At 54.4% G+C, this 56560-nt stretch carries 56 protein-coding genes, 1 tRNA gene and 1 pseudogene (1 of these 58 cut by a window edge); 23 read left to right on the forward strand and 35 right to left on the reverse strand.

Features of this window, described 5'->3' with window-relative positions; translation table 11 throughout:
- Positions 1 to 276: 276 nt before the first annotated feature.
- On the reverse strand, positions 277 to 1452 hold the full coding sequence (locus QWY83_RS05535; RefSeq protein ID WP_249945732.1) for a DUF6538 domain-containing protein: 1176 nt from the start codon (positions 1450 to 1452) through the stop codon (positions 277 to 279).
- A gap of 102 nt (positions 1453 to 1554) precedes the next feature.
- Here QWY83_RS05535 and QWY83_RS05540 point away from each other — a divergent pair, with 102 nt between their 5' ends.
- From QWY83_RS05540 to QWY83_RS05565, 6 genes are all read left to right on the forward strand, one after another.
- Positions 1555 to 2598 carry an OmpP1/FadL family transporter gene (locus QWY83_RS05540; protein ID WP_249945731.1) on the forward strand — a complete coding sequence of 348 codons (1044 nt, stop codon included), beginning with the start codon at positions 1555 to 1557 and terminating at the stop codon, positions 2596 to 2598.
- 98 nt (positions 2599 to 2696) lie between these two features.
- Positions 2697 to 3596, forward strand: coding sequence for a DMT family transporter (locus QWY83_RS05545; RefSeq protein ID WP_249945730.1), 900 nt, complete (start codon positions 2697 to 2699; stop codon positions 3594 to 3596).
- Between the two features lie 23 nt (positions 3597 to 3619).
- Positions 3620 to 4483 (forward strand): ATPase, encoded by an 864-nt coding sequence (locus tag QWY83_RS05550; RefSeq protein WP_249945729.1) that lies wholly within the window; start codon positions 3620 to 3622, stop codon positions 4481 to 4483.
- Positions 4484 to 4525: 42 nt separating this feature from the next.
- Positions 4526 to 5449 carry a homoserine O-succinyltransferase gene (locus QWY83_RS05555; protein ID WP_249945728.1) on the forward strand — a complete coding sequence of 308 codons (924 nt, stop codon included), beginning with the start codon at positions 4526 to 4528 and terminating at the stop codon, positions 5447 to 5449.
- Positions 5450 to 5538: 89 nt separating this feature from the next.
- Positions 5539 to 6408, forward strand: a complete 870-nt coding sequence (gene ppk2, locus QWY83_RS05560) for a polyphosphate kinase 2 (RefSeq protein ID WP_249945727.1) — start codon at positions 5539 to 5541, stop codon at positions 6406 to 6408.
- Entirely contained in the window at positions 6401 to 7018 is a 618-nt protein-coding gene (locus tag QWY83_RS05565) for a TetR/AcrR family transcriptional regulator (RefSeq protein ID WP_105235060.1), read from the forward strand. The genes ppk2 and QWY83_RS05565 overlap by 8 nt, the downstream gene beginning before the upstream one ends.
- Before the next feature lie 157 nt (positions 7019 to 7175).
- Here QWY83_RS05565 and QWY83_RS05570 read toward each other — a convergent pair whose 3' ends face one another.
- Together QWY83_RS05570 and QWY83_RS05575 are read right to left on the reverse strand one after the other, a co-directional pair.
- Complete coding sequence (locus QWY83_RS05570; protein WP_249945726.1) at positions 7176 to 7478, reverse strand: hypothetical protein; 303 nt, start codon at positions 7476 to 7478, stop codon at positions 7176 to 7178.
- Between the two features lie 8 nt (positions 7479 to 7486).
- Positions 7487 to 8026: a recombinase family protein gene (locus QWY83_RS05575; RefSeq protein WP_249945725.1), complete on the reverse strand. Its 540-nt coding sequence runs from the start codon at positions 8024 to 8026 to the stop codon at positions 7487 to 7489.
- 565 nt (positions 8027 to 8591) lie between these two features.
- On the opposite strand from QWY83_RS05575, the gene QWY83_RS05580 reads away from it, so the two are divergent.
- Entirely contained in the window at positions 8592 to 8732 is a 141-nt protein-coding gene (locus QWY83_RS05580) for a hypothetical protein (protein WP_249945724.1), read from the forward strand.
- Positions 8733 to 8770: 38 nt separating this feature from the next.
- Positions 8771 to 9154, forward strand: coding sequence for a DUF6626 family protein (locus tag QWY83_RS05585; protein ID WP_249945723.1), 384 nt, complete (start codon positions 8771 to 8773; stop codon positions 9152 to 9154).
- An 18-nt stretch (positions 9155 to 9172) separates the two neighbouring features.
- Here the strand turns inward: QWY83_RS05585 and QWY83_RS05590 are convergent, their stop codons facing one another.
- Positions 9173 to 9997: a hypothetical protein gene (locus QWY83_RS05590; protein WP_249945722.1), complete on the reverse strand. Its 825-nt coding sequence runs from the start codon at positions 9995 to 9997 to the stop codon at positions 9173 to 9175.
- Positions 9998 to 10259: 262 nt separating this feature from the next.
- Here QWY83_RS05590 and QWY83_RS05595 point away from each other — a divergent pair, with 262 nt between their 5' ends.
- Positions 10260 to 10598 (forward strand): hypothetical protein, encoded by a 339-nt coding sequence (locus QWY83_RS05595; RefSeq protein WP_249945721.1) that lies wholly within the window; start codon positions 10260 to 10262, stop codon positions 10596 to 10598.
- Positions 10599 to 10693: 95 nt separating this feature from the next.
- Here QWY83_RS05595 and QWY83_RS05600 read toward each other — a convergent pair whose 3' ends face one another.
- The 5 genes from QWY83_RS05600 to QWY83_RS05620 form a co-directional block, all read right to left on the reverse strand.
- Complete coding sequence (locus tag QWY83_RS05600; protein ID WP_249945720.1) at positions 10694 to 15616, reverse strand: DEAD/DEAH box helicase; 4923 nt, start codon at positions 15614 to 15616, stop codon at positions 10694 to 10696.
- A 45-nt stretch (positions 15617 to 15661) separates the two neighbouring features.
- Complete coding sequence (locus QWY83_RS05605; RefSeq protein WP_249945719.1) at positions 15662 to 17152, reverse strand: tyrosine-type recombinase/integrase; 1491 nt, start codon at positions 17150 to 17152, stop codon at positions 15662 to 15664.
- 160 nt (positions 17153 to 17312) lie between these two features.
- Positions 17313 to 17792, reverse strand: coding sequence for a 30S ribosomal protein S9 (gene rpsI, locus QWY83_RS05610; RefSeq protein WP_067545105.1), 480 nt, complete (start codon positions 17790 to 17792; stop codon positions 17313 to 17315).
- A 3-nt stretch (positions 17793 to 17795) separates the two neighbouring features.
- Positions 17796 to 18254 (reverse strand): 50S ribosomal protein L13, encoded by a 459-nt coding sequence (gene rplM, locus QWY83_RS05615; protein ID WP_067545108.1) that lies wholly within the window; start codon positions 18252 to 18254, stop codon positions 17796 to 17798.
- A 150-nt stretch (positions 18255 to 18404) separates the two neighbouring features.
- On the reverse strand, positions 18405 to 19781 hold the full coding sequence (locus QWY83_RS05620; RefSeq protein WP_249945718.1) for an aminotransferase-like domain-containing protein: 1377 nt from the start codon (positions 19779 to 19781) through the stop codon (positions 18405 to 18407).
- Positions 19782 to 19871: 90 nt separating this feature from the next.
- On the opposite strand from QWY83_RS05620, the gene QWY83_RS05625 reads away from it, so the two are divergent.
- Positions 19872 to 20099 carry a DUF1127 domain-containing protein gene (locus QWY83_RS05625; protein ID WP_249945717.1) on the forward strand — a complete coding sequence of 76 codons (228 nt, stop codon included), beginning with the start codon at positions 19872 to 19874 and terminating at the stop codon, positions 20097 to 20099.
- Between the two features lie 45 nt (positions 20100 to 20144).
- Here QWY83_RS05625 and QWY83_RS05630 read toward each other — a convergent pair whose 3' ends face one another.
- On the reverse strand, positions 20145 to 20564 hold the full coding sequence (locus QWY83_RS05630) for a PaaI family thioesterase (protein WP_249945716.1): 420 nt from the start codon (positions 20562 to 20564) through the stop codon (positions 20145 to 20147).
- A gap of 57 nt (positions 20565 to 20621) precedes the next feature.
- Here QWY83_RS05630 and QWY83_RS05635 point away from each other — a divergent pair, with 57 nt between their 5' ends.
- The gene (locus QWY83_RS05635) at positions 20622 to 21410 is read left to right on the forward strand and encodes an enoyl-CoA hydratase (protein ID WP_249945715.1); all 789 of its coding nucleotides are present in this window, start codon (positions 20622 to 20624) and stop codon (positions 21408 to 21410) included.
- On the opposite strand, the gene QWY83_RS05640 is transcribed toward QWY83_RS05635, so the two are convergent.
- From QWY83_RS05640 to QWY83_RS05650, 3 genes are read right to left on the reverse strand one after another with little or no spacing between them, the layout of a single operon-like run.
- Positions 21401 to 22870, reverse strand: coding sequence for a carboxypeptidase M32 (locus QWY83_RS05640; protein WP_249945714.1), 1470 nt, complete (start codon positions 22868 to 22870; stop codon positions 21401 to 21403). The two genes, QWY83_RS05635 and QWY83_RS05640, sit on opposite strands and share 10 nt — an antisense overlap.
- 1 nt (position 22871) lies before the next feature.
- Positions 22872 to 24026, reverse strand: a complete 1155-nt coding sequence (ctaA, locus tag QWY83_RS05645) for a heme A synthase (RefSeq protein ID WP_249945713.1) — start codon at positions 24024 to 24026, stop codon at positions 22872 to 22874.
- 57 nt (positions 24027 to 24083) lie between these two features.
- The gene (locus tag QWY83_RS05650; protein ID WP_249945712.1) at positions 24084 to 24824 is read right to left on the reverse strand and encodes an RNA methyltransferase; all 741 of its coding nucleotides are present in this window, start codon (positions 24822 to 24824) and stop codon (positions 24084 to 24086) included.
- Positions 24825 to 24964: 140 nt separating this feature from the next.
- Between QWY83_RS05650 and QWY83_RS05655 the strand changes: the two genes are divergently transcribed.
- The gene (locus QWY83_RS05655) at positions 24965 to 25588 is read left to right on the forward strand and encodes a thiamine phosphate synthase (RefSeq protein ID WP_249945711.1); all 624 of its coding nucleotides are present in this window, start codon (positions 24965 to 24967) and stop codon (positions 25586 to 25588) included.
- A 1-nt stretch (position 25589) separates the two neighbouring features.
- Here the strand turns inward: QWY83_RS05655 and olsA are convergent, their stop codons facing one another.
- The 3 genes from olsA to QWY83_RS05670 form a co-directional block, all read right to left on the reverse strand.
- Positions 25590 to 26426: a lyso-ornithine lipid O-acyltransferase gene (gene olsA / locus QWY83_RS05660; protein WP_249945710.1), complete on the reverse strand. Its 837-nt coding sequence runs from the start codon at positions 26424 to 26426 to the stop codon at positions 25590 to 25592.
- Entirely contained in the window at positions 26423 to 27190 is a 768-nt protein-coding gene (gene olsB, locus QWY83_RS05665; protein ID WP_249945709.1) for an L-ornithine N(alpha)-acyltransferase, read from the reverse strand. Before olsB ends, olsA begins: the two co-directional genes overlap by 4 nt.
- A 111-nt stretch (positions 27191 to 27301) precedes the next feature.
- Positions 27302 to 27487: a DUF3553 domain-containing protein gene (locus QWY83_RS05670; protein WP_105235051.1), complete on the reverse strand. Its 186-nt coding sequence runs from the start codon at positions 27485 to 27487 to the stop codon at positions 27302 to 27304.
- A gap of 20 nt (positions 27488 to 27507) precedes the next feature.
- Between QWY83_RS05670 and QWY83_RS05675 the strand changes: the two genes are divergently transcribed.
- Positions 27508 to 28089, forward strand: coding sequence for a histidine phosphotransferase family protein (locus QWY83_RS05675; protein ID WP_249945708.1), 582 nt, complete (start codon positions 27508 to 27510; stop codon positions 28087 to 28089).
- On the opposite strand, the gene QWY83_RS05680 is transcribed toward QWY83_RS05675, so the two are convergent.
- From QWY83_RS05680 to QWY83_RS05710, 7 genes are all read right to left on the reverse strand, one after another.
- Positions 28086 to 29342, reverse strand: coding sequence for a glutamate-5-semialdehyde dehydrogenase (locus tag QWY83_RS05680; RefSeq protein ID WP_249945707.1), 1257 nt, complete (start codon positions 29340 to 29342; stop codon positions 28086 to 28088). The two genes, QWY83_RS05675 and QWY83_RS05680, sit on opposite strands and share 4 nt — an antisense overlap.
- A gap of 14 nt (positions 29343 to 29356) precedes the next feature.
- Positions 29357 to 30466, reverse strand: a complete 1110-nt coding sequence (gene proB / locus QWY83_RS05685) for a glutamate 5-kinase (protein WP_249945706.1) — start codon at positions 30464 to 30466, stop codon at positions 29357 to 29359.
- The gene (obgE, locus tag QWY83_RS05690; protein WP_105235047.1) at positions 30454 to 31491 is read right to left on the reverse strand and encodes a GTPase ObgE; all 1038 of its coding nucleotides are present in this window, start codon (positions 31489 to 31491) and stop codon (positions 30454 to 30456) included. The genes proB and obgE overlap by 13 nt, the downstream gene beginning before the upstream one ends.
- 82 nt (positions 31492 to 31573) lie before the next feature.
- Positions 31574 to 32116: a GNAT family N-acetyltransferase gene (locus tag QWY83_RS05695; RefSeq protein ID WP_249945705.1), complete on the reverse strand. Its 543-nt coding sequence runs from the start codon at positions 32114 to 32116 to the stop codon at positions 31574 to 31576.
- Between the two features lie 136 nt (positions 32117 to 32252).
- The gene (rpmA, locus tag QWY83_RS05700; RefSeq protein WP_067545143.1) at positions 32253 to 32522 is read right to left on the reverse strand and encodes a 50S ribosomal protein L27; all 270 of its coding nucleotides are present in this window, start codon (positions 32520 to 32522) and stop codon (positions 32253 to 32255) included.
- A 20-nt stretch (positions 32523 to 32542) separates the two neighbouring features.
- Positions 32543 to 33130, reverse strand: a complete 588-nt coding sequence (locus QWY83_RS05705) for a 50S ribosomal protein L21 (protein WP_249945704.1) — start codon at positions 33128 to 33130, stop codon at positions 32543 to 32545.
- 160 nt (positions 33131 to 33290) lie between these two features.
- Complete coding sequence (locus QWY83_RS05710; protein ID WP_249945703.1) at positions 33291 to 34115, reverse strand: DUF2059 domain-containing protein; 825 nt, start codon at positions 34113 to 34115, stop codon at positions 33291 to 33293.
- A 147-nt stretch (positions 34116 to 34262) separates the two neighbouring features.
- Here QWY83_RS05710 and QWY83_RS05715 point away from each other — a divergent pair.
- Positions 34263 to 34352 (forward strand) — tRNA-Ser (locus QWY83_RS05715).
- Positions 34353 to 34421: 69 nt separating this feature from the next.
- Here QWY83_RS05715 and QWY83_RS05720 read toward each other — a convergent pair.
- Positions 34422 to 35129: an SH3 domain-containing protein gene (locus QWY83_RS05720; RefSeq protein ID WP_249945702.1), complete on the reverse strand. Its 708-nt coding sequence runs from the start codon at positions 35127 to 35129 to the stop codon at positions 34422 to 34424.
- A 145-nt stretch (positions 35130 to 35274) separates the two neighbouring features.
- Here QWY83_RS05720 and msrB point away from each other — a divergent pair, with 145 nt between their 5' ends.
- Both msrB and msrA read left to right on the forward strand, forming a co-directional pair.
- Positions 35275 to 35721 (forward strand): peptide-methionine (R)-S-oxide reductase MsrB, encoded by a 447-nt coding sequence (gene msrB, locus QWY83_RS05725; protein WP_249945701.1) that lies wholly within the window; start codon positions 35275 to 35277, stop codon positions 35719 to 35721.
- Complete coding sequence (msrA, locus tag QWY83_RS05730) at positions 35721 to 36218, forward strand: peptide-methionine (S)-S-oxide reductase MsrA (protein ID WP_249945700.1); 498 nt, start codon at positions 35721 to 35723, stop codon at positions 36216 to 36218. The genes msrB and msrA overlap by 1 nt, the downstream gene beginning before the upstream one ends.
- Positions 36219 to 36243: 25 nt before the next feature.
- Here msrA and QWY83_RS05735 read toward each other — a convergent pair whose 3' ends face one another.
- Both QWY83_RS05735 and QWY83_RS05740 read right to left on the reverse strand, forming a co-directional pair.
- A complete protein-coding gene (locus tag QWY83_RS05735; RefSeq protein WP_067545161.1) occupies positions 36244 to 37002 on the reverse strand; it encodes an RlmE family RNA methyltransferase in 759 nt (252 codons plus the stop codon).
- Between the two features lie 37 nt (positions 37003 to 37039).
- On the reverse strand, positions 37040 to 38152 hold the full coding sequence (locus QWY83_RS05740) for a Ppx/GppA phosphatase family protein (RefSeq protein ID WP_249945699.1): 1113 nt from the start codon (positions 38150 to 38152) through the stop codon (positions 37040 to 37042).
- Between the two features lie 170 nt (positions 38153 to 38322).
- On the opposite strand from QWY83_RS05740, the gene QWY83_RS05745 reads away from it, so the two are divergent.
- The 3 genes from QWY83_RS05745 to QWY83_RS05755 are packed head-to-tail and all read left to right on the forward strand — an operon-like array spanning position 38323 to position 40636.
- Positions 38323 to 38619 (forward strand): virulence factor, encoded by a 297-nt coding sequence (locus tag QWY83_RS05745; RefSeq protein ID WP_249945698.1) that lies wholly within the window; start codon positions 38323 to 38325, stop codon positions 38617 to 38619.
- A 26-nt stretch (positions 38620 to 38645) separates the two neighbouring features.
- Positions 38646 to 39572 carry a methylenetetrahydrofolate reductase gene (locus tag QWY83_RS05750; protein WP_249945697.1) on the forward strand — a complete coding sequence of 309 codons (927 nt, stop codon included), beginning with the start codon at positions 38646 to 38648 and terminating at the stop codon, positions 39570 to 39572.
- Positions 39573 to 39583: 11 nt separating this feature from the next.
- The gene (locus QWY83_RS05755; RefSeq protein ID WP_105235037.1) at positions 39584 to 40636 is read left to right on the forward strand and encodes a methyltetrahydrofolate cobalamin methyltransferase; all 1053 of its coding nucleotides are present in this window, start codon (positions 39584 to 39586) and stop codon (positions 40634 to 40636) included.
- Between the two features lie 52 nt (positions 40637 to 40688).
- On the opposite strand, the gene QWY83_RS05760 is transcribed toward QWY83_RS05755, so the two are convergent.
- The 5 genes from QWY83_RS05760 to QWY83_RS05780 all read right to left on the reverse strand — a co-directional run bounded on the left by QWY83_RS05760 (position 40689) and on the right by QWY83_RS05780 (position 47452).
- Positions 40689 to 41780: an ABC transporter ATP-binding protein gene (locus QWY83_RS05760; RefSeq protein WP_249945696.1), complete on the reverse strand. Its 1092-nt coding sequence runs from the start codon at positions 41778 to 41780 to the stop codon at positions 40689 to 40691.
- 15 nt (positions 41781 to 41795) lie between these two features.
- Positions 41796 to 43439, reverse strand: coding sequence for an alpha-amylase family glycosyl hydrolase (locus tag QWY83_RS05765; protein ID WP_249945695.1), 1644 nt, complete (start codon positions 43437 to 43439; stop codon positions 41796 to 41798).
- A gap of 11 nt (positions 43440 to 43450) precedes the next feature.
- Positions 43451 to 44779, reverse strand: coding sequence for a carbohydrate ABC transporter permease (locus QWY83_RS05770; RefSeq protein WP_249945694.1), 1329 nt, complete (start codon positions 44777 to 44779; stop codon positions 43451 to 43453).
- Positions 44779 to 46023, reverse strand: a complete 1245-nt coding sequence (locus QWY83_RS05775) for a carbohydrate ABC transporter permease (protein ID WP_249945693.1) — start codon at positions 46021 to 46023, stop codon at positions 44779 to 44781. The genes QWY83_RS05770 and QWY83_RS05775 overlap by 1 nt, the downstream gene beginning before the upstream one ends.
- Positions 46024 to 46099: 76 nt before the next feature.
- Positions 46100 to 47452, reverse strand: a complete 1353-nt coding sequence (locus QWY83_RS05780; RefSeq protein WP_249945692.1) for an ABC transporter substrate-binding protein — start codon at positions 47450 to 47452, stop codon at positions 46100 to 46102.
- A gap of 254 nt (positions 47453 to 47706) precedes the next feature.
- On the opposite strand from QWY83_RS05780, the gene QWY83_RS05785 reads away from it, so the two are divergent.
- Entirely contained in the window at positions 47707 to 48738 is a 1032-nt protein-coding gene (locus QWY83_RS05785) for a LacI family DNA-binding transcriptional regulator (protein WP_249943971.1), read from the forward strand.
- Positions 48739 to 48827: 89 nt separating this feature from the next.
- Complete coding sequence (locus tag QWY83_RS05790; protein ID WP_249945691.1) at positions 48828 to 49799, forward strand: glucokinase; 972 nt, start codon at positions 48828 to 48830, stop codon at positions 49797 to 49799.
- Here QWY83_RS05790 and QWY83_RS05795 read toward each other — a convergent pair.
- The 4 genes and pseudogenes from QWY83_RS05795 to hisI form a co-directional block, all read right to left on the reverse strand.
- A pseudogene (locus QWY83_RS05795) lies at positions 49796 to 51277 on the reverse strand (ATP-binding protein); the annotation flags it as partial. The gene QWY83_RS05790 and the pseudogene QWY83_RS05795 sit on opposite strands and share 4 nt — an antisense overlap.
- A gap of 647 nt (positions 51278 to 51924) precedes the next feature.
- On the reverse strand, positions 51925 to 53073 hold the full coding sequence (locus QWY83_RS05800; protein WP_249945689.1) for an RsmB/NOP family class I SAM-dependent RNA methyltransferase: 1149 nt from the start codon (positions 53071 to 53073) through the stop codon (positions 51925 to 51927).
- Complete coding sequence (guaB, locus tag QWY83_RS05805; protein WP_105235029.1) at positions 53073 to 54518, reverse strand: IMP dehydrogenase; 1446 nt, start codon at positions 54516 to 54518, stop codon at positions 53073 to 53075. The genes QWY83_RS05800 and guaB overlap by 1 nt, the downstream gene beginning before the upstream one ends.
- Before the next feature lie 100 nt (positions 54519 to 54618).
- Positions 54619 to 54978: a phosphoribosyl-AMP cyclohydrolase gene (gene hisI / locus QWY83_RS05810; protein ID WP_249945688.1), complete on the reverse strand. Its 360-nt coding sequence runs from the start codon at positions 54976 to 54978 to the stop codon at positions 54619 to 54621.
- Between the two features lie 71 nt (positions 54979 to 55049).
- Here hisI and QWY83_RS05815 point away from each other — a divergent pair, with 71 nt between their 5' ends.
- Together QWY83_RS05815 and QWY83_RS05820 are read left to right on the forward strand one after the other, a co-directional pair.
- On the forward strand, positions 55050 to 55499 hold the full coding sequence (locus QWY83_RS05815) for an iron-sulfur cluster assembly scaffold protein (protein ID WP_249945687.1): 450 nt from the start codon (positions 55050 to 55052) through the stop codon (positions 55497 to 55499).
- A 44-nt stretch (positions 55500 to 55543) separates the two neighbouring features.
- Positions 55544 to 56560, forward strand: the 5' portion of a protein-coding gene (locus QWY83_RS05820) for a methyl-accepting chemotaxis protein (RefSeq protein WP_249945686.1). 393 nt of this gene lie beyond the right edge of the window; the window shows 1017 of its 1410 coding nt (coding positions 1–1017); its start codon is at positions 55544 to 55546; its stop codon lies off the right edge, out of view.

The raw sequence follows: 56560 nt of genomic DNA on the forward strand, positions 1-56560 counted from the left end.
GTACAAGCTCTCACGCTCTACTGACCAAATTACTGACCATTATGTGCCGTATTGTGATGAACTAAAGGTTAGCCTATGTAATGAATTCAGAGTGTTAGCAGATTTGTTGTGCCTGTAACGGGAATAGCACCAAAAACTCACCGAGTAGCGGCACCACATTAAGGTCAATATTTACAGGAAATGCGGACCTTAACTATCTGTAAATACTTCATGAATTACCTCGGCCCTAGCATTGGGCTTGCCATGAGTGTTGACCAATCGAAAGTCAGGGGCTGTTTAAGATATAACAATAGCGTTCATGTACTGCTGAAGTTGTTCGAGGCCGTACCCACGACCATAACCCTGCCCCACATTATCATGCGACCATCCCCCAAGCTGATCCACCATTTCAGTTGGGCAGTTAACGGCTCTTAGTCTGTCACGCATTGAGTGACGGAAGCTGTGTAGTGAGCACCCTCTCCCTACAAAAGGTTTGAGCCATTTATTCATAGCACTACTTGCTGAGTTCGCATTGGTTTGGCCAGTTTTATTATACCTCAGAAACGCTGGTCCCTTTGGATCGCTACAGGTCTTCACAATGCGCTGGGCAGCCCAGAGAGATGCGCCGACAAGTGGCACAATACGTTTACTGCTAATCGTCTTCAGGCCACGGTAACTATTGGGTTCAATGACGATATGCGGGACAGGATGATCTAGCTTCAGGTCCGACACCATTGCACCTGCTGCTTCAGCCAAGCGAAGTCCAGTGTCGCTCACTAACGCTACCAACCATCGGGCTTCATCATCAAAGTCCTTACATTTGGCTTGAATAACTCGGATGTCTTGAACCGCAATAGGCTGACGTTCTGACACTCCAGCAGACCTGTCATAGTATATACGAGTAAAGGGATTTTTGAGCCCCAATGCATGTTCAGAGTTAGCAAAGTTGAACACAGCAACGACGCTATTAAAGATGCGAGTGATGCTAGTCCCTGCCAAACCACGGGCAATCAGACTGTCACGGAAAGCCAGAGCATCACTTCGAGTGTACTCATGCAATTGCTTCAAGCCACAAGCGTCAACAAGGTAGCCACAGGTGCGATGTGCAGCAGCATGGAAAGTTTTCGGTTTACCTGCGCCCTTCAGAGACAAGTAAATCTCAACAGCTTCAGTTAAGCTCATGCTCTGTACGACTTGAGGTGCAGCACTACTCTGCACAAACGAAACGTTCTTCTGCTTGAGTAAATGCTTTCCTGGTAGCTCAGCATGGGCGAGCCTCATGTGAGACCAATGTTCATCAAGTTTAGCCGCCAGCATCACAGCACGTGTTCGAGCTATTGAGTACTGCTTTGTGTGCAGCGACTGAACGACTCGTGGATAGCTGTAATGTTCAACTAAGTCGTTCGGCACACGTCTAGAGAAGTAATAATAACCTTCACGGTTAAACGTATATGGGACACTTTTGGTCTGCATTTTGGTCAACACTCATGGCAAGCCCAATGCTAGGGCTGAGGTAATTCATGAAGTATTTACAGATAGTTAAGGTCCGCATTTCCTGTAAATATTGACCTTAATGTGGTGCCGCTACTCGGCACCACCGCAGCCTACGCAGGCGGCATGGACCGTTCCGGTCAGAGCATCACCGCTCTGTTCGAAGAAGGCACCTACGCAGAGATTTCGTTCGGATCAGTGAGCCCGGATGTTACTGGTGTTGGGCCGAACGCACTGAACCAGCCTGGAGCATCTTCGGGTAGTGTTGCTCCAGACTACACACAAGTTGGTTTCGCCTTTAAGACTGATCTAAATGATGATTGGTCACTTGCAATCATTATGGATCAACCATTTGGGGCTAATGTCGACTACGCAACTCCAGGCTACATCGTTTATGAGAGTGGTGCTGAAGTGAAATCGACTGGGTTCACCATCCTTGCTCAATATCACGTTGATGATAATGTAAGTGTCTACGGTGGCCCCCGAATGGTACGAGCAAGTGGCTTTTACCAAGCAAACAATCCATTGAATGGGCCAGGTGTAGACTATCGTTCGGATTACTCGTCCGATAGTGACGTAGGGTTTGTACTTGGTGCGGCCTACGAAATCCCAGAAATCGCGCTTCGAGCAGCGGTGACCTATTCGTCGGAAACTTCGTTCGAAATGGATGGTACTGTGGGTGACCTAACAGCCACAATGCCGCAAAGCGTTAATGTCGATTTCCAAACAGGGATCGCAGCAAATACGTTGGCCTTCGCAAATATTCGCTGGGCAGAATGGTCTAAAGCGACAGTAGACGATTTAATTGCAGGAAACCTTGCTGACTTCGGCAACGAGGATGTAACGACCTACACTGTTGGCGTTGGCCGTCGCTTCAGCGATAATTTCGCTGCTCAATTTGCCGTATCGTATGAAAAAGACTTCGGTGCTGCCGTAAGTAATTTGTCCCCGACCGACGGCTACATAAGCTACTCAATTGGTGGTGCTTATACTTTCACCAATGGAATGGAGCTATCTGGCGGTATTCGCTATGTTGATTTGGGTGATGCTACGACCGAAGACATTGGTTCTTCCTTCACCGACAACTCCGCAACAGCCATCGGTCTGAAGCTGGCATACAACTACTAATCCCAGCCGATAAATTCCCAAAGCCCCGCCATTGTGCGGGGCTTTTTTGTGTGGTTTTGTCTTTTTGATCAAATATCGAGGCGCCGATGACTCCGCAGATGCGACTATCACCTAAGGCATGGGGCATGATCCTCATTTTGGCGCTGATTTGGGCGGGATCGTTCCTTGCCAATCGCGCGGCGCTTGAGAGCATCGGCGTTTACACGACGGTTGCGTTTCGGGTCACGGGCGGGGCGATGGTGCTCTGGGTGTGGATTTATCTAGGTGGCGCCAAGGTGCCCAAACAGGCCCGATATATCCCGATATTTCTGATGCATGGGCTCCTGAATAACGCCCTGCCCTTTACCCTCATTGTTTGGGGACAACAGTTTATTGACAGTGGCTTGGCCAGCATTCTTAATGCGACGACAGCGCTCTTTACGGTGCTTTTGGTGCCGATTGCCTTTGCCGATGAACGCCTCACCCTGAACCGTTTGGTCGGTGTGCTCATCGGCTTTGCCGGAGTTGTCGTGGTGATCGGTTTTGATGCGTTTCGGAACCTGAACCTCAGCGCGTTGGGGCAATGGGCGATCCTTGGTGCGTCACTGTCTTATGCACTGTCGGCTATCATCTCGCGCCGCACATTGCGCGGTCTCCAGCCTGAGGTTGCGAGTGCAGGCATGCTGACGGGTGCTGGCCTCATAATGATCCCCCTCGCCCTTTGGACGGACGGCGTGCCTGACTTTGCCTACAGTGGTCGCAGCATCGCAGCGGTTCTCTATCTCGCGATCATGGCGAGCGCGGTGGCCTATCGGCTTTACTACATCGTCCTAACAACTGCGGGCGCTGGCAACCTGAGCCTCGTGACGCTTCTGATCATCCCCTTTGCGATCTGCCTTGGTGCCATGGTTTACGGAGAAACACTAGACTGGCACGCCTATGTGGGCTTTATGGTGCTGACGCTGGGGTTGGTCGTTCTTGACGGGCGGCTGCCGATCGGCAAAACCCCAAAGCCATAAGCCCGATCAACGAACCGGACACCATGATTTACGAAACCGCAGACGATTGGCGCAACGCGCCCAACAAACACATCCTCCTGTTCGGCATGTCCGGACTGGGAAAGACATATGTGTCTAACCTTCTGCGGGATCAGGGGGATTGGTTCCATTACAGCGTCGATTACCGCATCGGCACGCGTTACATGGGCGAATACATCGCCGACAACGCCAAGGCCGAGGCGATGAAGGTACCGTTCTTACGGGACCTCCTGATGTCGGATTCGATTTACATCGGGTCAAACATCACGTTCGAGAACCTGTCGCCTGTGGCCTCCTACCTCGGCAAACCTGGTGATCCGAACAAAGGTGGCGTTCCGATTGACGAATATCGCCGCCGTCAGGATCAGTTCCGCCGTGCCGAAATCGACGCACTGATGGACACGAGCTATTTCATCCGCCGTGCGCAGTCTCTTTATGGCTATCCGAATTTCATTTGCGATACGGGTGGATCGATCTGCGAATGGGTTGATCCGGATGACGCGAATGATCCAATCATGACCGCGCTGGCCAAAGAATGCCTCTGCGTATGGATTGAGGGCTCTGACGCGCATATCGATGAACTTTGCCGTCGGTTCGGCAAAGCGCCAAAGCCGATGTCTTATCAGCCAGAGTTTCTGACCAAGGCGTGGGCCGACTATCTGGCTGAAAAATCGGTGTCGCCTGACGACGTGAACCCTGATGATTTCATCCGTTGGACCTACCGCAAGGCTCTCGACCATCGTCAGCCGCGTTATCGTGCCATGGCTAATCGCTGGGGCATTACGGTGAAGGCTGAAGATATCTACGCCGTCCGCTCTGCCGAAGATTTCCAAGAGCTGATCGCCCGCACCCTTGAGGCTCGCGCTTAACGGGACTACATAGCGCCTCTCAACTTTATCAGGACCAGACCAATGCCTATTAAACTCCCCGCCAACCTTCCTGCCTTCGACGTTCTGACGAACGAAGGTGTGATGGTCATGTCGGATGAGCGGGCAGCCAAACAGGACATCCGTCCTCTGCGGTTTGGTCTGTTGAACCTGATGCCCAAGAAAATCCAGACAGAGAACCAGTTTGCGCGTCTGTTGGGGGCAACCCCGATTCAGATCGAACTGTCGCTGATCCGGATGTCAGAGCACGAGACGCGTAATACCGCTGCCGAACACATGGCCGAGTTTTACCGCCCCTTCCAAGAGGTGAAGGCCAGCGGCGAGAAATTCGACGGTTTGATCATCACTGGTGCACCCATCGAACACCTCCCGTTCGAAGAGGTGACCTATTGGGACGAGTTGAAAGAGGTCTTTGAATGGACCCAAACCAGCGTCCAATCCACCTTTGGCGTCTGCTGGGGTGGTATGGCGATGATCAACTATTTCCACGGTGTGCAAAAACACATCCTGTCGGATAAGGCTTTCGGCTGCGTGCGTCACACGAATTGTCAGCCCGCATCTCCCTACCTGCGTGGGTTCTCTGACGATCTAGTGATGCCTGTAAGCCGCTGGACCGAAATGCGCCGTGATGAAATTGAACCGATCGATGGGCTCAATATTCTGCTCGATAGCGCAGAAACGGGACCTGCATTGGTCGAAGATCCTGCTCACCGTGCGATCTATATCTTCAACCACTTCGAATACGACAGTGGAACGCTCAAAGAAGAATATGACCGCGATGTTTCAGCTGGTAAGCCGATCAACGTGCCTGCGAACTACTATCCCGACAATGATCCGTCGCGGGCGCCGCAGAACCGTTGGCGGAGCCACGCGCACCTGCTTTATGGCAACTGGATCAACGAGGTCTATCAGTCGACGCCATATGATCTGAACGACATTGGCAAATAATCCAAAGGCGGTCCCTGTGGCCGCCTTTTTTGTGTCGATTGAACTACGTCGCTGTGCCCGCCATAGTGGTTCAAAAGACGGAGCAAGACATGGAACTACCCTTCGACGGAGCCATCAGCGCATTTTTCAAAAACGACGCCCCCAAAGAGGTGCGCAAAGCCATTGAAAGCGCAGAGAAAAACGCAATTCTGGATGCCTCTTTTCCCTACGATGAGGAAATGAAGAAAAAGGACTATGAGGACGAAATGGAAGCCCTCCAGATCGAACTCGTCCGTTTGCAGAACGCGATTAAGGAAAGCGGTGATCGGATCGCCATCGTGTTCGAAGGGCGCGATGCAGCGGGCAAAGGTGGCACCATCAAACGGTTCCGCGAAAATCTGAATCCCCGTGGCGCGCGTGTGGTTGCGCTCTCTAAACCGACCGAGGTTGAGGCCGGTCAATGGTATTTCCAGCGCTACGTTGAACAACTGCCGACCGCTGGCGAAATCGTGTTCTTTGATCGTAGTTGGTATAATCGTGGCGTCGTCGAAAAGGTCTTTGGTTTCTGCACGGATGAGCAGCGCGACAAATGGTTCGAACAGGTTATTCCGTTTGAACAGATGTTGGTTGATGAAGGGATCAAGCTATTTAAAATCTGGCTCAATGTCGGGCGGGCCGCGCAGCTTCAACGGTTCCTCGAACGTGAGAAAGACCCGCTAAAGCAATGGAAACTCTCATGGATTGACGTTGAGGGTCTAAAGAAATGGGATGAATATTCCGAGGCGATCGGTGAAACCCTGACCCGAACGCACACGGAACAGACGCCGTGGACTGTTGTTCGCTCTGACGACAAAAAACGCGCCCGATTGAATGCGATCCGTGCAGTCTTGACCCAGATCGACTATCACCGCAAAGACACGAACAACATCGGGCAGATTGACCCGAAAATCGCAGGCGGTCCTGACATCTGGAATGGTTAAACGCGGCTATCATCACGGAAACCTGCGCAGTGCGTTGGTCGACGCCTGTCTCAAGCTGATTGAGGAAAGGGGTCCGACAGGCTTTACCCTGTCCGAGGCCGCCCGTGAGGCAGGTGTGACCCCTGCTGCCGTTTATCGTCACTTTGACGGTCGCGAAGCGCTGATCGCAGAAGCCGCCCGCCAAGGGTATGAGATTTTCGGCGACCTGATGGAGCACGCCTATAACAAAGGTCAGCCTACCGCGCTGGCTGCGTTTGAAACGACGGGTCGTGCCTACCTCGCTTTTGCGCGGAAATTCCCGGGCCACTACATCGCGATGTTCGAAAGCGGCGTATCAATCCAGCGTGATCCCGCACTAGCTGCAGCGTCTAAACGTGCGTTGGGTGTGATGGAGAAAGCTGCCGAGGACCTGAGCCAACACATCCCCGCTGACCGCCGTCCGCCACCTCAGATGTTCAGCGCGCATATCTGGGCCATGAGCCACGGCGTCGTCGAGCTGTTCGCGCGGGGGTCCCCTGGGACTAAATCACCCTTCCCGCCTGAGGACCTGCTCGAAACGGGCATTGGGGTCTATTTGCGCGGTCTGGGACTTCTACCGCCTGACAGCTGACACAAATGAAAAAGGGCACCCGAGGGTGCCCTTTTCCGTAAGTCGCAAGAAACGAATTAACGCTTCGCTATTAGGTATCTTTACAAGTTACTGATTTTGTTGTATTATTTATATTATAATAATTTCTGCTAACGTTATGCTAATTCTTAGAATTCACTCAGGTGAGCTTGCGTAGTGCGTTTTGACGTTCTTTTCTGGCCTTTTTTGCCCGCTCCCCGAGGGCGTCTTCTGCCATATCGCGCACAATATCACGGTCCATTCGGGAAGTTGCATCTGCTTCGCGATAAAAGCCATACATAACCTGAAGCTGCTTCAGGCGTTCATCGTCTACAACGCCGCGCATCTGCCGGATACGCCGCAGAAAGCCGAGGTCGGCCAGAGTAAGGCAATACCTACCAAGTATCGCCCTCTCCTGCTCCTTGATCTGCTTTTTGTCCGATATGATCTCATCAATGTTCATACAGTTATTTATGCAGCAGAAAGACGATAGACAGACTGGCGAGATATACCAAGCTGTCGGGCGATCTGCGTCGGTGACAACCCATCAGACATTAGTGCCTTGACCTGACGCGCATCAATCGTCGCCTGACGGCCTTTGTAGGCACCGCGTTCTTTAGCCTTTGCTACGCCCTCTGCCTGACGCTTACGGATGATACGGCGCTCAAACTCAGCGAACGCGCCCATCAGCTGAAGCTGTAACTTCGCAAAGGCGTCGTCTGCGTCTGCACTGAAAGTTAGTCGTTCGGAAAGGAAGGAGATACGAACGCCCTTGTCGTTCAAGGTCTGGATGATGGATTGCAGGTCTCGCAGGTCGCGAGCCAAACGATCAATGCTGAACACCACCACCTCATCGCCATCACGAACAAAGGCGATCATTTCTTGCAAGGCAGCGCGGTCAGAATTCTTCGCGCTCACCTTCTCAGCAAAGATGCGCTCCACATCCGTTCCAAGTTCCTGACGGTCAAGGTTCTGACCTTCGGAACTGACCCGCTGGTAACCAACCTTCATCTTTGCCTCCAAGGTGTAACATTTGATTCTACATATAATGTAACATCTGTAACAAATGATTACAATGGACCCATATGTGACACTTATTATCACCTTTGACCGTGTGCCATATGCCTACACTCAAACGTGACACTTTGAAAAATGAAGAAATTTGGACATTCCGCGACTGATGTAGCGGAGAGAGATAAATAACTTTGAAGGGCAGTAGCCCACACAAATAGGATGAAGGTTGGCGCGCCGATTGTAACCGTGCTGTGGTGGCGTAATTTGAAAACGTCAGCATAAACGAACTGCCTATTGTTCGCTTTGCAGGACTACCCCATTGATGGTGGGATGCCTAAACGACCCCATCGGGTGTAACGTTTCCTGCTTCGGAATGGTTGGTTATTCAGTAATGAAGAAGAAGTGAGTGGGATGTCACGCATCTAACAAATGCACCCCACAAGACACAGGGCGGATTCCGCACACTTACCCCCTGCGATCTGCGTAAGGCGACACATAATCGGAGACAGCAAAACCTGCCGAACCCCTTTCGGGGTCGTGTGTGTGCGGCAAGGAGACCTCAATGAAAGTAGGTCATAGGTCACGCCAGCCAAGGCGTGACCTGTGTTTCCTAATGAAAACAGAAGATAAATATAAAGAAAAAACTCAAGCAAGCATTTGTGATGCATTTGCGCAGCAAATGAAGAACGAATGCGAAGATTGATGTTGGCCGCGTCGCGGCTAACACTGAAAGGAAATAATATGTTCATACAAATGATTTTTGAAGAAATCCAAAAAACAAGACCGATACAGTCGGATGAGTTTTCCACCTTATGGCTTTTGAAGAACCCAAGCTATTATCGCAGCATCAAATCCAGAGGAATGCGCCCCTCAAGCCAAGTGCTGATGAACCTTATGGAGCAACTAAAAAAACAATCAACCCTGATGCGGGATAGACGGCATCAGGTGCTAATGGATGTAGCCGACAAATACGAACACCTTGCCGATCTATGCGCCAGGGAAATTGCATCGCGCTCTCTTGAAATAAAACACAGCAATTGGGTTCGTGACCGCATTATTGCAGCAGTAAAAGAAATAAATATAGAACGCGAAGATAGAAATTTACCGCCAATCATATTCGGATAACTAACGCACTCAGGCCAATCAGAGTGAGTTTTTCTTGGTCCTTCGTTTTGGAAAGGTTCCTTCGTCAGCGGCACAAGCAATATAATCTTCTGCTGCCAAAAAGTAGCGTTTGAACTCCATTCTTGCCCGCTGACGGTCCCCTTCATCATCTAAGTTCCATAAAGAGATTCCCATTAGAGCAGGTTTTTGATGGTTCTTTACCTTTGGTTTCTGGTTCTTGGTTTCCTGCTGAACGTCCCACGCTCTCAACGCCCAATACAAAGCCCGAAGAGGAACCTTCGTTGCAACTGGGTAGAGTGCATTGCTCACACTTCGCGCCGCGTTTCGCTTGTCCGAGTGCTGGTTGAGCACACGACGAAACATTGCCACCAAGTCTCGTGTCCCTACTTCAAGAGGAACGTTGATGGTGATGGAGTATGGATCTTGGTTTGAGTCTACCCAGTTTTCACCTACGACCCTGATTGAACGAAGGGGTTCTGCAAACAGGTATTCACCTCTCATCCAAGTGTCGCCGTGTTCATCAACCACCTTCTTGGACCACCACTCCCAATAAGGCGAGGAGTGGATGTCACCCCAGTCCTTGTAGAGGCTCGCATACCTGCCCTTACCCCCATTCTCGCAGCACTTCTTGTAGCCTTCGTGCCTACGTAGAAACTCCCACCACCAGTAATAGACCGAGTATTCCCAAGGGTGCGGGGCTCGTTTCTCTGGGTGTTCGTCTTTATTGCTCCAAATTGGTGTTGCCGCAGCCTCGCGCAGATCACGGGCAACAAAGTTGCCTGTCGCCCGTAAGCGGTTCCCCTTGAAAGATCGTTTGTAGATGAAGAGTCTGCGTTCGGTCATTGTAACAGCATACCAAAAGTCAAAAAACTAACAAGTCTAGCGGAACCGTTATGAGTGATTTTGACCTATTAGTATTTTTATAATATATTGATCTTGTAGCGGCGAGATGAGTGGGACCCCCACAAACGCCCGCTCCACCAAATCCAAGAAATCAAATCGGTACTATGGGAATGCCCCAAACCGACTGTCAGCGTGGCGGAAATGACGCCTTCCACGGAACAACAGGGCGTTGTCTGCCCCACCAACACAGAGAGGAAAACGAATGATTAGCAGAGAAAATCGCCGCATCGCCTTTAATTGGGCAAAAATGATGACCGCTCCAAACAAGGGTATGGTTATCAGTGACCAGTTCTGGGCACCATTTGAAAATGTGGAACAAAAGCTTCAAGTGTTAAAGAAATTGAAGAGGGCGAACATAGAAGTGTTTCAAGGACCTGGTGAATACGGGGCAATCTTCGTTCATCGTAAAAATAGGCATCTCAAAATGTTAGAAGTGAAAGGTGACCTTGCCCCAGCAGAAGGTAGTGGTGCTATCTACGAGAAAGACGGCAACATCGCACTTTTGATGTCCGCTGAAACTATCTTTCAATCCAAGAACTAACCCGCCAAGCGCGGCGAGAATAATGGGACACCCACGAATTGACCGCTCCACCCAAAAGGGGCATTTCTCGTTTGCGCTGGGCTTGGTGAATTGGATCAAATATCCAACGGGGGCAGTCCATTTACGATCTTCATAGTCTCAACGCTCACCGTAATGACGCGGCAAAGCAGGTCAAAGGGGTAACGGGGATCGCCGATGGTTTCGGTGGCGTAGCGGTTGGCGTCGTTCACGATGCCACTTTTCTTGTCCTCGTTTACGGCTTGACGCTCCATCACCCATTCAATCGCAGGCTTGCCGTTGACCACATAGTCATAGGCTTCTTCGGGAATGTTCGTGATGGTGATGTTGCTGTTGTAGATAATGCTGGTGCGGTCCTTGCTTTTGCCCGAGCCAGCAAAACGCATTTTGGTGACGCGGAAAAACGCTTCGGGGTCGGGAATGGTGGCAAGGCGTAGGTCGCCTTGGGCCACTACAACTGGATAAGGGGCGGCTGTTTCATAGTTGACGTGCAAGTCGCCCAGCTTGCGCCCAGCGCCCACAAATGCCCAGAAATCTTCTACCTTCTTGACTGTCGGAATACGGGGCAGTTCTTTCAACAGGCTGTCGGCAAAGCGGTCGCGGTAGTCATCCGAATGCAGCAAGCCATAGACATAGTAGAACAGGTCTTCTTTAGTGATGGTTTCGGTCGGGTAAGCGGCTTGGAAGTGTTTCAGACCCGCATCGGTTATACCGTCACGAACTGTAAAGCCGCTTGTAGCGTCTTGAACTGCAAACAGATCATCTGGTTCAGATGTATCCGCTCGTTCATAGAGCTTTAGCGGAAAACACTGACTTGCCCTCATAAGCTCTAAATCTGGCAGTGTTCCTGACATCAAGGCCGTGAACTCGCGCCCACCACCTGCACCCACAACAGCAATAACCCTGTTCTCAATCCCAGCCTCAGGAAAAATCCGGGGGATTTGATAGACCATTTCGTTCAAGCGGCGGCCAAAATAGAGCCATTGCTTGAAGAAGGGACGATATAGCGCGGTTACATAAGTGCCATCTTCTACAGCAAGCGGCTTTTGCCTGCCAAAGTCGTTACGCAGGGCGCGAGTCCACGAAATATCGCGCCCTGCATCCTTGGTGAACTCATCCGGTTCTATCGTTGGATTTACGGCCTTGGCATCACGATAGGCATCAAGCTGGTGGTTATAATATTCCACTGTGCGGGCAATGTTGCCTTCCAAAGCATCCCGCGATGAGTTGAAGCACCACGCATCTCTCTGGGTTTTCAGGCCAGCCGAATAGTTCTCAAACAGAACCGGCTGATCGCTCTTTTTGTCACCGATTGCGATGTATTCTGCAAAACTGCCATCGCGCTGCTTCAACCAATCTCCGTATTCATCAGGTTCAATGGTTTGCCAGCCGTTCTTGGCCGTGATGCCTCGGATGCTGCCAAAGCCACGAATGATGTTCAGCTTGTCCTGCTGTGACAGGTAGTCGCCAATGTCGTGGAAAAGGATTTCGCCCCGCTGGGCCGATTCAGGGTTCTTGATGAACAGTGTCACAGCAACAGGCGCTCGGCTTCCCTCCCCGAATACGTTACCACTTTCTTTCCGACGCTGTTCCCCAGACGTGCGGGCATTGCCACGAAGGTGGAACACGTAGATTTTGGTGAATTCGTCCGCAAAGCACTTTCGCAAGCCGTCCGCAGTGTTTGCATCCACCCATCCACCATTGGTGACATAGGCCAGAACACCACTTTCCCCGAGCCGGTCACTACCCCAGCGTATGGCGCGGATGTAACTGTCATAAAGGGCGTTCTTGTTCGTAGCAGACCCGTGCGCGGCATAGGTTGCTGCAATCCTACCATCCAGTTCAGGATAACTGATGTGTTGTGACACTGCATAGGGCGGGTTGCCGATGATGACCTGAATATCCAACTCGCGCTGGCGTTTCCGACGTTCGCTGTTGTCAGGCATAATTTGAGCAATCAAGTCGCCCTTCTCATACATCTGGAAAGTGTCGGTCAGGCAGATGCCTTCAAACGGCACATAGGCATCGCCACCCTGCAAACCGTGAAAGACGGCCTCAATGTTGATGGCCGCGATATAGTAGGCAAGTAGCACGATCTCATTGGCGTGGATTTCGTGTCGGAACTTTTGCTCCATCTCATCAGGCCGGATTAGGCCAGACTGCAAGAGTCGTGTCACGAACGTGCCCGTTCCGGTGAAGGGATCTATGATGTGAACCCCCTTTGACCCGATGGTTTGGTCAAACTCATCTTCCAGCACATCGTTTACCGAATGCAGGATGAAATCCACGATCTCAACAGGGGTATAAACGATGCCCAATTTGGACTGCACGCGCTTGAAGGCGACGGCAAAGAAGCGGTCGTAAAGCTGTCGGATCAGTTCTTGCTTGGCCTTGGGGTCAGTGATGCCTTGGGCACGCGCCTTGACGCTTGCATAGAACTGTTCAAGGTCGCGGTTTTCCTTATCAAGGTTTGCCTCAGCCAATTGTCCCAGAACACCTTGAATGGCCCTTGATACAGGGTTTTCTTGTGTGAACTGATGGCCTTCAAAGAGCACCTCAAACACGGGTCGGGTGATGATGTGCTGTGCAAGCATCTCCACCGCGTCCTCGGGGGTAATGCCGCCGTTCAGATCGTCCCGTAGTTCTTCAAGGAAAGCATCAAAGGCAGCCCGTGCGGGCGTTTCTGGGGCCTCTAACAGGGCATTGATGCGGGTGATGTGCGTTTGGGCAATCTCGGCGATATTCGCGGCCCAGTCTTCCCAATAATCACGGGTGCCACATTTCTTTACGATCTTGGCCTTGATGGCACGGGCGAATTCATCAATGACGAAACCTTCCAGTTCCATTTGGACGGGGCCTTCAATGATGATGTCGTCGTCACCTGCTGCACTCCCGCTGCCGATGCCAGTGCGTTTTGCGGCGGTCTTGGTCGGCAGGTTCTCTACACTAGCCGTAACTGACTTGAGCTCTTCGCTTTGTTCGGGATTGCCGGAAATGCCGATGATCTGGATACGGTCGGACACGTCCTGCCCCAGATCAATCTGGTTGATGGTGCTGTCAAAGCGTTCATCGTGCGCACGAAGCGCGTTCAAAATCTGCCAAACGACTTTGTATTTTTCGTTATCGGCCAAAGCCTGTTCCGGTGGCACACCGGCAGGCACCCCCACGGGAAGGATAACATAGCCCATCCGCTTATTCGGGGCTTTCCGCATCACGCGGCCAACAGACTGCACCACGTCAATCTGCGACTTGCGCGGGTGCAGGAACATAATGGCATCTAGCGCCGGAACGTCCACGCCTTCGCTCAAACAACGGGCATTGGTGAGGATACGGCAGGTCTGTTCTTCTGGTTCAGCTTTGAGCCAATCCAGGAGTTCACCTCGTGTCTTGGCATTGAAGGTTCCATCCACGTGCTGGATTTGGCATTGGAGTTGATCGGCAGGCGCATCGTCGTCAGCTTCAATCAAAGGATCATTGCCAAGGAATTCATCAACAACCGCCGCGAATTCTTTTTGCACCATTTTGGAAGATGCAATGTCACGACAGAAGGCCAATGCGCGTTTCATAGGTTGCGTGTCAGCACCGACATCTACGGCAATGTCGGCCTTCGTCAGAGCTTTGTAGCATCCGATAATCTTGGTAGCATCATCAAGTAGAAGGTCGCTGTCCTGATCGGCCATCCGTTTCTGGACGGATTTGGCAACAAGCCCCTCATCCATCGCCAAAACGATCACCTTATAATCGGTCAGAAGCCCTTCCTGCACTGCCCAGCCAAAGCCGCGATAGAACAGGGTTGGGCCGTAGATGGATTCATCATCCATCGTCGCAAGCGTGACCCCAAGTTCGTCAGCTTTGCTTTTCGCGCCATCCCCGAAAATACGCGGAGTTGCGGTCATATAGAGGCGCTTCTTGCCCGAGATCACATCATCCCGATGAACACGAACAAAGTTACTTTCTTCTTGCCCATCCAGCGTTGCCCCTGTGGTTCGGTGGGCTTCGTCACAGATAATCAGATCAAAAGACGGCATACCGTGCAGGCGCTGGGCATCCGAAACCGCTTGAATAGATTGATATGTTGCAAAGACCACAGTCATCTTGCCGTCAGACGGATCAGCTACCCCGTTCGCAAGTTTTCCCGCGTCGGTCGTAGCGGGAAAGGCCAGATCAAGGCTGGAAATCTCTGCAACGTCTTCCTTGGCCACGCGGCGCTTGCCTACCTGAGTGTCACTGCACACGGCGAAGGAACGCAGAGGGGTTTTTGTATCGGCAGTCCATTCCCGCACTGTCTGGGCCATCAGTGCCAGTGATGGAACCAAGAACAGAACAAGTCCGTCTGCTCCAATCAAGTCTTCGGCGATCTTCAACGAAGTGAACGTTTTGCCCGTTCCACACGCCATAATGACCTTGCCACGATCATTCTCAGCGAGCCCTGCCCTTACTGCCGTCAGTGCATCAAGCTGATGCGGACGCAGTTCCTTTTTTGCTGCAAGGACGATCTCGCCCTTGGCTGCGAAACTTCCCCACTGGATCGGAGAAGCCCGAAGTTCACCCAACCCAATGCGAATGATGTGCCGTTCGTGGCCCAACAACATAGCTTCGGCATTGCTTGACCATTCCACCACAGTAGAATCCATAACAACGCGATGATGAAAAGGCGCTTTGTCACTGACTGCGATAAAGCCAGCTAAGTCGGCTTGCGCTATCCGATGTTGAGGATTGTAGAACTTGCATTGAATGGCTGCATAGCCATCGTGGCCCCGCAGTTTCGCAACAAGGTCAATCCCAACGTCCTTGCCAGTCCATCCATTCTGCGCAGCCCAAGCAGCCCCAGCTTGCGCGATCCATTCAGCCCACGGCCAGACGGCCTCATACTGTTCGGCTTGCACAGGGTCGGAAGTCAGGAAAGCGGCGCACAGACGCTCAAAATACGTGCCTTTGTCGCGTTCGGTTAGTGCTGCATCACGGTAAGACGCAAGCAATTCATCTACAGAGTTTACCAATATCCGTTCTCCCAACGCATTTTTTTGCCCAGCGCGCGATGTCTATCAGGCACCGTTTTCATCAAATCTTTCAAGTAACTTCAGCAAACCGTCTTCGGAAATTTTCCCGCTCTCAAAGAGACTTAGAAGGCGCTCCGAGCTTGTCATTGGCTTGCTTTCAGTTTTAGCCTTGGGGTTCACACCCTTGACTTTCGTAATTTCGTGACGCCGTTGTCTTGATGCGACGTGGCTGTAGTGGCTTTCAATCTGCTGAACCTTGCAGCCCATATTGAGGCTCAAATCATAAACACTGACATCGCCTTTTTCTAAGCGAAGGGTAGCATAGGTGTGACGTAAGCTATACAGGCTTCGCTTACCACCATCTGCATCGCGCAGCAGCCCCTCGGCTCTTTCTTGGTAAGGAATGCGCCGCAGTATTGCCTGAAAACTCTTATTCAAATCTTGGAATGGTTTCGGTTTCGTCGCATTCTTTTGAATCTGACCAAACCAAACTAAATCTGATTTTTTCTTGAAGGGGGTTATTTCAAGCCATTTCTTCAGGTGTTGATTGGCACTTGGTTGAGATTGAACGTATCTTTGTTGGCCTTTTTTCGTAGCGGAACTGACGCGTATTTCTGCAAGCTTTTCATCGCGTCCATCTATATCAACGTCAAATTTGACATCACCCCAACACATAGCCCGCGCTTCTCCTACACGCAGTCCAGTGTTTGCAAGAAATTGGACGAAATAATACATCTGGTGGCGCTGTAACTTGTGCCAAGAATTCACACGTGTATCAGCAAATGGGCCCACACAATCCCTGTAGCTACGAAGGTTTCTGACCAATGTCACATACTCAAGGGCATCAAAGCCCGCGCGTCGGTTTGGTGCCCGCTGCTTTGAAGGGGTCTTCATCTTGAAGGTTTGCTGCATCCGCCCGCGCTCAAAGGCGTCATAAAAAATTTGATTGAGGGCACTTTGCTCCATCAACAAGGTTTTCACTGCTGGTGTGCGGCTCACGTTAGCAGTCTTGCGGGTTTTAGCCCCCCTTCGCTTCGGATTGTATTCTTGAAGACGTTTGCCTTCGTCAGTATCCCAATAGCTAATACGCCAATCCCAATAGCTCATCGCTATCGTCGGCGTGATATCGTTCAAGAGTAGGCTTTTTCCGTCTTTGTCCGAAAAATAGGGCCTAAAATACCGAGCGGCATAATTTTTGTGCCACTTCTGGCGGCTTTCACTCCAAGCTTTGTTTTTGATATTTCGGTCATACCAATCGTTCCAATGTTGTTCAAACGTGAACTCGGTCAGGCTGTGACCTAAACGCGCAGCTTGCTGCAACCGAAACAATTCGCCCTTTGCAAACTCATAGGCATCTTCGTAATTGGTCAGCTTCGTGCTTCTGGTGATGTAACCGGCACGGCCACCGATCTTTAGCCGCATATACCACGCAGGTTTCCGGTGGCTTGCAGCGTTCGGAACCGCCACCGCAAGGTTGCGCTGAAACAGGACAAGCGAACCACCGAAGTGCTCAACCTTGTTCTCGTAGAAAGCCAACAACGCCCCCCTTATCACCTTCAAACGCTACAGATATGCTAAAAACGCGAACTCGGAACGTCAAGGCGGCAAGGCATATGCTATAAAACTGCTACCAACAAAAAAAGCTTGCGATTTCCCGCAAGCCTTTGTTTTTGTGTAATAAAATTGAAGTGCTGACTTAGCGCTTCGAGAACTGGAACGAACGACGAGCTTTACGCTTACCGTATTTCTTACGTTCAACAACGCGGCTGTCGCGGGTCAGGAAGCCAGCAGCTTTCAGAGCACCACGGAGCGACGGATCGTACAGCTGGAGAGCTTTGGAGATACCGTGCTTAACAGCGCCAGCCTGACCCGTCAGGCCGCCACCTTTAACGGTTGCCATTACGTCGAACTGGCCTTCAACGCCAGCGATCTGGAACGGCTGACGCAGGATCAGCTGAAGAACCGGACGAGCGAAGTAAACAGCCATTTCTTTGCCGTTTACGATCACTTTGCCGGAACCCGGCTTAACCCAAACGCGAGCGACAGCGTCTTTACGCTTGCCGGTTGCGTAGGAACGGCCCAGTTCGTCACGAACAGGTTCACGCGGTGCGTCTACTTCTACAGCGGTGCCAGCGGCTGCTGCGAGATCTTCGAGCGAGTTGATTTGATCGGCCATCGATTAGACCCTCGTGTTTTTCTTGTTCATCGACTTAACGTCGAGAACTTCAGGCTTCTGAGCTTCCATGCCGTGTTCGGCACCAGCGAAGACGCGCAGGTGGGTCATTTGCTTGCGCGACAGACGGTTGCCCGGCAGCATGCGCTTAACAGCTTGCATGACGACGCGCTCGGGGTGTGCACCCTCGAGGATCTGACCGGTGGTGCGGGACTTGATGCCGCCCGGGTGGCCAGTGTGCCAGTAGTTCGGCTTTTCGCGCTTGTTACCAGTCAGCTGAACTTTGTCAGCGTTGATAACGATCACGTTGTCACCCATGTCCATGTGGGGGGTGAAGGACGGCTTGTGCTTACCGCGCAAGCGCATGGCGATGATCGAAGCAAGACGGCCCAGAACAACGCCTTCAGCGTCGATCAGGATCCATTTTTTATCGATATCTGCCGGAGTAGCAGAGAAGGTTTTCATATTACACCATTGCTGGTTGGGGGCATTACGGCCCCGTTCATTCGGATGGGCGGGTTATATAGGCCGCGAAAATCCAGTCAACAGCAATTTACACGAAATAAATACGTAAAATCAGTTACTTAAAATTAAGGTATTATTTTACCCCACGATTTAGACCGTAATTCTCTCGGGCGGATGGTCCAAAAGGTCCCTGAGCCCTCTTAGGGCCGTCTCAAACCGTTCGATAGCGATTCCTCCGTTCAGGGCAATCCGCACCGCTTGAACCCGCCGCCCGTCGCGCGGCCCGAATTCTTCGGCGGATTTGAGGAAGATTCCTTGCGCCTCAGAGCTTCGGCAAAATTCACCGCTGCGCCACCCATCAGGGAGCTCGAGCCAGATGAACGGGACGTTCTCTTGCCACCGCACTTTATATCCACCGAGAACGTTCAGCGCCATGCGCATCCGGTCCGCCATGTGTGCGCGTGTCGATTTCAGAATTGCCGGCATTTCGGGGTGGTTCTGGACATAGGCATAAACCGAGGTAATCGCAGTTGGTACGCCGAATGAGTTAAACGTGACCGAGCGGATAAACGCGTTAAGGTGTCCTTCGGGCGGTACGACGAACCCGATCCGAAGGGCTGCAGAGATCGATTTAGACGGAGATGTCGTATACCACGCCAGTTCGGGCACATATTGGCGATAGCTCGGTCCGATGAAGGGACCATTGCGATAGCTGTCGTCGTCAATGATGTGTACACCATAGCGGCGACACATCTCGGCGATCTCTTGGCGCCGTTTGAGCGAGGTCGTCATCGCAGTTGGGTTCATCACATCGGAACAGGTCGCGTAAACCTGAACGCCGTGGTCGATCACCAGCCGTTCAAATTTATCGAGCCGAGGCCCCTCCTCGTCCCATTCGACCGAAACCGTGGGTGCACGGCAGAGCTCCGCCGCACGACGGAAACCTGCGTAGGTGAGCTCATCGACCATCACGACGGGCGAGGATCCTTTGAGAACCGTCTGGAAAATCATCACGATCGAATGCTGACCGCCGTGAGTGATAACCACGTTGTCAGGAGTGAAATTGCCAATCGGAAAATCTTTGCTCGCGTTATAAAAGGCCACATGCGCATCCCGATGGTTCTGACGCACAGGATAGCGAAGCAGTAATTCAGAGGCAGCTGTATCGGCGTATCTGTGAAACCCGTCCCGAATAAGGTCTGTCTGACCAAGGTCAGGAAGTCGCGGACTAAGCAGAGTCGCCCCCATATCGGTGACTTCTTCGAATTGTACCACTTTCTGCTCTGGTACAAATGTCCCACGCCCCACCGCAGCATCAAGGAACCCTGCATCGACAAGGTTCTTGTAAGCCCGCGCGACGGTTCCTGGTGTGACCTTTGCCTGCCACGCTAAGTCACGGACAGGCGGTAATTTATCACCGCATTTTAGTGTGCCACCCCGCACCGCCTGACGAATGGCGACCTCAATCGCGCGATATTTCGGTCCGTCGGCTTGTGTTAAATCGGGTAGCCAAATTGTATCGGTCACAATGTATTCCTCGACACGCATAGCGTGGCTTTGTATCGATTATATACGGCACAATGCCACATTGTATCAATACAAGTAAAGAGAAAGATGATGACACTGGTATCCCACCACCTCCCGCTGAACACGATGATTATTCCTGCGCCCACGACCCTCGCGGCACGTGCGCTGGTGACCATCGCGGTCAAGGTAGAGACGTGGTCGATGCGACGCCAAACCCGTCAACATCTGCGCGACCTGCCTGAACATGTTCTGTTCGATATCGGCCTCACCCGCGAGCAGGCAAAGCTTGAGGCTGCGAAATACTTTTGGAGGGCCTAATCCCCGGCTCTTCCTGTACCTGGGCGGGGACTTCCCCGCCCCTTTTTATTTCGGCGGAATAGAATAGGTCAGCGAGGCACGAGCGACAGCTTGATCGTTGCCTTCCGAGAACAGCAAACAATCACCCACAGCCAAAACACGACCAAGTTTCAAAAGCCGAACATGGCACAGCAAATCACGGCCCGCTTCGGGTTTGCGCATGAAATCGATGCTGCAATTTGTGGTGACGGACAGCGCCTTTGGTCCGATCATAGCGAGGATCGCCAAATAGACCGACACATCGGCCAGTGCGAACATTGACGGACCAGAGACGGTGCCACCGGGGCGCAAATGTTCTTCGCCAACGTTCAGGCGAATGACGGCTTCCATTTCACCAACGGATTCAATGGTAAACATCCCGTCCACTTGGGAAAAATCCGACGCTAAGAACTGCGTCAATGCGTCTTTGTCCATGGCCAACGGCATAGTTTCCTCCCTCGCTCGTCTGCCCTAAGGTGACCGCAGGGAAGAGGAGGAAACAAGATGGCCTTGCTAGAACGTAGCGTCACAGGTGCAGTTCTGCATCTCACGATGAATGCACCAGAAAAGCTCAACGCGCTCTCGGACGAGATGCTGGCGGAACTGCAATCGACGCTGGATGAGGTCGCGATGGACCGTTCCATTCGCGTCATCACACTGGCCGGTGCAGGCAAAGCGTTTTGCGCGGGCCATGATCTGAAACAGATGCAAGCGGGCCGCGCTGCTGCAGACGGTGGTGCCGCCTATTTTAAAGATCTCTTTGACCGCTGCGCGAACCTGATGATGACCATCCAGCAAATTCCACAGCCTGTCATCGCCAAACCGCACGGCATCGCGACCGCTGCGGGCTGTCAATTGGTTGCGACCTGCGACCTCGCCATTGCTGCCGAAGGCACGCGTTTTGGCGTGAATGGCGTGAATATCGGTTTATTCTGTTCGACCCCAATGGTCGCCCTCACCCGCAATGTTCATCGCAAACAAGCGTTCGAGATGCTCACCACCGGTAAGTTCATCAATTGCGATGAAGCCGTAGAATACGGTCTAATCAACCGCGCTGTACCGCATGATGACCTTGATGCCGCAGTTGATGAATTGGCAAACACCATCGCGTCAAAATTGGCGAGCGCGGTTCAGATCGGCAAACGTGCGTTCTATGATCAAGCCCAGATGACGACCCAAGACGCCTATGCCTTTGCGGGCGACGTTATGGTGCGCAATATGCTAGACCGTGACACCAACGAGGGCATCACGGCCTTTATCGAAAAGCGCAAACCAGACTGGGATCAGAGCTGATACAGGTCTGAGAATTTAGCTTCGAGATAATCAAGGAGCGGAGCCTCTGTTGGCTCTGCTCCAATCGCACGACGGATCGTGTCGCGCGGTTCATAAAGGCCACCGTGTTGTTGCAGGGTGTCACGCAACCACCCGGTCGCCGCCGCCAAATCGCCCCGAGACAGATCATCATCGAGGTTCGGAACAGCCTTGCGCAATGCCGCATGTAGGTTGCCCGCATAGACATTGCCCAGTGAATAAGTCGGGAAATATCCGAACAGGCCAACAGGCCAATGCACGTCCTGAAGAACGCCATTCGATGCCTTATCGACCGCGTAGCCAAAGTCCGCCTTGAAACGGTCGTTCCATGCAGCCTCAAGATCGTCAATCTCTAGGTCACCGCTGATCAATGCGCGTTCGAGGTCGAACCGCAGAACAACATGCAGATTATATTGCAATTCGTCGGCTTCAGTGCGGATGTATCCACGGTTCACGCGGTTCACGGCGGCATAAAATGCGCCCTCGTCCGCGATCCCAAAGTCACCGAACGCATCGCGCATTTTACCAAAGAGCCAACCTGTAAAGGCGCGGCTGCGCCCCAATTGGTTCTCATAGATACGGCTCTGGCTTTCGTGTACGCCCATCGACACGCCACCACCTATCGGGGACAGAAGGTAGGCCTGATCAATGTTCTGTTCGTAACAGGCGTGCCCGACTTCGTGGATCGTCGAATAGAAGCAGTTAAACGGATCGTCAGCAGCCGTGCGGGTCGTGATCCGAACGTCATTTCCAGAGCCAGAACTGAACGGGTGCACGGCCTTATCGATACGGCCGCGGGACATGTCGTAGCCAAAGGTTTCCGCGAGAAGCGTCGACAGTTTTAACTGTGCGACCTCATCAAAGTTGCCCGTGACGCTTGCTGGCTGCGGCTGGGCCAGAACGGCCTCGCGCAGCGCGACGAGACGCGGACGCATCGCATCAAACATCGCAACCAGATCAGCAGCTTTCGCACCGGGTTCGTAATCATCGAGCATCGCGTCATAGATGTCGCCACCATTGGCGAGCGCGGCACCTTCTTCGCGTTTCAGGCGCAACACGTCTTTGAAGGTCGGCACGAAGGCGGCGAAGTCATTGTTCGACCGTGCCTCCGCCCAGATGCCTTGGGATTTCGACGTGACCTTTGCAATTTCTGCGGCAAGTTTCGCAGGCACTTTCATTGCGCGGTCATAGCTGCGACGGATGTGGCGCAACATGGCGGTCGCGACCTCGTCCTTTGCCTCTGCCGTTGCCAGCCATTCACCAACCCGAGGGTCCGTGCGGCGCGCGTGCAGGACACCTTCAATCGCTGCGAATTCTTCACCACGTTGATCAGCCGATCCGCGGGGCATCATCGTCTCCTGATCCCAGCCCAGACGTCCCGCGATTTGAGCGAGAGCTTGGGTTTCGCGATCAAAGGCGATCAGGTCATCATAAGCAGTCATGTCACGCCTCACGAATGGATTGGGCCAGCGGGTAACGCGCCAGATAACGGCCACGCAGGATCAAGACCCAAAGGACGATCGCACCAATCTGGTGGGTGATCGCGACGTGGAGTTGGGCTTGATACAGCACGGTCATGATGCCGAGAACCATCTGCACCACCATCATCGCCATCACGGCGTTATAGGCAAAACGGGTCTTACCGTTCGGCGATTTGCGCGCACGAAGCCAAACGACGATGCCATAGATGAACAACAGATAACCCGACATGCGGTGGATGAACTGCACGAGCCCCGCGTCCTCAAAGAAGTTCCGCCACATCGGGGTCAGCTGGAAAGGATCAGGCGGTAGGAACCCATCGCCCATCAGCGGCCATGTTGGGAAGGCGCGACCTGCATCGATACCTGCAACCAACGCACCAAGGATAATTTGCAGAAACGCGAAATGCATCAGCCCTGTGCCCATGCCGAACAGTTTCGCATTTGCGGACCGACGCGCCTGCATCAAATCAGCCTCAGTGCGGCCCATCTGGAACGTAAACCAAGCCGTGAACCCGAGGATCACAAAGGCAAGGCCAAGGTGCGTTGCAAGGCGATAAGACGCAACATCGGTGCGGCCAATTTCTTGGGCTGTTTGGTCAAGGCCTGAATGAACCATCCACCAGCCAATAGCGCCTTGAAGACCGCCAAGCACGCCCAAGAGGAACAGACGCCCTGTCCAACCTGTCGGAATGTTTTTTGTCAGCATGAAGCCAAAGAAGCCGAGCGCCCAAACGAGGCCGATAAAGCGACCCAACTGACGATGGCCCCATTCCCACCAATAGATGAACTGGAACTCGCTTAGGCTCATGCCTTTGTTCTGCAAAAGGTATTCGGGGCTCGTTTGGTATTTTTCAAACTCGACCGCCCAATCGGCTTCGTTCAGCGGCGGGATCGCCCCCATGACAGGGTTCCATTCCGTGATCGACAAACCGCTATCGGTCAATCGTGTGAGGCCACCGACCACGATCATCGACGCGACGAGCGCGAAAATCACCATGAGCCAAACGCGGATAGCACCACGTGCGCCGCGCCGTTTGGCGTCGATCTGTCCCGGTGCTGCGGTTTGTTTCGGGGCTTCGCCCACGTCCTCGAACAATTTGCGCGGTGTTTGCGCCATGCCGGCCTCCTTCGATGTTGCGGGGAACCTAAGTCGCAGGAGGCATCACGGCAAGGGCTAGCCACGGTCCTTCCAGCGGACCATCTGACGCATGATGCCATGTAGGATCTGCACATCAGGACGGGTGAGCGGCATACGGCTCCATAAGTTGCGCAAATTGGTCTTCATATGGGGTGCTTTGTCCTCAGGGAAAAAGAACCCAGCCTGTTCGAGGTGAGTCTCATAATTCTCGGCCAGTTTTTCAACCTCAAGCTGGGTCGCCCATTCGTTCGGGTTATCCAGCCGTTCGTGAACAATTTCAGTCGAGGCGCGACGCCATTCATATCCCACGAGCAGCACACATTGCGCGAGGTTCAGCGACGAAAACTCTGGGTTCACAGGGACGTTGATGATCGCGTTGGCAAGAGCGATATCTTCGTTTTCCATCCCTGCCCGTTCAGGACCAAACATCACAGCGACCTTCTGGCCGTCGTTGATCCGTTTTGCGGCGTCCTGCATTGCAGCCTCTGGCGACATCACGGGTTTCGTCAAACCACGCGGTCGGGCGGTCGTGGCATAAACGTATGTGCAATCCTCAACGGCCTGAGCGGTGGTTTCATAGACCTGCGCTTCGTCCAACAAACGCCCTGCCCCAGATGCCATCGCGACCGCATTCGGGTTCGGCCACCCATCACGCGGTGTCGTCAGGCGCATCAGATCGAGCCCAAAGTTCCACATTCCCCGCGCCGCGGCACCGATATTTTCACCCATCTGCGGGCGGATCAGAACAAAGGCGGGCTGAGGCTGGCCAGTGGGCATCGGGATCATCCTTTCAGGTTTCCTGTGCCTGATACGCAAGGCGGTTCCCCGAGACAAGCCAAAGCACCCTCTTCCTAAGGCGCAAAAGCATCGTTATATGACCTCAAACCGATGTTAACGGGCCAGAATTGGGGACCATGATGACCGACGCAGCCGACCTTCCGCAGCTTTACCTCATCACACCGACCGATTTTGAACTGTCGACTTATCCGGACATCCTTGGTTCTGTCCTCGACGCCCAAGAAATCGCCTGCGTGCGTCTGACCCTCGCGACTCGCGATGAAGATCGCATTGCTCGTGCTGCGGACGCCCTGCGTTCTGTCACGATGGAACGTGACGTCGCACTGGTGATCGACACGCATATGATGCTCGTTGAACGGCTCGGCCTTGATGGTGTGCACCTGACGGATGCCGCACGGTCGGTCAAAAAGATGCGCAAAGAACTGGGCGAAGATGCGATCATCGGCGCGTTCTGCGGCAACAGCAGCCACGATGGTATGACCGCGGGTGAGTTGGGCGCGGATTACGTCAGCTTTGGCCCCGTTGGGAAAAGCCCACTGTTTTCTGGCGAAACAGCCCCGCTCGACCTATTCCAGTGGTGGTCGCAAATGATCGAAGTACCTGTGGTCGCCGAAGGGACGCTCGACGTTGATCTGATCCGTCAGCTGACGCCCTATACCGATTTCTTTGGCATCGGTGATGAGATTTGGACCAGCGACAATCCCGTTGCAGCGCTGCGCACTCTTGTCGCCGCAATGTCCTAACTCAGGCGTCGAGGATCCCTGCTTCGGCCAAAGGTTTACGAACGATAACCTCTAGATCGCGAGCCAGAGCTTTGCGATCAGAGTAATCCGCGACCTTTACAGGATCATGATAAACCACAGTGACCGACCCTTGTTTTGGGGCGGTCAGAACAGCCAAAAAATGCTGGCCGAAATCCATGTTGCCCCACCAGCCGTATTGACGAATGTCAGCCCCTTCGGCGGCACGATAAACCATCGTCACGGGTTGGATGGAGAGCGTCTCTCGCATTTCGTCAGCAAGGAATGCCGCAAACAGTGTCGGCTTGAACGGCAATAGAACGCGCCCATCGGTCGACGTCCCTTCGGGGAAGAACAGCAACTTATGCCCGTGTGATATGCGCTCTTGGAACTGTGTGATCTGCGCTTTGGCATCCTTGCGATCGCGACGGATAAATACCGTGCCCGTTGCCCGTGCCAGCCACCCAATGCCGGGCCAATTCGCGACCTCGGCTTTGGAGACGAAGTAGATGCGCTTGCGGGCATTCAGGATGAAAATATCCATCCAACTCACGTGGTTCGCGACCACAGCGCCCGGCCCTTTCATCGGTTCACCAATAACGCGGTAATCAATACCGATCAGGCGCAGCGTGTTCCGACAAACAAACAGCGTGATAAAGGGCGTGACAGGGCGATCCATTCCACACAGCGGGCGTTCAACCAACCGCACCAGCAAAAGAACAAATAGCCCGCCAAAAACCAATATGCCGATCAAAGGGGCCTTTATGGCAAATCGCAGCCAACCGAGCGGTGTGATTTTGATGTCAGGTGGCGGTAGCTCTGGCGACCAATTGGTGATCATCGGCGCGCACCCCGATCATAGAGCGCTTTTTGCGATGCATTGAGCCGTTCCGTGTCGAGGATCAGGCAAACATCCGTCGTATTAAACGCATGATCGACAAAGGCCCCGTCCCCGACAAAACCGCCGATCTTCAGGTAGGCTTTGATCAGCGGAGGCACGTCACGCATCGCGGCCACGCGGTCAATCTGCGCCGGATCTATAAGGGTCATGGGTTGATAGACTTGCGAACGCACACGTAGACTTTCGGGCGCCATGTGGCGATCGGCAAGCAGCGATAAAGCGGGCGCAAGGCGTTCAATGTCCGTGCCATGGAATGATGCAACGCCAAACAGAACCTCAATCCCATGTTCGACCACGTAGTCGGACAGCGCGTTCCACATCAGCATCATACCCTGTCCACCGCGATAGTCTGCTGCGAGGCATGATCGACCGAGCTCTAGCAGTTTTCGCCCCGAGGCAATCAAGGGCGTAAGGTCATATTCACTCCGCGAATAGAACCCGCCCGCAGCATCTGCCATGTCCGAACGGAGCAACCGATAGACGCCGACAACGCGTTCATGGCCCGTCTTGTTTTCATCAATCAGCAACAGATGATCGACAAATGGATCGTAGTGATCCGCTTCAATCTTTGCCTCATGATCCACCATCGGACCTGTGGCACCGAGCTCTTCAACAAAGACGCGATACCGTAAATGTTGCGCCGCGCGAACGTCGTCTTCGGTCTGGGCCAGCCGAACGGTCAAACAATCAATGGTTGCGGTCATGGCTGCGTTTACGGTTAGGTCAGGGTGCACGACTTTTAGGCGGTTTGTTGCCGCAAAATCAAGGGCGGCGGCATGGTTACCTTCTGTTAACCTTTGCCGCCTATCCCCGAATTAACTTGGATCAACGGAGACCAACATCAACATGACGCGGTTGCCATCGATCACCACTTTGCCTTGGTCAGGGAAATTCACGGTCACACGGCCAGCGATATTGGACTGCACCTGCCCAACGCCCCAATCCGGCTGCCCAGGATGACGCACGAGCATTCCTGGCTCTAATACTGAATTCAAATCCATCTTTTACCTTTCGGACCGATATGACCAACGACACAGACATCGCCGCATTGATCGGATCGCGCATTTGCCATGATCTTGTGAACCCACTTAGCGCAATCAGCAACGGTGTGGAACTCCTCGAACTGTCGGGTGCATCGCAAACGCCCGAAATGGCATTGATCGCGGAAAGCGTCACGGCAGCTATGGCGCGGGTAAAGCTGTTCCGCCTCGCGTTTGGTCCGTCGGATTGCGCCCAAACGATATCACGATCAGAGGTTATCACCCTGCTGAGCGAAGTCTCGAAATCAGGTCGATTGAACTTTGACTGGCAGATTGACCGAGACGTGAACCGTTCTGAGGTGCGTTTGTTGATCCTCGCCGCGCTCTGCATCGAAACTGCGACGCCACTGGGCGCTGAAGTCGAATTCAGGCAAACCTCCTCAGGGTTCGAGATCCAAGGCACAGGGCGGAAAATCGCAATCGACCCTGCGCTTTGGTCGTTTGAAGGCAAAGGCCTTTCAGCGGCTCAGGTGCAGTTCGCGCTCTTGCCTCGTGTCGCGCAGAGTTTGAACCGCACTGTCACCTATACGGCGACAGACACTGAGCTAACGGTCACGGTTTAACCGCGAACCGCGCCATCCGACGTCACAAGGTATTTAAAGCTGGTCAGCTGCTCGGCCCCAACAGGACCACGCGCGTGCATTTTGCCCGTTGCGATACCGATCTCTGCACCCATCCCGAATTCACCGCCGTCGGCAAATTGCGTCGACGAGTTGTGCATCAAGATCGCGCTATCGAGCCGCTCAAAGAACCGCGCCACGGCCGCCGAATCCTCGGTAATGATGCAATCGGTGTGGTTCGACCCGTATTGACGGATATGCGCAATCGCTCCGTCAACGTCATCGACGATCTTAGCCGCGATATCCATGTCGAGGTATTCGCGGCCCCAATCGTCGTCGGTCGCAACGTCAGTACCGTTCAGCCCCTCGCCCGCATGAACGCGAACGCCTTTGTCCATCAACGCTTTGATCAGATCAGCGCCCAGTGATTGCGCGACGTCTTTGTGGATCAGCAGACATTCCGCAGCACCACAAATCCCAGTGCGGCGGGTTTTCGCGTTAAGAACAACGCGAAGCGCCTTTTCGGGATCAGCAGCTTTGTCGATGTAGATGTGAACGATGCCTTCGAGGTGGGCAAAGACAGGCACGCGAGCCTCGCGCTGGACGAGACCGACAAGGCCCTTGCCACCACGCGGGACGATCACGTCGATATAGTCCACCGCACGTAACATCGCGGCCACGGCCTCACGGTCACGGGTCGGGATCAACTGGATCGCATCTTCGGGCAGTTTCGCGGCTTTCAGGCCCGCAACCAAACATTCGTGGATTGCACGCGATGAATGGAAACTCTCGGACCCGCCGCGCAAAATCACCGCATTGCCCGATTTCAGACATAGCGCACCCGCATCAGCAGTCACGTTCGGGCGGCTTTCGTAGATAACGCCAATCACGCCCAACGGGGTACGCACACGTTTGATATGAAGGCCATTGGGCTGGTCCCATTCAGCAAGAACGGCCCCCACGGGATCCGCCTGCTCCGCAACCGACCGAAGCCCGTCAACGATACCGCGAATGCGATCTTCGTTCAGCATAAGGCGGTCCATCATCGCAGGGCTCAGACCCTTTTCGCGACCGTACTCGAGGTCCTTAGCGTTCGCCTCAATGATCTTTGCGCGGTTGTCCCAAACAACATAGGCTGCACCGATTAATGCGGCGTGTTTACGTTCCGCTGACGCGTGACCGAGTTCTGCACTGGCAGCGCGGGCACGCTTACCGATATCGGCCATCATTTCTGCAATGTTTACGATATCTGTCATAGCCTTACGTCCCTTTATTGAACCACCATATCGTCCCGATGAACGAGAGCTGCGCGGCCCTTATATCCTAAAATTTCTTCGATATCGGCGCTACGCCGACCAATGATCTGGAGCGCTTCTGCGCTTGTGTATCGCGTGAGGCCAATGCCGATCGGTTTACCCGCATCCGTCACAATCGCGACCGGTTCACCGCGGCCAAAGGCGCCGCGCACGATCCGAACGCCAGCAGGCAAGAGGCTTTTGCCAGCCGACAACGCCGTCTCTGCCCCCGCATCAACAACGAGTTCGCCTTTGGGCTTCATAGCGGCAATCCAACGTTTGCGGGCCGCCTGCGGGTCGTCATGCGCGGTAAACCATGTCACCGTCGCGCCATCCTCAAGCGCACGCAATGGGTTCATCCGCGACCCCAGCGTAATCGCCATCGCACAGCCCGCTTCGGTCGCCATTCGCGCGGCGAGGAGTTTGGTAATCATGCCGCCTTTGGACAGACCGGACACGCCGTCGCCCGCCATCGCCTCAATCTCGGGCGTGATACGGTCGATGACATCGTAACGCGTGGCCGCTGGATCGAGGTTCGGGTTGCCGTTGTAGAACCCGTCGACATCCGACAGCAGGATGAGCTGATCGGCACCGCAGGTCACGGCAACTTGGGCCGCCAAACGGTCGTTATCGCCATAGCGGATTTCATCGGTCGCAATCGTATCGTTTTCGTTCACGATCGGCGTCACGCCCAATGAAATCAGGGTTTCCATCGTGGCACGCGTGTTCAGATACCGGCGACGATCCGCGCTGTCCTCAAGCGTAACCAGCACCTGCCCCGTGTGAATGCCGTGTGGCGCGAGCACCTCTTCGTAGGCACGGGCAAGTTTAATTTGCCCAACGGCTGCTGCAGCTTGGCTCTGTTCCAATGGAAGCGGTCCACGCGGCAGACCGAGAACCTCGCGGCCAAGCGCGATAGAGCCAGAGGACACTAGCACAACATCAATGCCAGAATGACGGAGCCACGCGACATCAGTTGCCAAGGACCGCAGCCAATCAGATTTCAGCGATCCGCTATCCCGATCAACGAGAAGCGCCGAACCAATTTTGACAACAACGCGTTTTGCGCTGCTTAGGGTCGCCACGGTTCATCCTCCTGACTGGCCTCAAACTCTTCGGCATTGCGGTCATCAATTTCGCGACGCAGGGCACGCAGAACGTCTTGAACGCCTTCGTTCGAGACACCCGACATCAGCATGACAGGTTCGCCCGTCACTTTTTCGAGCTCTTCTTTGATGAACTGGCGTTCTTCTTCGTCGAGCGTATCGATTTTATTCAAAACGGTAACGCGCGGCTTATCGGCGAGATCGCCGCCATATGCTTCGAGTTCTTCAAGAATGATCTCGTAATCTTTGATCGGATCACCTGACGACCCGTCAACAAGGTGCAAAAGCACCGCGCAACGTTCCACGTGACCTAGGAACATATCGCCTAGACCACGGCCCTCGGACGCGCCCTCGATCAGACCCGGAATGTCTGCGACAACGAATTCGCGACCGTCAACGCCAACAACCCCAAGGTTCGGAACCAGCGTGGTGAATGGATAGTCCGCGATTTTTGGACGTGCGTTCGAAGTTGCAGCAAGGAAGGTCGATTTACCTGCGTTCGGCAAGCCAACAAGACCCGCGTCCGCGATGAGCTTCAACCGCAGCCAAATCGTGCGTTCGATGCCAGCAAGACCGGGGTTCGCAGAGCGCGGCGCTTGGTTCGTGGCGGATTTAAAGTGAAGGTTTCCGAAACCGCCATTGCCGCCTTTGGCAAGGATAACACGCTGACCGACCTCGGTCATATCCGCGATCAGGGTTTCTTCGTCTTCGTCAATAATCTCAGTTCCAACAGGAACGCGAAGGATAATATCGTCACCCGACGGCCCCGTGCGTGCACGGCCCATACCGGGCGTTCCGTTTTGCGCAAAGAAGTGCTGCTGATAGCGGAAATCAATCAGGGTGTTCAGACCCTCGACTGCTTCTGCAATCACGTCACCACCGCGACCACCGTCACCACCGTCAGGGCCACCGTATTCGATGAACTTTTCACGGCGGAACGACACGGCGCCATTCCCCCCACTACCGGAGCGAATATAAACTTTGGCAAGGTCGAGGAATTTCATCGGAACGGCTTTCAGGTTTTACAGCGTCTCGCTTATGCGATCACGCCTCATTGCTCAAGAGGGAGCCCGAAAGCCGCCCCCTTTAGCTGTTGATTTTAAGCGTATAGGTCCAAGTGGGCACAGTGGACTTACGAGCGACAGAATAGGCTTCGGCATCACCAAGGTAGGTGAAACCGCAATTCGTCAGAACACGCGCAGAGCCAAGGTTATCTTGGAACACTTCCGCGAAGAGTGTTTTTGCACCATGTGGGTTTGCGTCAATCAGGGCTTTGACAGCGGCAGACGCGATGCCCGTGCCCCAAAACGCAGGCGCGACCCAAAAGAAGATCTCGCTCTGCCCACGGTCCATACGTTCAAGGCTCACAATTCCGAGCATTTCGCCCAGGTCGGTCGCCTTTCCATCAATGACCCACACGTCTTCGGTGCGATCAGCTTTGGTCGAACGGTCAATAAACGCCTCAGTCGTGCCGGGTGGCAGCGGATGTGGGATCGACCGCGTTCCACGCGCGACACGATCATCAGCGGCATACATGCTGATCAAACCAGCATCCGATTTGCGCAGCGGGCGCAAAACGAAACGGTCAGCCTGAATGGTGGGCTGTGGTGTCACTTGATCTAACATCATTGGCTTCCTCCTAGAAACCGAGTCGGGCTTTGGCTCCTCTTCCTCACCCCAACAATGACTTGATAACAATCACCAAATAATAAAGGGGGACCGGAAAACCCGATCCCCCTAAATATCAAACCTTTAAGGTATCGGTTTACTCAGCGGCCTCCGCCACTGGGAGAACCTTTACAAAGGTGCGGCCTTTAAGACCGGTGTAGAACTTCACGTTGCCGTTTGCAGTTGCAAAGAGGGTGTGGTCCTTACCCATACCAACGCCTTCGCCAGCCCACATTTTAGTGCCGCGCTGACGAACGATGATGTTGCCTGCTACGACAACTTCACCACCGAATTTTTTTACACCAAGGCGACGACCCGCGGAGTCGCGACCGTTACGGGAGGAACCGCCTGCTTTTTTGTGTGCCATGTGTCTCTCCTATGCCTAAATTACTTAGCCAGTTGTTTGGCTTGCTCAACCCACTCGGGTTTCACTTTAACAGCCTCGAACGATGCAGCGTCAACAGCAGCCAGCTGAGCGTAGGTGGTGATACCAGCTTCGTTCAGTTTTTTAGCAGCAGCCGGACCAACGCCGGTTATTGCGGTCAGGTCGTCTGCGCCAGCAGCAGCGGCAGCCGGAGCAGCCTTTGCAGCTTTCGGAGCAGCAGCAGGTGCCGCAGCTTTCGGAGCAGAACCAGCACCGATTGCAGCTTTGACGCCCGATTTGTCTGCACCCGACTCAAGGATGTCGGTGATGCGAACGAGGGTCAGTTGCTGACGGTGACCAACGGTACGCTTCGACGAGTGCTTACGACGACGCTTAACAAAGTTGATTACCTTGTCGCCTTTGATCTGGTCGATGACTTCTGCCTGAACAGCAGCGCCTGCCACGAACGGAGCGCCAACAGTCGAACCAACCATCAGAATTTCGTTGAACTGGATTTTTTCGCCTGCATCGGCTGCCAGTTTTTCGACACGCAGAACGTCGCCCGAAGCAACTTTGTACTGCTTGCCGCCGGTTTTGAGAACCGCAAACATAGTATCTTCCTTCATCTACCGCGTCGCTGGGGCCACTTTCGTGTTGCTGGCTATGCCGCCCGTGAACTGCGCGCCCTGTTTTGGGCTGTATTGAATCAAAAACCAGGGCATAATCCGCCCCGGATGCGGGCTTATCGTCAGAACCCTGTGGAAAGTCAAGCTAGAGTTCAGAAACCATCATCATTTGTGCGACCTGCAGGCCGAGGGTTCTGCTAATATCTTCATATAAGGCCGAATAGGCATCGAAAAGGGCTCTATTCACGCCCTGCCCCGCCTCGGTCTGAGAAAACGCGATCAACCTGTCCAAATCCGCATCAGACAGTGGTTGGTAGGCCATGTTCATAAACCCATAGACCCATTCAGAGGTGCTGGACCGCAATTCGGCTTCTTGAGCCCACACGTCCGAAATCAAACTCTCAGGCGAGGTTTGCCCGTCCATTGCACCGCCATCGTATAGCCCTAGCAGGAAAGCGTAGTTGTCGTTCAACGCGGCGCTGATGTTTTTCTCAATAAGGTCATTGGCTTCGATATATGCCGTGATTTGGTCGAAACGTGGGGTGCCATGGGCATCAATCGCTGCCGCCGTCGCTGCGTCCAAAATATCGGGATCAGACACCGCTCGGCGTGCGTCGACCTCTAGAAGCACCGATTGGCGACCTGGATCAGTTGAATAAAACGCCAACATCGCATCCACGTCTTGCCCTGCAAGCGACCGTTCAAAGGCTGCAAACGCGGCTTCTTCCATCTGTTGCGGATCATAGAGTTGTGAAATCACGGTCGACCAATGATCACTCACATGCCCCATCAGCATTTCGTCCGCGATTTGACCTGCGTAATCGATACCTTCTTCAGACATGATCGCAATCACGTCAGGCTGCATCAAAGCCTCAAACAAGGCGCGCTCTGCACTTTGTGACTGCTCTGCCATGGCAGGACCAGTGATCGCCGTAAGGCAGGACACGAAAACAAACGACTTAGCGCGCATGAGACACCCTTCTGTTGTGCCTTTACATATAGGCCCTCTATGCATGTTCCAATTGCCATCGCAGTCAGTTGATCGATCTTTGCAAAAGATTTTTGTGAAATTGCTATTGCACGCCATTCGAAGTCACATTAAACGCCCCTTCATCGCGGAGAGGTGCCGGAGTGGTCGAACGGGGCGGTCTCGAAAACCGTTGAGCCTTCACGGGTTCCCAGGGTTCGAATCCCTGTCTCTCCGCCATAAAAATCCAAACACGACCACTTACGAAAACGCGCCCCACTCGGGCGCGTTTCGCGTTTCATTGGTGCTTTAACGTGCGGGTTCTGCAGCCTCGGCTAGAAAACGTCCTGCAACCCATCCGGTCAATTTAGGCTCCGTGACGGTTTGGACCTGACACCAGCGTTGCGCTTCTGCCATGCGGCACCCCAAGTTTCGAACGACATCGTCGGAGTGCAAGACCGCAACTTTGTTTGCACTTTGGCTAGGCCCCGTGCGCAGGTTCAAACCGCCATTAGCGACAACAGCCCAAAAATCAGGCCCGCCCATCAACCCATCAGCATAGTCATTTTGGACAATACCCTGTGGCTTACCCGTGATCGATATGTCCAAGGTATACTCTGCAACCCCGTCGCGTCGCGCTGCTGCGCGATACAGATAGACCATGACAGTATAGTCACCTGAAACTGGCAAGGTTGCGCTAAACTGGTTGAGGTCTGGCACGCTGTCGCTGGTCAAACTACTGACGGCAAGCGCCGCATCACCTGGACCTGACCCCGGTGCATAAACGTTAAAATAGGTGGCCGCATTCGACGATTGAAGTGAGAGATCCAACACTTGCCCAGCTTCGGCGCCAAGATGGTACAAAACCACTTCCCGCCCAACAAGCCTATCCGAGATTACGGTCCCTGTCGTTCCCGCTGCAAATTCAACGTCAACGGAACGATCACTGCCCTGACCATGACCTGCGGTCGAAAATGCCCCGAACATCATCAAAGATGCCGCTACAACCTTTAGCATAAATCGCCCCTTACTTCTTACCGTTTTAGATTATCACCGATCGGCAGTTACGTCAGCCCACTTCGGGACCGATCACATCATCGACAACCTTCTTTTGATTTCGACACAAGACACACCATATCGTAGCTTCAAGTTAGGAGGTTCCATGACACAGTATGAACGCCGCCCCGAGGTGATCGAAGCGCTCGATCCAGAGCAATATTATGTGACGCAAGAATCCGGCACTGAACGTCCAGGCACGGGCAAGTACCTTAGCAATAAGGAACCAGGTCTGTACGTCGATGTGGTTTCGGGCGAACCTCTCTTTGCCTCATCCGCGAAATATGAATCGGGGTGCGGCTGGCCATCATTTGTGAAACCGATTGTCAGCGACCACGTTGTCGAACTTACGGACGTGTCGCATGGGATGGTCCGCACCGAGGTGCGGTCAAAATATGGTGACAGCCACTTGGGGCACGTATTCCCAGACGGACCGCGTGATCGCGGTGGCCTGCGCTATTGCATTAATTCCGCTGCGTTACGCTTTATCCATCGTGACGATATGGAAGCCGAAGGTTATGGCGCATTCATTGATCAAGTGGAGGAAATCTGATGGCTGAGCAACGTGCGGTACTTGCAGGTGGATGTTTCTGGGGAATGCAGGATTTGATCCGCCGACAAACGGGCGTATTGCGGACGCGTGTCGGATATACGGGCGGCGACGTGCCGAACGCGACCTATCGCAATCACGGCACCCATGCCGAGGGGATCGAGATCATCTTTGATGATACCCAGACGAGCTATCGCGCCCTGCTGGAGTTCTTTTTCCAAATTCATGACCCGACGACAAAGAACCGTCAGGGCAATGACATTGGGATGTCGTATCGTTCGGCGATTTACTATGTCGATGAAGATCAGAAGGCCGAAGCACTGCGGACGATTGCAGATGTGGATGCATCAGGCATTTGGCCCGCAAAGGTCGTGACCGAAGTCGAACCTGTTGGCGATTTCTGGGAAGCAGAGCCTGAACATCAGGATTATCTAGAGCGGCACCCGAATGGCTACACCTGCCATTTCCCGCGTCCGAATTGGACCCTACCGCGCACATAAAAAAGGGGCCGTCTGGCCCCTTCTTTTATTCTTCTTCGTCGTTCAGATCGGCGTCGTAGTCGCCATTACGCCCCTTATAGCCGCGAGCCACAACGAATTTTTCAGAACTATCCGCGCGTGACGAAGGCGGTTTGATGTTGGCGACGGACTTAAAATTCTTCTTCAGCGTTTTCATCAATTCGCCTTCCGCCCCACCCGCGAGGACTTTGGCAACAAAAGTGCCGCCGGGTGCGAGAACGTCAAAGGCAAAATAAGCTGCCGCTTCACACAGCGCGATAATCCGAAGGTGGTCGGTTTGTTTGTGACCCGAGGACGCAGCAGCCATGTCGGACATAACAACATCCGCTTCACCGCCCAGCCATTCTTTGACCAAGAGGTCCGCATCGTCGGACAGGAAATCGAGCTGGTGAATTTCAGCACCCGCCAGCGGTTCAACCTCTTGAAGGTCGACGCCCAAAACGGTCCCGATCCGCTTGCCCTGCTTTTCACCCAGCGCATTCACACGTTTCACCGCAACCTGCATCCAGCCACCTGGTGCACAGCCAAGGTCAACGATCCGAGCCCCCGGAACGAGGAACCGATATTTGTCGTCAAGCTCGAGGATTTTGAACGCCGCGCGACCGCGATAGCCTTCGGCCTGCGCACGTTTCACATAAGGATCGTTCAACTGCCGCTGCAACCAACGGGTCGACGAGGTCTTGCGACCACGGGCGGTTTTCACCTTAACGAAAAGGTCACGCTGTCCGCGTCCGCTGGTATTTTTGGTCCCGGGTTTCTTAGCCATTCTTCCAGTCCGATCTTAGCAGAGCGTTCCTCTACCCCTAAAACGGAGTATCCTCAAGCACACCGTCTGCGCTCATTTGTGCATAAAGCAGACCCTCGCGCAGACCACGGTCCGCGACCGACAGACGATCCGTCGGCCAAATCCGCATAAGGGCCTGAAGGATTGCCGACCCCGACATAATCAAGGCCTGACGATCGCGACCGATCCGCGGGTCATTGCGGCGCCCATCAGGGCCAAGCGTAAGGTAATCGCGAATGACAGCATCAATCTGATCGCTGGTCATCCGAAGCCCATCGACCTTGGTCCGATCATAGCGTTTCAGCCCCAAATGGCTGGCTGCCACGGTCGTGACAGTGCCACTGGTGCCAACGATCTGGAACCCTTCGCGGGTTTGTTCGGCAGTATAGGGGCTGAATTTCGACAGTTGTTCCTCAAAGAACCAACTCATCAGCGCAAACCGTGCCGCGTCGTCCTCTACGTCCTCGAACTGATCACGCAGGGTCGCGACGCCCAACGGCACCGAAATCCAATCGACGACTTTCGCCGCCGCAAACGGACCAGGGTCCTGCACAAAGCCACGATGAAGCCGCATGATCGCACCGGGGCGTTCGCGATGCGGCACATTCGTGAGGTCGATCCAAACAAGCTCGGTCGAGCCGCCGCCAATATCCACGACCAGCAACTGTTCTGTTTTGGTGCTGACGAGTGGCGCACAAGAAATAACCGCTAAACGTGCTTCTTCCTCTGGGCTGATGATCTCCAGTCGTAGACCCGTTTCGCGTCTGATCTGATTGATGAACTGCTTGCCGTTTTTCGCGCGCCGACACGCCTCTGTTGCGACCAGACGCATGTGGCCGACCTTATGGCGTTGGAGCTTTTGTTTGCAGATCCGCAATGCCGCAATCGTGCGGTTCATCGACCCACGACCTAGCCGGCCTGAACTTTCAAGCCCGTAGCCCAGCTGGACCGACTTCGAAAAGCTGTCAATCACATGAAACTGGCTGCCCTTTGGTTGGGCAATCAGCATGCGACAGCTATTTGTACCCAAATCCAGCGCAGCATAAAGCGAGGCCGGATCAGGCATTACAGGCGCGGGGGTCTCTACCGCCTTCGGGAACGCGCCCGCACCACGGGGACGCTTGGGCGCCATAGGATACGCCCTCCATTTCAAGTTACCTCCAACCTATGCCCCCGCGCGGCGCCGCGCAAGCCTCTCTGGACGAAACCTAGTCGCAGGAAAGTGGCAGCATGTCGAAAACCGACCTCGTGTCGGAAAATGCCGAGCGTATGAAGGAAGCCAAGAGGAACAGGGAATCACAAATGGCAGATGTCACTATCGTTTACTGGCGGGATATCCCAGCACAGGTCATCGTCGGCAAAGGTCGCCGTGGCCACAAAGTGCAATTGCCCGAACGGTTTGAACAAGCGATCGACCGCGCCGCAATGAAAGCCGATATGGCGGGAACTGATGATTACCTCTCCGAATGGCGCAAGGCAGAGCCCTACTCTGTCGAAGGTGACGATGCAGAGGTCGCAAATGCCGAAGCTGCTCGTCTCGATGCCGAATACACACCAGAGCGTCTAAAGGCGCTGATCGAAAACAAAGGTCACGCGTGACCAACCGCTCTTTTAAGGAGGCCATGATGGCACTGCTTCCGTTTATGCGTAAAAAAGAAAATGTGACCACGGCCAATGCTGATCTGGAAGCATTCCTCCAAGGTTACTCGATCGAAGTGATGCCGCGCACCGCAGAAAAGGTTGAGAACTTCCGCGACCTGCTGCCCGCTGGCACCCGCGTTTACATCGCGCACATCGATGGCACCCCGATCGAAGACATGGTGGCGACCGCTGCCCGCCTGCGCGACGAGGGCTTTGACCCGATGCCACACTTCCCTGCCCGCATCATCAAAGACGCGGCAACGCTCGAAGATTGGGTGAACCGCTATTCCTCTGAAGCTGGAGTGAACCAAGGTCTCATCCTTGCAGGTGGCGTTGATCAGCCTGTTGGCGAATTCCACTCGTCGATGCAGCTTCTTGAGACAGGGATTTTTGACCGCGCTGGGTTCAAACGTCTGCACGTCGCAGGTCACCCCGAAGGCAACCGCGACATCGATCCAGATGGGTCGGACAAAAACGTCATGGACGCGCTGCGCTGGAAACAGAAGTTCTCGGAAACCACCGACGCGAAAATCGCGATGGCGACCCAGTTCTGTTTTGAGGCACAACCCGTTATCGAATGGGCAAACGCGCTTAAGGCGGCTGGCGTTGATATTCCGATCCATATCGGTATCGCAGGTCCGGCAAAACTGCAGACCCTGATCAAATTCGCGATTGCTTGTGGCGTTGGCCCGTCCCTCCGCGTTCTTCAGAAACGCGCGATGGATGTGACTAAACTCGTCCTGCCCTACGAGCCGAATGAAATCCTCGAAGAACTCGCTGCCCACAAAGCTGCGAACCCTGATTTCAACATTGAACAGGTTCACTTCTTCCCTCTCGGTGGCATTAAGACCAACGCCGAATGGGCAATCAAAAATGGTGGCGACGCTGCCACCCCCGTAAATCAAGCCTAAGGACAGTCAGTATGACCCGCACTATCGTCGAATCCGCATCGAAAACCGCCATTATCGGCTTTGACCAGCCGTTCTGTGTGATTGGTGAACGGATCAACCCTACGGGCCGCAAGAAACTGGCTGCTGAACTGGAAGCAGGCGATTTCTCGACCGTTGAGAAGGACGCACTGGCACAGGTTGCTGCTGGTGCGAACATCCTCGATATCAACGCTGGCGTTGTCTACAACTCCAACCCGAACCCGAACGAGACAGAGCCGCCGCTCATGGTCAAAATGATCGAACTGGTTCAGGGCCTGACCGATTGCCCGATCTGCATCGACTCCTCGGTTCCTGCTGCTCTAGAAGCGGGTCTTCAGGCTGCCAAAGGCCGTCCGCTATTGAACTCGGTCACGGGCGAAGAAGAGCGTCTGGAATTCGTTCTGCCGCTGGTTAAGAAATACAACGTTCCTGTTGTTGCGATCTCGAACGACGACACTGGTATCTCCGAAGACCCAGACGTTCGTTTCGAAGTGGCAAAGAAAATCGTTCAGCGCGCTGCTGACTTTGGCATCCCTGCCTACGACATCGTTGTTGACCCGCTCGTTATGCCGATCGGCGCGATGGCGACCGCTGGTAACCAAGTATTCGCCCTCGTCCGTCGTCTGCGCGAAGAGCTGGGCGTGAACACGACTTGCGGCGCATCGAACATTTCGTTCGGTCTGCCGAACCGTCACGGCATCAACAACGCGTTCCTGCCGATGGCTATGGGTGCAGGCATGACCTCTGCGATCATGAACCCATGCGCCCTGCCTGTCGCGGCATCGAAGATCGAAGAAAAGAAACTGGAACTGGCTGCCGCTGGCATCATCGTTCCTGATGACATCGATCTGGAAACCTTCTGCCAGTTGACTGGTTTGGGTTCGACCCAATCCCGTCCCGGTAAAGAGATGGAAGCAATCCGCGCAGCGAACCTGCTGACCAACAACGATCCGCACGGTGGTGACTGGATCCGCTTTAACAAGCCTCCGTCGGCTGCTGGCGCTGAAGGCGACGGTCGTCGTCGCGGTGGTCGCCGTCGCGGCTAACCCTCTGGGAACACACCCAAAAGAAACGGGCCCTCGCGGGCCCGTTTTTCGTTTAGCGGTAGTAGAGCGATTTTCCGTTGTGGAAGATCTGCACCTTTTCAGGCACCGCCCTTAGGCTGACAGTCTGACCACGCATATCGGCGTGAATGCCGGGCAGCTTGCCGATCACAGGATCAGCAGCACCGTTCTTTTCGAAATAGAGCAAGGTGACCTCGCCCAGAGCTTCGAGAATATCGACTTTGCCCGTGTAGATCGCATCGCAGTCCTCGCACGGCACCATGTCCTCTGGACGGACACCGATATTCACCTTGAGCCCCATATCCGCTGTGCTCGTTGGAACCGCCGAGATAGCCGTGCCGCCCGTTGCTAGTTTCACTGTTGTCTGCGCACCCGTTCCAACAATTTCGCCAGCCAACAGGTTCATCGCAGGAGAGCCGATGAATTGCGCCACAAATTCGTTTTCTGGCCGCTCATAGAGCTCCAATGGCGTACCAACCTGCGCGATCCCTTTGTTCGCGAGAACAACGATACGCGACGCAAGAGTCATCGCTTCGACCTGATCGTGGGTCACGTAGATCATGGTCGATTCAGGCATCGCCTCTTTCAACTGAGCGATCTCAATCCGTGTTGCCACGCGCAGCGCCGCATCGAGGTTCGAGAGCGGTTCGTCAAACAGGTACACCTGCGGGTCGCGAACAATCGCGCGACCGATGGCGACACGCTGACGCTGACCGCCCGAGAGCGCCTTGGGCAGGCGATCAAGATACGGCTCCAACTGAAGGATTTTCGCAGCCTTGTTCACAGCCGCATCAATCTCTTCCGCAGATTTCTTTGCGATTTTCAGCGCAAAGGACATGTTATCGCGCACCGTCATATGCGGATAGAGCGCGTAGGATTGGAACACCATGGCGATCCCGCGCTGCGCAGGCGGAATGTCGTTCACGACCTGTCCACCGATTTCCAACGTGCCACCGCTGATATTTTCCAGACCTGCGATCATACGAAGAAGCGTGGATTTCCCGCAGCCTGATGGGCCTACGAAAACGATTAGCTCGCCTTCTTTGATGTCGAGGTTGATGTTCTTTAGAACCTCAACGCCGCCACCATAGACCTTGGCAACATCCGTAAGTTTGAGATCGGCCATGTGTTTCCCCTCCCCTTAGGTCCGCTTGAGCGCGATATAGGGCTGCCAAGGCCCCAAGTGCAGCGCGCCGTCGGGTGCAACATGAGCACCACCCAGTTCGCCACCAATTGGCAACCATTCCCCAGACGGGGCTGCCAAATCAGACGGCGTGTCGCTCATATTGAACGCGCAATAGATCGTCGTGTCACCCGCAGATCGTGCAAAGCTGACGATATCGCCGTTCACTTCGAGTGGTGTCGACGCGCCAGATTTCAGCGCTTCATGAGCGTGACGGAATGCGATCGCTTTGCGGTAGTGATGGATCAAGCCTGCCGGATCTTTTTCCTGCGGCTCGACCGACAGGCCAAGGTGTTCGCTGGACACCGGAAGCCACGGTTTACCATTGGTAAAACCACCGCTTGCATTATCCTGCTCCCAAACCATCGGCGTGCGGCAACCATCGCGGCCTTTGAACTCGGGCCAGAATTCGATGCCGTAAGGGTCTTGCAGGTCCTCAAACGCAACATCAGCCTCTGGAAGACCCAGTTCTTCGCCTTGATAGATACAGACCGATCCGCGCAGACACATCATCATCGTTGTGAAGAGGCGGGATGCAGCAGGGGTCAGGCCCCAACGGGTGACGTGGCGCACAACGTCGTGGTTCGAATAGGCCCAGCAGGCCCAGCCGTCAGCGGCAACTTCGTCGACTTTCGCCATAACGTCAGCCACAGATTGCGCCGTCGGACGTGCGCCAGACAGCAGTTCAAACGCGTAGCACATCTGCATGGCGTCATTGCCACGGGTGTATTGCCCCATGATCTCTAGACCACGCTGCGCATCACCAACCTCACCTACCGCAGCGGCGCCAAACGGCTCCATCACGGCGCGAAGTTTACGAAGGAAATCAAGGTTCTTCGGGTGGTTCTTGTCGTAAAGGTGCTCTTGGTGGTTATACGGGTTCACCGACGGCGCGATGGTCGCATTCCGCATCTCTTTGGGCAGTGGCGGGTTATCGCGAAGCTGCTCATCGTGCATGTAGAAGTTAATGGTGTCGAGGCGGAATCCATCAACACCTCGGTTCAGCCAGAACCGACCCACGTCCAAAAGCGCCTCTTGAACCTTTAGATTGTGGAAGTTCAGGTCGGGCTGCGACACAAGGAAGTTGTGCAGATAATATTGCTCGCGACGCGCATCCCACTGCCATGCGGAGCCACCGAAGATCGACAACCAGTTGTTCGGCGCGGTGCCATCTGGTTTCGGGTCAGACCAGACATACCAATCGGCCTTATCATTATCCCGGCTCTGGCGGCTCTCGACGAACCACGGGTGGACATCCGACGTGTGCGACAGAACAAGGTCGATCATCACGCGAATGCCGAGGCTATGCGCAGTCTCAATCACCGCATCAAAATCAGCGAGCGATCCGAACATCGGATCAACGTCACAATAGTCCGAAACGTCGTAGCCGAAATCCTTCATCGGGGAAGTAAAGAACGGCGAAATCCAGATCGCATCAACGCCAAGCGAGGCGATATAGGGCAAACGCTGGACGATGCCCAAGAGATCGCCAATGCCGTCGCCGTTGCTGTCTTGATAGCTGCGGGGATAAATCTGGTAAATAACGGCCCCTCGCCACCAGTCTTTGTCCTGCGTGTTCGACACAATAGGTGCCTTGCTCATTTCAGTAGTCCTTATTTCACGGATCCGGCGAGGAGGCCTCGCACGAGGTATTTTTGCATAGCGAAGAAGACGATCAGCGGCACAGAGATCGACACAAAGGCCGCCGTCGCAAGAATTTCCCAGTTGCCGCCACGTGTGCCCAAGAGCTCTACGATTTGACGGGTCATAACAGTGGTGTTGCCCGAGCTATCGATCAGGAACACGAGAGCCACGAGCAGGTCGTTCCAAGTCCAGAGGAACTGGAAGATCGCGAAAGATGCGAGCGCGGGGAATGACAGTGGCAGAATGATACGGGTAAAGATCTGGAAATCGGTTGCACCGTCTACACGAGCGTTTTCAATGATATCCCGCGGAAGGCCAGCCATATAGTTGCGCAGCAGATAAATCGCGAGAGGCATACCAAAGCCCGTGTGCGCCAACCAAACGCCCAGATACCCTTTGCCGATCCCAATCTCGAGGTGCAGACGCAAGAGCGGGATAAGCGCCAGCTGTAGCGGTACGACCAATAGACCCACAATTGCTGCGATCAAGAGGGCTCGCCCAGGGAAATCCATCCAAGCCAGCGCATAGGCTGCGAAAGCCGCGATGGTAATCGGGATGATCGTTGCGGGAATGGTCACGGTGAGCGTGTTAAAGAACGCCTTTGCCATGTCATCACTGGCTTGTCCGCCACCCTGCCCCGTACCGAGACCAAAAATGACCGACAACAGTATCAGAGAACCAAAACCGAACACGATAACCGCAGACCGCGTATGATCGGGACGTAGCGAACGGGCGGAAAATCCAGCAACTGTCCCCACGATGACTGCAGCCACAATATAGACCAGCAGCGATTGAACTACGCCTTGACCCAGAACGGTGTCATAGTTCTCAAGTGTAAATTCAGGAGGTGTGACAGCCGTCACAAAGACGCGCTGACCACGGCCCGAAGGTTGATCCACAGAGGACCAAACGTAATCGCCATTGGCCTCAACAGCAAAGCTCTCGCCATCACCTAAATCAGCAGCCTCACCCGCTGCATAAGCGGAAATTTCGCGGGACGACGATCCCCAACGGGAAATCTCTGCTTCAGTTCCACCCTCAAAAAGGTTCCCCGATACGACCCAAGTTCCGTCCGCCTGCTGAACGGCGAAATCATCCGGATCTGCCGCACGGAGCGTCAAGCTCTGTTCGCTAGGGAAGAGAGCTTTCCACCAACCAGAGGTCGAAATCTGATCTGCCGTACGGAAGGACGAAACAAACAGACCAACGGTTGGAAAAATCCACAGAACAACCAGCAGAACGACTGAAATATGGACCGCCCAATTGAGCGAGGATTTGGTGCCTGCGATGTTGTCCATCAGCGCATCTCCTTGCGAGCATTATAGACGTTCCAAACGAGGATCGGTGTGACGAGCAGCATAATGATCATCGCAGAGGCCGACCCGACACCCCAGTCATTCGAGCGGAAGAGTTTGTCATACATGTAATTGGCGAGGACCTGCGTCTCCCACTGACCGTTGGTCATGGCGAAGACGATATCGAACACCTTCAGCACAACGATGGTGATAGTCGTCCAAACCACGACAATCGTGTTCATGATTTGTGGAACTTTGATCTTAAAGAAGATCTGGAACGGGTTCGCGCCGTCAATGATTGCGGCCTCAATCGTATCTTCGGGAATACCGCGAAGGGCCGCCGAGAGGATCACCATGGCAAAGCCCGTCTGGATCCAGATCAGCACAACCATCAGGAAGAAGTTGTTCCAGAACGGAATGGTCAGCCACGTTTGCTGTTCACCATAAGGCATCGCGAGGGTCGCACTATCAATCACGTTGAGCGCCGATAGAACAGCAACCCAAGACAGCAGAACGGCACCGACGACACGCAGGAGTTTGAGGGCAATCCCTTCCACAACATGCGCAGCAGGTTTCACAATCGGACGACCAACAAGGTAGGCGGCATAGCCAACAACAGCGGCGAAACCAGCGAACATCAGGGCCGGAAGAACTCGAAGGATGAGCACAGACCCGAAGCCGCCATCGAACTGCAGCCAAAGCGCGTTCAAGATACCGATTTGGTTCTGATCCGCAGGACGTGCGTCATAGATCAATTTAAAGATCACAGCCGCACCAACGAAGGAAATCGCCATCGGCATAAAGATCAGGGATTTTGCAAAGCTGCCCCATTTGATGCGGTCGGTCAGCTGCGCAACCAACAGCCCCAGCGCGGTCGCCGCGGCAGGCACAATGAGGAGCCAAAGAAGGTTGTTCCGCATCGCTTCCCAGAATTTATCTTCAGCGAACATGCGGCGATAGTTGTCAAAACCAACGTATTGGGAGGCCCCGCCCGGTAGGCGTTCGCTCAGCGACAAACGGAAGGTTTCGACCACGGGATAAGCAAGGTAGAGCCCCAGCGCCAAGAGCGCGGGCATCAGAAACAGCCATGGACGCACCATATTCGCGCGGTTGATATTACGCCCTGCGTGAATGCCTTTGGCTGGAAAAAGGACCTTATCGAGAAAGATGTTCGAGCCGTAGAAATAGGCCAAACAGCCGCCAACGCCGATAAAAATGGTGATTAAACCCTGTAACGCCGGACTCATGGCAGCCCCTCCCCTGAGCGGTAGAAAATAGGGGCAACCTTACGCAAAGGTTGCCCCATAGATCATCTAGCGATGATTACTTAATTGCGTCCCAAGACGTCTGGATCGCGTTCGCTACGTCTTCTGCGGAAGCGCCGCCAACGTAGTCAACCATGCCAGTCCAGAACGAACCTGCGCCAACAGCGCCCGGCATCAGGTCGGAACCGTCAAAGCGGAAGGTGGTTGCGCCCTGAAGGATCTCACCCTGCGATTTCAGCGCTGCCGATGCATATGCATCGTTGTTCACGCCGAGGTGCGGTGTGAGGAAGCCACCCTGAGCCATCATGACTTCTTGTGCAAACGGGGTCTGCAGGAATTCCATGAAGCCAGTGGTCGCATCGGATGCGTTGGTTACAGCCATCAGAGTACCGCCGCCCAGAACTGGGTTGCCGAGGTCTTTGTCTGCGTAGGACGGGAAGTAGAAGAAGTCAGCATCGGTGCCCACTTCGGTGCCTTCTGGGAAGAACGCCGGAATGAACGAAGCCTGACGGTGCATGTAGCAAGCCGGCGGAGCGTCGAACAGGCCTTTCGGGCTGTCACGGAAGTCGGTGGTTGCTACAGCGCCAGCGCCACCAGCAACGTATGCGTCGTTCTTCGCGAATGCGCCGAACTCTTCGATCGCACCGATAACTTCAGGCGAGTTGAACGGCAGTTCGTTTGTGGTCCATGCGTCATAAACAGATGCAGGCTGCGTGCGGAGCATCAGGTCTTCGACCCAGTCAGTTGCCGGCCAGCCAGTCGCTGCGCCCGAACCCAGACCGATACACCACGGGGTGCCACCGTCAGCAACGATCTGATCGGTCAGTGCTTTGAGTTCTTCCATCGAGGTTGGCACTTCGTAGCCAGCATCTTCGAAGTTCTCAGGGACGTACCAAACGAGCGACTTCAGGTTCACGTTGAAGAAGAAGCCAAAGAAGTCATCGCCAGCACCAGCATTGTCATAGGTGCCGAGGTCAACCCACGACTGACCAGCAGCGTAGTTGTCCAGAACCCACTGACGTGCATCAGCACCGAGCGGGGACAGTTTGCCTTGGCTTGCGAGCGAAGCGGCAAGACCCGGCTGCGGGAATACTGCGAGGTTCGGTGCAGCGCCTGCTTCAACGTCGATTACGATCTGCTGTTCAAAGCTGTCAGAGCCAACGTAGGAAACGTCTGCGCCGGTCGCTGCTTCAAAGTATGCAACCATGTTGTTGAAGTAGTCAGCTTCTGGCGACATCCACGGACCAGAGATGGTCACGGTCTTACCTGCGTAGTCGTGGCCAGCAGCGAAGTCTGCGTAGCTATCCCAGCTGAATGCACCCTCGCCCTCAGCGAAAATCAGGTGTGCGTCAGCGTGAGCCATCGTGGCAGTCAGCGCGATAACTGCAGCACCGGTGTAAAATTTCTTCATGGTTTCTCCTCCCAAGTCCGCCTCTCGACGATTTGAATGTGATCAAGTCCGCCTATCAAATTTATCCAAAGCGGTTTGATTGGTGTAACGATTGCCTCATTCAAAAGGCACTGTCAATGATTCACCGATATAGCGCTAACATACCGAAAAACACCTTCGCACCTGCAGAAAATTAATAAATACACATTAAATTGACGTTAATAAGCGGCGCAGATAGTCTGAGCTTTGAAATTTAAAACCGCTTTGGAAACCGAATGAACCTCAAAGAGCTGTCCACAAAACTCGGATTGAGCCAAACCACGGTGAGTCGCGCATTGAACGGCTACCCCGAGGTTTCCGAAGAAACGCGCGAAAAGGTTCGCCGCGCTGCAGAAGAACATAACTACCGCCCCAACACACGTGCCCGCAGCCTCGCCACGGGTCGCACAATGGCGATTGGTCACGTGATCCCTGTGTCGACAAAGCATGAGATGGTGAACCCGGTCTTCGGCGATTTTATCGCGGGCGCAGGTGAGGTTTATTCCCGTGAAGGCTACGACATGGTTCTGACCCTCGTTGAGGATAACAATGAGGAAGCGGCCTACCGTCAGATCAAATCTCGCGGCTCCGTCGATGGCGTTGTGGTCCACGGCCCCCTGATGGATGAACCCCGTATTCCTCTGCTGAAAAAGATCGGTCTCCCATTCGTCGTGCACGGTCGCGCCACCAATGCGGTTGATCCCTATTCTTGGGTCGACATGAATAACCGCCGTGCGTTTGAGCGTGCCACCGAACTTTTGCTAGATCTCGGTCACCGTCGAATTGCTTTGATAAATGGCCTCGAGAGGATGGATTTCGCCTTCCGTCGTCGCGAGGGGTATGAGGCCGCGCACTACAATCGCGGACTGACCCCCGACCCGATTTTGATGTGTAGCCACGAAATGACCGAACTTTTCGCGCATGACACGACGGCGACCCTGCTCAGCCAGCCCAACCCACCGACGGCTTTCCTCGTGTCCTCAATGATCTGCGCCTTGGGTGTCCGTCGCGCAATTGAAGAACGCGGATTGATCATGGGCAAGGACGTGTCAGTCGTCACACACGACGACGTGTTGTCCTACCTACGGAACGGCGGTGATGTGCCGATCTTTACAGCCACACGATCCTCTGTTCGTGAGGCTGGCCGAAAGTCTGCCGAAATCCTGCTGCAAATGATCAATGATCCGACCCGCGATCCTGAAACTGTCCTTTTTGAAGCCGAATTGGTTTTGGGTCAGTCCACAGGTCCCGCACTGGTTCGGGCTTAATTCAAACTTGCAGCCTAATCGCTTTGAACACTAAAAGCAGCGCACGCGGGAACGCAGTCGCTCATATCTCGTCTTAGAAAAGGTGCCCTATGGCTCATCCGGTTGATACGCTTTCACTCGTCGCTGACATTGGCGGCACCAATACCCGCGTGGCATTGGCTGATGGTCGAACAATCCTGCCCGAAACGATCCGCCGTTATTCGAATGCCGAATTTCCAGGACTAGAAACGGTGATCCGCCAATACGTCAAAGACGAAAAAGGCGTCGATCCCAAGGCCGCTTGTGTCGCTGTCGCTGGCCCCGTTCGCGATGGAAAAGCGACGATGACCAACCTCGATTGGACGATCGACAAGCCGACACTTGCGCGCGCCACTCAGGCCGAAAATGTAGCCATTCTGAATGACTTGCAGGCCCAAGGTCATGCAATTGGATATATCGACGACGCCAATGTTCCAATTGTTTTGGATGGTGCCAAAGGCAATGAACACGCTGCAAAACTCGTGATCGGCGTAGGCACTGGGTTTAACTGTGCGCCAGTATTTGAAACCGAGGCAGGTCGACTAGTCACCCCGTCAGAGGCTGGTCACGCGAACCTACCCATTCGCACCGACGCCGAATTGCGGCTTTGCAACTTCGTCTCCAACGCACACGGCTTCCCCGCGGTCGAGGACGTGCTCTCTGGTCGTGGTTTAGAGCGCGTTTACATGTGGCTGGGTCAAGAAGACGGCACCCCTGTTGAAAAGAGCGCCGCTGAAATCATGACCGCCTGTGCCGATGGCAGTGATCCTCGCGCGATTGCTGCAGCCCAGCAGTTTACCCGCATTCTGGGCACCGTGGCTGGTAACTTGTCGCTGATCCACCTTCCCTTTGGCGGTGTTTATCTGTCCGGTGGTGTGGCGCGGGCGTTCAAACCCTACCTTGATCAGTTCGGGTTCGACACGGCGTTCCGCGACAAAGGTCGCTTTGCGGGCTTTATGAGCAACTTCACTGTCCACGTGATCGAAGACGACTATGCCGCGCTCACAGGCTGCGCCGCACACCTCGTTTCGCACTTCGGTTAACGGGCGGCGAGCTCTGCCTCGACGGTGCGTGTAAGATCAGCCAGAGAAAACGGTTTCGTCAGAAATACCGATGGCCCAACGTCAGCAAGATGGTCGGTAAAGGCATCTTCGGCGTAGCCAGAGACGAACACAACGCGGGTCTTAGGGCGCATTTTACGCGCCTCTTTGACCCACGTTGGTCCATCTTTTCCGGGCATCACAACGTCTGAGACAAAGATATCAACGACCAATTCTGGGTCTTCGAGAAGTGTCAGAGCCTGCTCACCACTTTCGGCCTCCAACACGGTCAGCCCTTTCATCTGCAAGGCACGCGTCGCAAAGGCGCGCACCGGTGCTTCGTCTTCGACCAACAAAACGACGCCCTTTCGAGGGGTAATCGTTGGCTTTTCAGTGACTTGGGGGTTAAGCGTGTCGGTCACCGCCCCATCGAAATGGGGAAAATAGAGCGAGAAAATAGATCCTACGTCAGGTTCGCTTTCGACGAAAATGAAGCCACCAGATTGCTTCACAATCCCATATGCCGTCGAAAGCCCTAGCCCCGTGCCTTCGCCAGGTTTCTTGGTCGAATAGAACGGCTCAAATATCTTTCCGATCTTTTCCGACGGAATACCGTGACCTTCATCGATCACCTTGATCAGCACGTAGTTACCAGCCGGCAGACGCGCGTGATCTCGCTCAAGGCGCTCTGCCAGCGTCACGTTCTGGCTTTCAACCCGAATATCCCCGCCACCCGGCATCGCATCCCGAGCGTTCACAACAAGGTTCATGATAACCTGTTCAAGCTGACGTTTATCGGCTCGAATGGGGTAGAGATTGTCCTCTTGGGACAAGACCAACCTGATCCGTTCACCGACCAGACGATCCAGCAATTGCGTCATATTCGCAAGGACACCTGACAGATCAAAGACCTCGGGGAGCAGCGTCTGTTTACGCGAGAACGCGAGGAGTTGCGACACCAGCCGCGCCGCGCGGGTGGTGTTTTCTTTGATCTGATTTAGATCGCAGAAATCCGTATCGCCCTCACGGTGCCGCATGAGGAGTAACTCGCAATGCCCTGAAATTGCGGTTAATAAATTATTAAAATCATGCGCCACGCCGCCTGCCAGCTGACCGATGGCTTGCATCTTTTGGCTCTGAACGAACTGCGCTTCGAGCGATTTGAATTCTGTCATGTCGTTCAGAACCGCAATCAACGGACTATCAGGCTCGCGCCCCGTTGGATGCAACGCAACTTGCACAAAGAAGTCCTGCCGATCGCCTTTGCCACGTAAAAATTCACGGGTGTTAAGGCTTCGCGATGCCGCGACATCAGCCAGCCAATCTGTGATTGGGCGCCCTAACCCCTCGAGCCGATCAGACAGCCGCGTACCATTGGTGATCTGCCCACCTAGCAACGTGCGGGCTTCTTGGTTGGCGAACAGGATTTCTCCGGTTTGAGCGACCTTGAGGATCGGTACAGGCAGCGCGTCGATTTCACCAATATCGGCTAGACTGTCGTGGTCATCTTCGGTCAGATATGGTTGATCAGGCTTTTGAACTCCGCTTTTGGTCGAAAGGGCCCAAAGGAAAACGTTCTCGGGCAGCGACGTCACTGAAAGCTGCGAACCCTCGCCTTTGAGTTGAAAGTTGTGGTGAGCGCGCCCAAACTGCCGAGCCTCAGCATTGAAACGCAAAATCGTCGCTCTAGGGCTCGCAAATAGCTGAGATAAGTCGATTGATCGCGCGGCGCCGTTCGACAACGATATCGAACCGTCCATCCCAATCACCCACGTTGGTTCGGTGTTTGACGATACAATTGGCTCTATTGCCGCCAAAGTCCGACGTTGCGCATACTGCCTCATAGCGCTCCGAATAAACATAAAAATGGCGGTTAGACCCATCGCGCCACCGCATAAATACCCAAATAAGGTTACCTTCGGCTCAGTAACCCAGCCCGCCAAAGAGACTGAGATAATTGCAGTAAACGCCAAAACGGATAGCCCAATGGGACCATCAATGCGTGCGGAACCTGTGTGCACACCGAATTCTCCTAATAATCGGGTGCACCATGTCGAAACTTGGTTAACGCACCCTTAATACGAGAAAGACTGTGCAGCGAGGTTGCATTTAATACAACCTTTAGTGGTTATCTTGACAGTGTAGCGAGATAAAAACCATCGTGCAGTTCGGTCGGACGCAATTGCATTTCGTCAACAACGGACCACTCTGGATGGTCGGCGAGGAACCCGTCAACCACCCTGCGATTTTCAACGTTGAGAACCGAACATGTCGCATAAGCCAATCGACCACCCTGCCCGACATGTGTCATCGCAGTTTCCAAAATCGACCGTTGAATCGTTGTTAACTCTGCCAAACGACTCTCAGTCAGACGCCACTTCGCGTCGGGGGTCCGACGCCAGGTCCCGCTCCCGCTACAGGGTGCATCGCAGAGAACCAGATCAAAGGTCCCGATCGGGCGATTTGTCGCCTTAATGCGAGTTCCAGCGCGTGCAGCACGGGCAGGAATATCCTTCATCCGACCAACGTCGGCATCATGGGCTGTCACTTGCGCACCAAGCGCTGCGAGCGCGAGCGATTTACCGCCACCGCCAGCGCAATAGTCCAGAACGGTTTGGTCAGCAGTTACGCCTAAACGCGCCATAGCCATTTGCGATGCTGCGTCTTGAAGCTCGATATGCCCGTCATCCCACAGCCGCGTTTGTTGAATACGGCGCGCATTGCCGGTGACGATGATCGCGCCCTCGACATCTGGATGCGCATGAGCGTCGATGTCGTCGGTTTTCAGAGCGCTAAGAACCTTTTCAACGGTGCTCCGCTTACGGTTCACGCGCAGGAAAACCTGTGCTCGGTCTTGTTGCGCGGTCGCAATGCCCTTCGCATTGGCACCAAAATCGGCCACTAACTGCGGCCAAAGCCATTCTGGCCAGTCCGCTTCAGCGTCTGGTGACATTTCCGTCGGCGTGTAGGCCAGTTCATCGTCGGACAAGCTCTGTGGCGCATGTCCTTCACCCGAAAACACATCGGCTAGATCAGCGCCCTGTTGGCGCAAAAGACCGATCATCCGACCACGCCCCGTTTCCGCGCCACCCAGCGCAGCCGTACTCCGCCAACGACGGAGAACATCGAACACGTGGTCGCGAATGGCTGCGCGGTCTTTGGATCCCGCAAATCGCGACCCACGCGCCCAAGCGATCAGGGCAGCCTCAGCAGGCTGCCCCTCTTGGATTTTATCCAGAACTTCAATCGCCGCAGCAACGCGGGCTGCCGGTGTCATCAGCCGATCCGGTAGTTCGGGCTTTCACGGGTGATCTGAACGTCGTGAACATGCGACTCTTTCAGACCAGCGCCCGTGATTTTGACAAAGGAACAGTTCTTGTTCATCTCAGCGACGGTCGCGTTACCAGTGTAACCCATTGCAGCGCGAAGACCGCCGACCATCTGGTGAAGAACCGTTGCAACAGATCCTTTGTATGGGACCTGACCCTCGATACCTTCGGGGACGAGCTTGTCGTTTGCGGCGTCCTTTTGGAAATAACGGTCCGCCGAACCACGCGCCATCGCGCCGAGCGAGCCCATGCCGCGGTAGGATTTGAACGAACGGCCCTGATACAGGATCACCTCGCCTGGGGATTCGTCAGTGCCCGCGATCATCGAGCCAACCATAGCGCAAGATGCACCTGCTGCGATCGCTTTGGCAAAGTCGCCAGAGAATTTGATACCACCGTCAGCGATGACAGGCACATCGCCTGCCGCTTTGGCGCAATCATTGATCGCGGTCAGCTGCGGCACGCCAACACCTGCAACCATGCGCGTAGTGCAGATCGAACCCGGTCCAATGCCTACTTTGACAGCGTCAGCACCTGCGTCGATCAACGCCTTTGTCGCGTCGGCAGTCGCAACGTTGCCCGCGATGATCTGAACGTTGCTTTCCGCTTTGATGCGGCGCACGGCATCGAGAACACCAGCAGAGTGACCGTGTGCGGTATCGACAACAACGATATCCACGCCAGCATCAATCAACATCATCGACCGTTCAAAACCAGCATCACCAACAGAGGTCGCCGCAGCGACGCGCAGGCGGCCCAGCTCATCTTTACATGCTGTTGGGTTCAGAACCGATTTCTCTGTGTCTTTGAGCGTCAAGAGACCTGTCAGCTTGCCATTTCCATCGGTAACCAACAGTTTTTCGATACGGCGCTGCTTCATCATGTCGATGGCGGCGTCACGATCAACGGGTTCACGCAGAACAGCGAGGTTGTCGAAGGTCATCATTTCAGAGACCAGCGTTGTCTCTTCAGAGGCAAAGCGCATGTCACGGTTGGTCACAATACCGACCACGTGGCCTTTGTCGTCAACAACGGGGAAACCAGTGAAATTATACCGCTCCACCAGTGCCTTTGCATCGGCGAGCGACTGGTCGGGGCGTAGCGTGACGGGGTTGTAGACAACGCCAGATTCAAAACGCTTCACACGGCGGACTTCGCGGGCTTGTTCTTCGGACGACAGGTTCTTGTGGATCACGCCGATACCGCCCGCTTGCGCCATCGCAATCGCCATGCGTGCTTCGGTAACGGTGTCCATTGCCGAGGACAAAAGCGGGATGTTCATTTTGATCCCACGTGTCACGAAAGTGCGCGTATCAGCGGTCGCCGGCAGCACCGATGAGGCCGCTGGAACCAATAGTACGTCGTCGAAAGTGAGGGCCTCGCGAATCTCCATCAGGGTGCTCCATGGAATAGCTTCGTTTGGCGCTTCCCTATTACATGGATGCGCCACGGGGAAAAGGGCAAAGGCCCGAGAGTGACCGCAAAAATGCGTGTCAGGCCATCGGGGTCATCAGTTCGACCGTCTCTCCGTCGCGGACGGCGGTGTAGAAACACGACCGACGGTTTGTGTGACAGGCAGGACCCGTCTGGCGGACTTTGACCAAAATGCAGTCTTTGTCGCAGTCAAAGGTGAACTCTACCAACACTTGATGGTGGCCAGAAGTTTCACCCTTGATCCAGAACGACTGGCGCGACCGCGACCAATAGGTGACCTTGCCCGTCTCAAGCGTTTTTGCGACTGCCTCAGCGTTCATCCACGCCATCATCAGCACGTCGCCAGTATCCACGTCTTGCGCAATCGCAGGAATAAGCCCGCGATCATCATACTTTAGAAGGGATGGATCGAATTTCATCGCAGGTATCCTATTGCTGTCGCGGTTCGCGCCCTATTTACTGCACAGACGTTGAAAAGGAAAACCCGCCCGTGTCCGATAATGCAGAATTGGTGAAACTCTATTCCTCGCGCATTTTGGCGCTCACGGCAGACATGCCGTTCACGGACCGCCTGCCCGATGCAGATGCCACGGTGAAAAAACGTTCGCCTTTATGCGGGTCGACGGTCACTGTGGACATAAAAATGCAGGACGGCGTTATAAGTTCCTACGGTCAGGACGTTAAAGCATGTGCATTGGGTCAAGCCTCTGCCGCGATCCTTGGGGGTGCGGTCATAGGGCGGACCGTCGCGGAGCTAGAGGCCGCACGGGACGAATTGCGCGCAATGCTGAAAAATGATGGTCCCGTTCCGCAAGCGCCTTTTGATGGGTTGGAGGCGCTGCTGCCAGCACGGGATTACAAGAACAGGCACGCGTCGATCCTTCTGGCCTTCGACGCGGTCGTCGAGGCGGCGCATTTGGCGCAGGCACAAAAAGAGTAATTCGCCGACTCCCTTGGGTGTCGGTTCGGGCACCGGGAGGACGCATGTTGCACCGAAAGAGTTCAGCGCAGTTCGCTGACGTACCATCGACGGGGTTTGATGAAATCACCCGCGTCGGCACCAAAATGGCGTCTGACGTCGTAGATATCGCTGGCTTCCTTGACAGCGTTGGCGAATTGTCCAGCCAACAGCTAGGTGAAATGGAAGGCCTGCAATCGCGGGTCAATCACATCATGCATGCCAACACCGCTATGCAAGAAGCAATCAGGCATGTCGCGACAATGGCCGAGGCCAATTCTGAAGCGCTTCAGCTTGGCATCGCGAGTTTCCTCACCAGCCGCGAAAGCAGTGAACAGGTCGCAAACTGGGTGCGGTCCGTTGAAACCCGCATTACGGCAGTGGTTCAAACGCTGAAATCGGTGGAAAGCCTGAACCGCGAGATCACGTCGATTGCCCGTCAGGTGAATATCCTCGCCATCAATGCCAAGATCGAGGCCGTCCGTGCGGGCACGCATGGCCGTGGCTTTGCTGTCGTAGCAGAGGCCATCAACGAGCTGTCTCGTAACACTGGGATGGCCGCAGAGTCGGTCAGCGAAGGTGTCACAGTCCTCGCTAAGAACTTTGACGAACTCAGCAAAGAAACCACCGCCATGCAGACCACCGCGGCAAAGGTGATTGCGGACACCGAAGACACGAACCAAAAGATCACGACCGTTGCGGAACAAATGCAGGAAACCGTTCGCACGGCAGGGACCATGCAAGCCGATGCCGAAGTTATCGCGGATGCGATTGACACTTTCGGTCCCGCATTTGAAAAAATCGCGGGATCGGCCCAAACGACGACGGATGGTGTGCAGGAAACACGCAGTCGACTACATGCCTTGGTGGATGATAGCGAAACCGTTGTGCGCCTGAGCGTTCTCGCAGGGGGCGCCTCTGAGGATCAGAAGTTCATTGATCACGTGATTCAAACCGCGAAAGAGATCAGTGCGGCCTTTGAAGACGCGATCAAGAAGCGAGTCATTTCCGAAGCAGAACTCTTTGATCGAACATACCTTCCG

It is taken from the genome of Marivivens donghaensis (assembly GCF_030410045.1).
Taxonomy (GTDB): Bacteria; Pseudomonadota; Alphaproteobacteria; order Rhodobacterales; family Rhodobacteraceae; genus Marivivens; species Marivivens donghaensis.

Excerpts from the sequence above, each read along its gene's own strand:
- QWY83_RS05625 (WP_249945717.1), top strand. The coding sequence starts at position 19,872 with ATGACACTGGTATCCCACCACCTCCCGCTGAACACGATGATTATTCCT.
- QWY83_RS05595 (WP_249945721.1), top strand. The coding sequence starts at position 10,260 with ATGATTAGCAGAGAAAATCGCCGCATCGCCTTTAATTGGGCAAAAATG.
- QWY83_RS05695 (WP_249945705.1), bottom strand. The coding sequence starts at position 32,116 with ATGATGTTAGATCAAGTGACACCACAGCCCACCATTCAGGCTGACCGT.
- QWY83_RS05785 (WP_249943971.1), top strand. The coding sequence starts at position 47,707 with ATGAACCTCAAAGAGCTGTCCACAAAACTCGGATTGAGCCAAACCACG.
- QWY83_RS05750 (WP_249945697.1), top strand. The coding sequence starts at position 38,646 with ATGGCACTGCTTCCGTTTATGCGTAAAAAAGAAAATGTGACCACGGCC.
- QWY83_RS05590 (WP_249945722.1), bottom strand. The coding sequence starts at position 9,997 with ATGACCGAACGCAGACTCTTCATCTACAAACGATCTTTCAAGGGGAAC.
- QWY83_RS05765 (WP_249945695.1), bottom strand. The coding sequence starts at position 43,439 with ATGAGCAAGGCACCTATTGTGTCGAACACGCAGGACAAAGACTGGTGG.
- QWY83_RS05535 (WP_249945732.1), bottom strand. The coding sequence starts at position 1,452 with ATGCAGACCAAAAGTGTCCCATATACGTTTAACCGTGAAGGTTATTAT.
- QWY83_RS05710 (WP_249945703.1), bottom strand. The coding sequence starts at position 34,115 with ATGCGCGCTAAGTCGTTTGTTTTCGTGTCCTGCCTTACGGCGATCACT.
- ctaA (WP_249945713.1), bottom strand. The coding sequence starts at position 24,026 with ATGGCGCAAACACCGCGCAAATTGTTCGAGGACGTGGGCGAAGCCCCG.
- obgE (WP_105235047.1), bottom strand. The coding sequence starts at position 31,491 with ATGAAATTCCTCGACCTTGCCAAAGTTTATATTCGCTCCGGTAGTGGG.
- msrA (WP_249945700.1), top strand. The coding sequence starts at position 35,721 with ATGGCTGAGCAACGTGCGGTACTTGCAGGTGGATGTTTCTGGGGAATG.
- rpsI (WP_067545105.1), bottom strand. The coding sequence starts at position 17,792 with ATGGCCGATCAAATCAACTCGCTCGAAGATCTCGCAGCAGCCGCTGGC.
- rpmA (WP_067545143.1), bottom strand. The coding sequence starts at position 32,522 with ATGGCACACAAAAAAGCAGGCGGTTCCTCCCGTAACGGTCGCGACTCC.
- msrB (WP_249945701.1), top strand. The coding sequence starts at position 35,275 with ATGACACAGTATGAACGCCGCCCCGAGGTGATCGAAGCGCTCGATCCA.
- QWY83_RS05740 (WP_249945699.1), bottom strand. The coding sequence starts at position 38,152 with ATGGCGCCCAAGCGTCCCCGTGGTGCGGGCGCGTTCCCGAAGGCGGTA.
- QWY83_RS05545 (WP_249945730.1), top strand. The coding sequence starts at position 2,697 with ATGCGACTATCACCTAAGGCATGGGGCATGATCCTCATTTTGGCGCTG.
- QWY83_RS05640 (WP_249945714.1), bottom strand. The coding sequence starts at position 22,870 with ATGACTGCTTATGATGACCTGATCGCCTTTGATCGCGAAACCCAAGCT.
- QWY83_RS05755 (WP_105235037.1), top strand. The coding sequence starts at position 39,584 with ATGACCCGCACTATCGTCGAATCCGCATCGAAAACCGCCATTATCGGC.
- olsA (WP_249945710.1), bottom strand. The coding sequence starts at position 26,426 with ATGATCACCAATTGGTCGCCAGAGCTACCGCCACCTGACATCAAAATC.
- QWY83_RS05760 (WP_249945696.1), bottom strand. The coding sequence starts at position 41,780 with ATGGCCGATCTCAAACTTACGGATGTTGCCAAGGTCTATGGTGGCGGC.
- QWY83_RS05650 (WP_249945712.1), bottom strand. The coding sequence starts at position 24,824 with ATGCCCACTGGCCAGCCTCAGCCCGCCTTTGTTCTGATCCGCCCGCAG.
- QWY83_RS05770 (WP_249945694.1), bottom strand. The coding sequence starts at position 44,779 with ATGGACAACATCGCAGGCACCAAATCCTCGCTCAATTGGGCGGTCCAT.
- guaB (WP_105235029.1), bottom strand. The coding sequence starts at position 54,518 with ATGGAGATTCGCGAGGCCCTCACTTTCGACGACGTACTATTGGTTCCA.
- ppk2 (WP_249945727.1), top strand. The coding sequence starts at position 5,539 with ATGGAACTACCCTTCGACGGAGCCATCAGCGCATTTTTCAAAAACGAC.
- QWY83_RS05635 (WP_249945715.1), top strand. The coding sequence starts at position 20,622 with ATGGCCTTGCTAGAACGTAGCGTCACAGGTGCAGTTCTGCATCTCACG.
- QWY83_RS05735 (WP_067545161.1), bottom strand. The coding sequence starts at position 37,002 with ATGGCTAAGAAACCCGGGACCAAAAATACCAGCGGACGCGGACAGCGT.
- QWY83_RS05775 (WP_249945693.1), bottom strand. The coding sequence starts at position 46,023 with ATGAGTCCGGCGTTACAGGGTTTAATCACCATTTTTATCGGCGTTGGC.
- QWY83_RS05570 (WP_249945726.1), bottom strand. The coding sequence starts at position 7,478 with ATGAACATTGATGAGATCATATCGGACAAAAAGCAGATCAAGGAGCAG.
- QWY83_RS05655 (WP_249945711.1), top strand. The coding sequence starts at position 24,965 with ATGACCGACGCAGCCGACCTTCCGCAGCTTTACCTCATCACACCGACC.
- hisI (WP_249945688.1), bottom strand. The coding sequence starts at position 54,978 with ATGAAATTCGATCCATCCCTTCTAAAGTATGATGATCGCGGGCTTATT.
- QWY83_RS05670 (WP_105235051.1), bottom strand. The coding sequence starts at position 27,487 with ATGGATTTGAATTCAGTATTAGAGCCAGGAATGCTCGTGCGTCATCCT.
- QWY83_RS05680 (WP_249945707.1), bottom strand. The coding sequence starts at position 29,342 with ATGACAGATATCGTAAACATTGCAGAAATGATGGCCGATATCGGTAAG.
- QWY83_RS05565 (WP_105235060.1), top strand. The coding sequence starts at position 6,401 with ATGGTTAAACGCGGCTATCATCACGGAAACCTGCGCAGTGCGTTGGTC.
- QWY83_RS05790 (WP_249945691.1), top strand. The coding sequence starts at position 48,828 with ATGGCTCATCCGGTTGATACGCTTTCACTCGTCGCTGACATTGGCGGC.
- olsB (WP_249945709.1), bottom strand. The coding sequence starts at position 27,190 with ATGACCGCAACCATTGATTGTTTGACCGTTCGGCTGGCCCAGACCGAA.
- QWY83_RS05580 (WP_249945724.1), top strand. The coding sequence starts at position 8,592 with ATGAAAGTAGGTCATAGGTCACGCCAGCCAAGGCGTGACCTGTGTTTC.
- QWY83_RS05675 (WP_249945708.1), top strand. The coding sequence starts at position 27,508 with ATGACCAACGACACAGACATCGCCGCATTGATCGGATCGCGCATTTGC.
- QWY83_RS05720 (WP_249945702.1), bottom strand. The coding sequence starts at position 35,129 with ATGCTAAAGGTTGTAGCGGCATCTTTGATGATGTTCGGGGCATTTTCG.
- QWY83_RS05800 (WP_249945689.1), bottom strand. The coding sequence starts at position 53,073 with ATGACACCGGCAGCCCGCGTTGCTGCGGCGATTGAAGTTCTGGATAAA.
- QWY83_RS05550 (WP_249945729.1), top strand. The coding sequence starts at position 3,620 with ATGATTTACGAAACCGCAGACGATTGGCGCAACGCGCCCAACAAACAC.
- QWY83_RS05780 (WP_249945692.1), bottom strand. The coding sequence starts at position 47,452 with ATGAAGAAATTTTACACCGGTGCTGCAGTTATCGCGCTGACTGCCACG.
- QWY83_RS05630 (WP_249945716.1), bottom strand. The coding sequence starts at position 20,564 with ATGCCGTTGGCCATGGACAAAGACGCATTGACGCAGTTCTTAGCGTCG.
- QWY83_RS05555 (WP_249945728.1), top strand. The coding sequence starts at position 4,526 with ATGCCTATTAAACTCCCCGCCAACCTTCCTGCCTTCGACGTTCTGACG.
- rplM (WP_067545108.1), bottom strand. The coding sequence starts at position 18,254 with ATGAAAACCTTCTCTGCTACTCCGGCAGATATCGATAAAAAATGGATC.
- QWY83_RS05705 (WP_249945704.1), bottom strand. The coding sequence starts at position 33,130 with ATGTTTGCGGTTCTCAAAACCGGCGGCAAGCAGTACAAAGTTGCTTCG.
- QWY83_RS05585 (WP_249945723.1), top strand. The coding sequence starts at position 8,771 with ATGTTCATACAAATGATTTTTGAAGAAATCCAAAAAACAAGACCGATA.
- QWY83_RS05575 (WP_249945725.1), bottom strand. The coding sequence starts at position 8,026 with ATGAAGGTTGGTTACCAGCGGGTCAGTTCCGAAGGTCAGAACCTTGAC.
- QWY83_RS05745 (WP_249945698.1), top strand. The coding sequence starts at position 38,323 with ATGGCAGATGTCACTATCGTTTACTGGCGGGATATCCCAGCACAGGTC.